58 protein-coding genes and 2 tRNA genes (1 of these 60 running past the window's edge) are annotated in these 57,671 nt (G+C 33.4%); 37 read left to right on the forward strand and 23 right to left on the reverse strand.

The features are described 5' to 3' along the window. Positions 1–153 precede the first annotated feature (153 nt). Together B5X64_RS00005 and B5X64_RS00010 are read right to left on the reverse strand one after the other, a co-directional pair. On the reverse strand, positions 154–840 hold the full coding sequence (locus B5X64_RS00005) for a M48 family metalloprotease (protein ID WP_111944904.1): 687 nt from the start codon (positions 838–840) through the stop codon (positions 154–156). 5 nt (positions 841–845) lie between these two features. Beyond that, positions 846–1,214 (reverse strand): BlaI/MecI/CopY family transcriptional regulator, encoded by a 369-nt coding sequence (locus B5X64_RS00010; RefSeq protein ID WP_079463327.1) that lies wholly within the window; start codon positions 1,212–1,214, stop codon positions 846–848. A 111-nt stretch (positions 1,215–1,325) separates the two neighbouring features. Between B5X64_RS00010 and B5X64_RS00015 the strand changes: the two genes are divergently transcribed. Next, on the forward strand, positions 1,326–2,525 hold the full coding sequence (locus tag B5X64_RS00015) for a PQQ-dependent sugar dehydrogenase (RefSeq protein ID WP_079463328.1): 1,200 nt from the start codon (positions 1,326–1,328) through the stop codon (positions 2,523–2,525). A gap of 139 nt (positions 2,526–2,664) precedes the next feature. Here the strand turns inward: B5X64_RS00015 and B5X64_RS00020 are convergent, their stop codons facing one another. The 6 genes from B5X64_RS00020 to B5X64_RS22475 form a co-directional block, all read right to left on the reverse strand. After that, entirely contained in the window at positions 2,665–4,041 is a 1,377-nt protein-coding gene (locus B5X64_RS00020) for a tryptophanase TnaA (protein ID WP_079463329.1), read from the reverse strand. Positions 4,042–4,128: 87 nt separating this feature from the next. After that, complete coding sequence (locus B5X64_RS00025; RefSeq protein WP_079463330.1) at positions 4,129–4,746, reverse strand: DUF502 domain-containing protein; 618 nt, start codon at positions 4,744–4,746, stop codon at positions 4,129–4,131. Positions 4,747–4,753: 7 nt separating this feature from the next. Further along, entirely contained in the window at positions 4,754–5,335 is a 582-nt protein-coding gene (locus B5X64_RS00030; RefSeq protein ID WP_066675320.1) for a MiaE family protein, read from the reverse strand. Positions 5,336–5,409: 74 nt separating this feature from the next. Continuing rightward, the gene (locus tag B5X64_RS00035; RefSeq protein WP_079463331.1) at positions 5,410–6,504 is read right to left on the reverse strand and encodes an acyltransferase family protein; all 1,095 of its coding nucleotides are present in this window, start codon (positions 6,502–6,504) and stop codon (positions 5,410–5,412) included. Between the two features lie 112 nt (positions 6,505–6,616). Further along, a complete protein-coding gene (locus tag B5X64_RS00040) occupies positions 6,617–7,501 on the reverse strand; it encodes a neutral zinc metallopeptidase (protein ID WP_079463332.1) in 885 nt (294 codons plus the stop codon). 274 nt (positions 7,502–7,775) lie between these two features. Beyond that, positions 7,776–8,318 (reverse strand): hypothetical protein, encoded by a 543-nt coding sequence (locus tag B5X64_RS22475; protein ID WP_111944903.1) that lies wholly within the window; start codon positions 8,316–8,318, stop codon positions 7,776–7,778. A 74-nt stretch (positions 8,319–8,392) separates the two neighbouring features. Here B5X64_RS22475 and B5X64_RS00050 point away from each other — a divergent pair, with 74 nt between their 5' ends. The 4 genes from B5X64_RS00050 to rpmA all read left to right on the forward strand — a co-directional run bounded on the left by B5X64_RS00050 (position 8,393) and on the right by rpmA (position 10,028). Further along, positions 8,393–9,136 (forward strand): GLPGLI family protein, encoded by a 744-nt coding sequence (locus B5X64_RS00050; RefSeq protein WP_164463463.1) that lies wholly within the window; start codon positions 8,393–8,395, stop codon positions 9,134–9,136. A gap of 17 nt (positions 9,137–9,153) precedes the next feature. Then, positions 9,154–9,285 carry a hypothetical protein gene (locus tag B5X64_RS23165; protein WP_276327938.1) on the forward strand — a complete coding sequence of 44 codons (132 nt, stop codon included), beginning with the start codon at positions 9,154–9,156 and terminating at the stop codon, positions 9,283–9,285. A gap of 79 nt (positions 9,286–9,364) precedes the next feature. Beyond that, complete coding sequence (rplU, locus tag B5X64_RS00055; RefSeq protein ID WP_076561496.1) at positions 9,365–9,742, forward strand: 50S ribosomal protein L21; 378 nt, start codon at positions 9,365–9,367, stop codon at positions 9,740–9,742. A 28-nt stretch (positions 9,743–9,770) separates the two neighbouring features. Beyond that, positions 9,771–10,028, forward strand: a complete 258-nt coding sequence (gene rpmA, locus B5X64_RS00060; RefSeq protein WP_028121647.1) for a 50S ribosomal protein L27 — start codon at positions 9,771–9,773, stop codon at positions 10,026–10,028. Between the two features lie 61 nt (positions 10,029–10,089). Here rpmA and B5X64_RS00065 read toward each other — a convergent pair whose 3' ends face one another. The 6 genes from B5X64_RS00065 to B5X64_RS00090 form a co-directional block, all read right to left on the reverse strand. Continuing rightward, positions 10,090–10,890, reverse strand: coding sequence for a T9SS-dependent choice-of-anchor J family protein (locus tag B5X64_RS00065; protein ID WP_079463335.1), 801 nt, complete (start codon positions 10,888–10,890; stop codon positions 10,090–10,092). 183 nt (positions 10,891–11,073) lie between these two features. Next, on the reverse strand, positions 11,074–13,599 hold the full coding sequence (locus B5X64_RS00070; RefSeq protein ID WP_079463336.1) for a DUF5686 family protein: 2,526 nt from the start codon (positions 13,597–13,599) through the stop codon (positions 11,074–11,076). A 232-nt stretch (positions 13,600–13,831) separates the two neighbouring features. Further along, positions 13,832–13,905: transfer RNA gene (locus B5X64_RS00075), tRNA-Asn, on the reverse strand. Positions 13,906–14,086: 181 nt separating this feature from the next. Further along, positions 14,087–14,160: transfer RNA gene (locus B5X64_RS00080), tRNA-Asn, on the reverse strand. Positions 14,161–14,241: 81 nt separating this feature from the next. Continuing rightward, positions 14,242–15,588: an RIP metalloprotease RseP gene (gene rseP / locus B5X64_RS00085; protein ID WP_079463337.1), complete on the reverse strand. Its 1,347-nt coding sequence runs from the start codon at positions 15,586–15,588 to the stop codon at positions 14,242–14,244. A gap of 105 nt (positions 15,589–15,693) precedes the next feature. Further along, on the reverse strand, positions 15,694–16,131 hold the full coding sequence (locus B5X64_RS00090) for a DUF6646 family protein (protein WP_079463924.1): 438 nt from the start codon (positions 16,129–16,131) through the stop codon (positions 15,694–15,696). 187 nt (positions 16,132–16,318) lie between these two features. On the opposite strand from B5X64_RS00090, the gene B5X64_RS00095 reads away from it, so the two are divergent. Together B5X64_RS00095 and B5X64_RS00100 are read left to right on the forward strand one after the other, a co-directional pair. Beyond that, entirely contained in the window at positions 16,319–17,068 is a 750-nt protein-coding gene (locus tag B5X64_RS00095; RefSeq protein WP_079463338.1) for a nitrilase-related carbon-nitrogen hydrolase, read from the forward strand. Between the two features lie 26 nt (positions 17,069–17,094). Next, entirely contained in the window at positions 17,095–18,321 is a 1,227-nt protein-coding gene (locus B5X64_RS00100; RefSeq protein WP_079463339.1) for a S41 family peptidase, read from the forward strand. A 50-nt stretch (positions 18,322–18,371) separates the two neighbouring features. Here the strand turns inward: B5X64_RS00100 and B5X64_RS00105 are convergent, their stop codons facing one another. The 4 genes from B5X64_RS00105 to B5X64_RS00120 all read right to left on the reverse strand — a co-directional run bounded on the left by B5X64_RS00105 (position 18,372) and on the right by B5X64_RS00120 (position 20,881). Next, positions 18,372–18,977 (reverse strand): DUF4126 domain-containing protein, encoded by a 606-nt coding sequence (locus B5X64_RS00105; RefSeq protein ID WP_079463340.1) that lies wholly within the window; start codon positions 18,975–18,977, stop codon positions 18,372–18,374. A gap of 185 nt (positions 18,978–19,162) precedes the next feature. Beyond that, entirely contained in the window at positions 19,163–19,537 is a 375-nt protein-coding gene (rnpA, locus tag B5X64_RS00110; protein WP_079463341.1) for a ribonuclease P protein component, read from the reverse strand. Next, a complete protein-coding gene (locus B5X64_RS00115) occupies positions 19,537–20,262 on the reverse strand; it encodes a tRNA threonylcarbamoyladenosine dehydratase (protein WP_079463342.1) in 726 nt (241 codons plus the stop codon). The genes rnpA and B5X64_RS00115 overlap by 1 nt, the downstream gene beginning before the upstream one ends. Then, the gene (locus B5X64_RS00120; protein WP_079463343.1) at positions 20,255–20,881 is read right to left on the reverse strand and encodes a TatD family hydrolase; all 627 of its coding nucleotides are present in this window, start codon (positions 20,879–20,881) and stop codon (positions 20,255–20,257) included. Before B5X64_RS00120 ends, B5X64_RS00115 begins: the two co-directional genes overlap by 8 nt. Positions 20,882–20,975: 94 nt before the next feature. Between B5X64_RS00120 and B5X64_RS00125 the strand changes: the two genes are divergently transcribed. The 6 genes from B5X64_RS00125 (at position 20,976) to B5X64_RS00150 (ending at position 27,096) form a co-directional block, all read left to right on the forward strand. Next, complete coding sequence (locus B5X64_RS00125; RefSeq protein WP_079463925.1) at positions 20,976–21,605, forward strand: TetR/AcrR family transcriptional regulator; 630 nt, start codon at positions 20,976–20,978, stop codon at positions 21,603–21,605. Between the two features lie 97 nt (positions 21,606–21,702). Further along, positions 21,703–22,698, forward strand: a complete 996-nt coding sequence (locus B5X64_RS00130; protein WP_079463926.1) for an outer membrane protein assembly factor BamD — start codon at positions 21,703–21,705, stop codon at positions 22,696–22,698. 42 nt (positions 22,699–22,740) lie between these two features. Next, complete coding sequence (locus tag B5X64_RS00135) at positions 22,741–23,064, forward strand: DNA-directed RNA polymerase subunit omega (RefSeq protein WP_066675352.1); 324 nt, start codon at positions 22,741–22,743, stop codon at positions 23,062–23,064. Positions 23,065–23,234: 170 nt separating this feature from the next. Then, positions 23,235–24,437, forward strand: a complete 1,203-nt coding sequence (gene coaBC / locus B5X64_RS00140) for a bifunctional phosphopantothenoylcysteine decarboxylase/phosphopantothenate--cysteine ligase CoaBC (RefSeq protein WP_079463344.1) — start codon at positions 23,235–23,237, stop codon at positions 24,435–24,437. A 38-nt stretch (positions 24,438–24,475) separates the two neighbouring features. Then, positions 24,476–25,375, forward strand: a complete 900-nt coding sequence (porD, locus tag B5X64_RS00145) for a type IX secretion system protein PorD (protein ID WP_079463345.1) — start codon at positions 24,476–24,478, stop codon at positions 25,373–25,375. A gap of 71 nt (positions 25,376–25,446) precedes the next feature. Continuing rightward, complete coding sequence (locus B5X64_RS00150) at positions 25,447–27,096, forward strand: DNA repair protein RecN (protein ID WP_079463346.1); 1,650 nt, start codon at positions 25,447–25,449, stop codon at positions 27,094–27,096. A gap of 66 nt (positions 27,097–27,162) precedes the next feature. On the opposite strand, the gene B5X64_RS00155 is transcribed toward B5X64_RS00150, so the two are convergent. Beyond that, entirely contained in the window at positions 27,163–28,206 is a 1,044-nt protein-coding gene (locus B5X64_RS00155) for a PA0069 family radical SAM protein (RefSeq protein ID WP_079463347.1), read from the reverse strand. Between the two features lie 133 nt (positions 28,207–28,339). Then, entirely contained in the window at positions 28,340–28,531 is a 192-nt protein-coding gene (locus B5X64_RS00160) for a hypothetical protein (protein ID WP_079463348.1), read from the reverse strand. 163 nt (positions 28,532–28,694) lie between these two features. Here B5X64_RS00160 and B5X64_RS00165 point away from each other — a divergent pair, with 163 nt between their 5' ends. After that, positions 28,695–29,039 carry a hypothetical protein gene (locus tag B5X64_RS00165; RefSeq protein ID WP_079463349.1) on the forward strand — a complete coding sequence of 115 codons (345 nt, stop codon included), beginning with the start codon at positions 28,695–28,697 and terminating at the stop codon, positions 29,037–29,039. A 33-nt stretch (positions 29,040–29,072) separates the two neighbouring features. On the opposite strand, the gene B5X64_RS00170 is transcribed toward B5X64_RS00165, so the two are convergent. Both B5X64_RS00170 and B5X64_RS00175 read right to left on the reverse strand, forming a co-directional pair. Further along, positions 29,073–31,751 (reverse strand): AsmA family protein, encoded by a 2,679-nt coding sequence (locus tag B5X64_RS00170; protein WP_079463350.1) that lies wholly within the window; start codon positions 31,749–31,751, stop codon positions 29,073–29,075. Positions 31,752–31,884: 133 nt separating this feature from the next. After that, entirely contained in the window at positions 31,885–32,676 is a 792-nt protein-coding gene (locus tag B5X64_RS00175) for a DUF2797 domain-containing protein (RefSeq protein WP_079463351.1), read from the reverse strand. A gap of 97 nt (positions 32,677–32,773) precedes the next feature. On the opposite strand from B5X64_RS00175, the gene B5X64_RS00180 reads away from it, so the two are divergent. From B5X64_RS00180 to msrA, 10 genes are all read left to right on the forward strand, one after another. Further along, on the forward strand, positions 32,774–33,589 hold the full coding sequence (locus B5X64_RS00180; protein ID WP_079463352.1) for a T9SS type A sorting domain-containing protein: 816 nt from the start codon (positions 32,774–32,776) through the stop codon (positions 33,587–33,589). A gap of 89 nt (positions 33,590–33,678) precedes the next feature. Continuing rightward, on the forward strand, positions 33,679–34,701 hold the full coding sequence (locus B5X64_RS00185; protein ID WP_079463353.1) for a GDP-mannose 4,6-dehydratase: 1,023 nt from the start codon (positions 33,679–33,681) through the stop codon (positions 34,699–34,701). Positions 34,702–34,840: 139 nt separating this feature from the next. Further along, positions 34,841–35,062 (forward strand): DUF2795 domain-containing protein, encoded by a 222-nt coding sequence (locus B5X64_RS00190; RefSeq protein ID WP_027382805.1) that lies wholly within the window; start codon positions 34,841–34,843, stop codon positions 35,060–35,062. A gap of 117 nt (positions 35,063–35,179) precedes the next feature. Continuing rightward, the gene (secA, locus tag B5X64_RS00195; protein ID WP_079463927.1) at positions 35,180–38,254 is read left to right on the forward strand and encodes a preprotein translocase subunit SecA; all 3,075 of its coding nucleotides are present in this window, start codon (positions 35,180–35,182) and stop codon (positions 38,252–38,254) included. Between the two features lie 157 nt (positions 38,255–38,411). Beyond that, positions 38,412–40,640 carry a TonB-dependent siderophore receptor gene (locus B5X64_RS00200; RefSeq protein ID WP_079463354.1) on the forward strand — a complete coding sequence of 743 codons (2,229 nt, stop codon included), beginning with the start codon at positions 38,412–38,414 and terminating at the stop codon, positions 40,638–40,640. Positions 40,641–40,775: 135 nt separating this feature from the next. Then, positions 40,776–41,981, forward strand: a complete 1,206-nt coding sequence (locus B5X64_RS00205) for a PepSY-associated TM helix domain-containing protein (RefSeq protein WP_079463355.1) — start codon at positions 40,776–40,778, stop codon at positions 41,979–41,981. Continuing rightward, a complete protein-coding gene (locus B5X64_RS00210) occupies positions 41,978–44,095 on the forward strand; it encodes a TonB-dependent receptor (protein ID WP_079463356.1) in 2,118 nt (705 codons plus the stop codon). The genes B5X64_RS00205 and B5X64_RS00210 overlap by 4 nt, the downstream gene beginning before the upstream one ends. 46 nt (positions 44,096–44,141) lie before the next feature. Further along, the gene (locus tag B5X64_RS00215) at positions 44,142–45,350 is read left to right on the forward strand and encodes a PepSY-associated TM helix domain-containing protein (protein ID WP_079463357.1); all 1,209 of its coding nucleotides are present in this window, start codon (positions 44,142–44,144) and stop codon (positions 45,348–45,350) included. Positions 45,351–45,431: 81 nt separating this feature from the next. After that, a complete protein-coding gene (locus B5X64_RS00220) occupies positions 45,432–46,400 on the forward strand; it encodes an ROK family protein (RefSeq protein WP_079463358.1) in 969 nt (322 codons plus the stop codon). A gap of 389 nt (positions 46,401–46,789) precedes the next feature. Continuing rightward, positions 46,790–47,350, forward strand: a complete 561-nt coding sequence (gene msrA / locus B5X64_RS00225; protein ID WP_079463359.1) for a peptide-methionine (S)-S-oxide reductase MsrA — start codon at positions 46,790–46,792, stop codon at positions 47,348–47,350. A 32-nt stretch (positions 47,351–47,382) separates the two neighbouring features. On the opposite strand, the gene B5X64_RS00230 is transcribed toward msrA, so the two are convergent. Beyond that, positions 47,383–48,174: a hypothetical protein gene (locus B5X64_RS00230; RefSeq protein ID WP_079463360.1), complete on the reverse strand. Its 792-nt coding sequence runs from the start codon at positions 48,172–48,174 to the stop codon at positions 47,383–47,385. Positions 48,175–48,549: 375 nt separating this feature from the next. On the opposite strand from B5X64_RS00230, the gene B5X64_RS22480 reads away from it, so the two are divergent. The 13 genes from B5X64_RS22480 to B5X64_RS00290 form a co-directional block, all read left to right on the forward strand. Continuing rightward, complete coding sequence (locus tag B5X64_RS22480; protein WP_123921025.1) at positions 48,550–48,744, forward strand: hypothetical protein; 195 nt, start codon at positions 48,550–48,552, stop codon at positions 48,742–48,744. Between the two features lie 64 nt (positions 48,745–48,808). Continuing rightward, positions 48,809–50,464 carry a tetratricopeptide repeat-containing sensor histidine kinase gene (locus B5X64_RS00235; protein WP_079463361.1) on the forward strand — a complete coding sequence of 552 codons (1,656 nt, stop codon included), beginning with the start codon at positions 48,809–48,811 and terminating at the stop codon, positions 50,462–50,464. A 10-nt stretch (positions 50,465–50,474) separates the two neighbouring features. Then, positions 50,475–51,140 (forward strand): response regulator, encoded by a 666-nt coding sequence (locus tag B5X64_RS00240; RefSeq protein WP_079463362.1) that lies wholly within the window; start codon positions 50,475–50,477, stop codon positions 51,138–51,140. Between the two features lie 119 nt (positions 51,141–51,259). Next, the gene (locus B5X64_RS00245; protein WP_074230466.1) at positions 51,260–51,526 is read left to right on the forward strand and encodes a hypothetical protein; all 267 of its coding nucleotides are present in this window, start codon (positions 51,260–51,262) and stop codon (positions 51,524–51,526) included. Next, positions 51,498–51,782 carry a membrane protein insertion efficiency factor YidD gene (gene yidD, locus B5X64_RS00250; RefSeq protein ID WP_079463363.1) on the forward strand — a complete coding sequence of 95 codons (285 nt, stop codon included), beginning with the start codon at positions 51,498–51,500 and terminating at the stop codon, positions 51,780–51,782. Before B5X64_RS00245 ends, yidD begins: the two co-directional genes overlap by 29 nt. 5 nt (positions 51,783–51,787) lie before the next feature. Then, the gene (locus B5X64_RS00255; RefSeq protein WP_079463364.1) at positions 51,788–52,120 is read left to right on the forward strand and encodes a YegP family protein; all 333 of its coding nucleotides are present in this window, start codon (positions 51,788–51,790) and stop codon (positions 52,118–52,120) included. Positions 52,121–52,130: 10 nt separating this feature from the next. Next, positions 52,131–53,198: a type I restriction endonuclease gene (locus B5X64_RS00260; protein ID WP_079463365.1), complete on the forward strand. Its 1,068-nt coding sequence runs from the start codon at positions 52,131–52,133 to the stop codon at positions 53,196–53,198. A 2-nt stretch (positions 53,199–53,200) separates the two neighbouring features. Continuing rightward, on the forward strand, positions 53,201–53,809 hold the full coding sequence (locus B5X64_RS22950) for a TM2 domain-containing protein (RefSeq protein WP_228418665.1): 609 nt from the start codon (positions 53,201–53,203) through the stop codon (positions 53,807–53,809). A gap of 9 nt (positions 53,810–53,818) precedes the next feature. Continuing rightward, the gene (locus B5X64_RS22485) at positions 53,819–54,100 is read left to right on the forward strand and encodes a hypothetical protein (RefSeq protein WP_123921023.1); all 282 of its coding nucleotides are present in this window, start codon (positions 53,819–53,821) and stop codon (positions 54,098–54,100) included. A 146-nt stretch (positions 54,101–54,246) separates the two neighbouring features. Beyond that, positions 54,247–54,954: a response regulator transcription factor gene (locus tag B5X64_RS00275; RefSeq protein WP_079463367.1), complete on the forward strand. Its 708-nt coding sequence runs from the start codon at positions 54,247–54,249 to the stop codon at positions 54,952–54,954. Positions 54,955–54,957: 3 nt separating this feature from the next. Then, the gene (locus tag B5X64_RS00280) at positions 54,958–56,367 is read left to right on the forward strand and encodes a sensor histidine kinase (protein WP_079463368.1); all 1,410 of its coding nucleotides are present in this window, start codon (positions 54,958–54,960) and stop codon (positions 56,365–56,367) included. A 146-nt stretch (positions 56,368–56,513) separates the two neighbouring features. Then, complete coding sequence (locus tag B5X64_RS00285; protein WP_079463369.1) at positions 56,514–57,011, forward strand: hypothetical protein; 498 nt, start codon at positions 56,514–56,516, stop codon at positions 57,009–57,011. Positions 57,012–57,050: 39 nt separating this feature from the next. After that, positions 57,051–57,671, forward strand: partial view of a YoaK family protein gene (locus B5X64_RS00290; protein WP_079463370.1) — the 5' portion only. It continues 234 nt past the right edge of the window; the window shows 621 of its 855 coding nt (coding positions 1–621); its start codon is at positions 57,051–57,053; its stop codon lies beyond the right edge, outside the window.

Below are 57,671 nucleotides of genomic sequence, written 5' to 3' on the forward strand. Positions count from 1 at the left end.
GGGAATCCTCGTAACAGGGATACAAAGAATGAAAAATATTTTGATAATGAGTTGTATAAAAGAAGATTCAAAATAGAAAAAGCAAATGCATGGCTTGATAGCTTCAAAGCTTTATTAATAAGATTTGAGACTTTGAATATTACTTGGACAAATCTACATTATCTCGCTTTCTCTATCTTGTTTCTCAGAAAAATAAAAGTTTAAACAGGTTTTCTTACTAATTACACTATTAAACTCATGATTATTAACCATCGCTTTCTTATAGAAATAAATAAATGGATTGATCCAAAAAATAGCTTTTAAAATTTCAACAAAAAGAATATCTAAAGAATGCTTTTGCTTTACATGAATTTCTTCGTGCAAAAACACAGAATTTTCAATTTTAGAATCCTTAAAATAAGTTTCTGAAAGATAAATTGTATTCCAAAAACTGAAAGGAGCTAAGTCTTGCTTCAGAAGAAAAACAGTTCTGTTTTGATACTTAATTTTTCTTCCTTTTAATTTTTTGATTTTTATAACAGAATATCCAATTTTAAAAATTAAAATCCCTGAAACGATACAATAGCCAATTAAAAGAGCTTTTGTATAATCAAAACTTTCCTGTGGTGTTACAATTTGTGCTTCTATAACTTGTTCATTTCCTTCTACAAAAATTGTTGCAGGAATTTCTTTTACAACCTCTTTCGTTTCTATAGTTGCAAACGGAATGCATAATGAAAATAGTAAAGCTGTAATCAGATAAAACCTATTGAATGTAAATGTTTTTTCTTTGACCAAAAACAAGTGATACAAACCCAGCAAGACACCTGAACACAAAATTATTTTTAAAACGATTAACATAATTATTATTTTATCTGTTGATCAATAATATCCCGAAGTTCTTTCAATTGTTTCTGTGACAGTTTAGAATTGGATGTAAAAAACGAAGCAAACTGCGTTACTGAACTGTTGAAAAAACGGTCAATCATAGAAGTCATTTCCTCATTGAAATACTCTCCTTTTGCCACTTTTGGAAAGTATTCACGAGAATTTCCAAAAAGCCTGAAGCCTACCAAATCTTTATTCTGCATTCTTTTAAGCACCGTTGCAACGGTAGTTGTTGCCGGTTTAGGATCAGGATATGATTCTAAAATATCTTTCAAAAATGCTTTTTCTTTTTCCCAAAGAATATCCATCAATATTTTTTCGGAGTTTGTGAGTTTTATTTCATTCATGTTCTACAAAATTAAATCCTGCTCTACAAATATAGAATAAAATTTTAATTGCACAACTTTTTTATGGCATTATTTTTCCTTTCATTTCAGAAACCAATCTAAATTTTAAATATGAAAAAACTTCTCTTACCCATTTTACTGGCATCAGCAACCACAATTGTTTCTTGTCAGGGAAAAGGAAAGCCAAGCGAGCCTTCCGCAAAAGAAGAAAAAGCAAATACCAATTACAAGCCTGCTTTTGAAGGTCAAACCCGCATTACTCCTATAAAAACAACAACACCTTATAATGTAGAAATTCTATCTAAAGATTTAGGTAGACCTTGGGGAATCATCAATTTGCCTGACGGAAAATTTTTGATTACTGAAAAAACAGGTTTTATGAATGTTGTTTCTAACGATGGAAAACAAATTTCTAAAATTGAAGGATTCCCGAAGGTAGATTCAAAAGGACAAGGCGGCATGCTCGATGTTGCACTCGATCCTGATTTTAAAACCAATAATATTATTTACTTCTGCTATTCTGAGCCTTATGAAGGCGGAAATCATACTGCCGTTGCAAAAGGAAAACTTTCATCTGATTTAAAAAATATTTCTGAGGTAAAAGTAATTTTCCGTGCAACACCAACTTATGATGGTGATAAACATTACGGAAGCCGATTGGTTTTTGATAAAGACGGAAACCTTTTTGTAAGTACAGGTGAAAGATCAGATAAAGAAACTCGTGTTTACGCTCAGAAAACCGATAATTATTTAGGTAAAATTTTAAAAATAACCAAAGACGGAAAACCTGCTCCGGGAAATCCTTTTATCGGAAAAACCGGTTATAAACCTGAAATTTATGCGTTCGGGATCAGAAGTCCGCAAGGTTTAGCTTTAGATGAAAAAGGTCAGCTTTGGGATATCGAAATGGGACCGAGAGGTGGAGATGAAATTAATTTGATTCAACCCGGAAAAAATTACGGTTGGGGTGATGTAACCTATGGAATTGAATATTCGGGAGAAAAAATCAATAACGGAACGACCCAAAAAGAAGGAACCGAACAGCCCGTTTATTACTGGGATCCTGTAGTTTCACCAAGCGGAATAACTTTCTACACCGGAAATATTGATGAATGGGAAAATAATCTATTCATCGCCTGTTTGAGCGGGCAACATATCAACAGGATTGTGATAAAAGACAATAAAGTTGTTGGTGAAGAACGTTTGCTTTTAGATCAAAAAGAAAGATTTAGAGATGTTTTAAATGGTTCTGACGGAAATCTTTACGGAATTACCGACAGCGGAAAATTGTATAAAATATCTAAGAAATAAATCTAAAAAATAGAGAGTCCCAAAGGGACGATTTAAAAAAGGATAGGATAAAATCCTATCAAAAAAACATTATCAAACATAGTTAGGGCGCAAAATCTTCGATTTTGCGCCCTAACTTTTATCAATTATTATAAAAAATTTAAGCTTCTTCCAAATGGACGGTGAAGTGTCTTAAAATTTCAGGTTCCCAAGTAATATTATACCCTTTTGAAATTTCGTCTCTTCTTTCATATACATTGTTCACCGCAGCTGCAATGTAATCCATGTGATTATTGGTGTACGTTCTTCTAGGAATTGCCAAACGAACCAATTCTAATTTCGGATACCGATTTTCTCTCGTTTCAGGATCTCTGTCTGCCAATAAAGTTCCAATTTCTACCGTTCTGATTCCTGCTTCTTTGTAGATTTCAAGACCTAAAGTCTGCGCCGGATATTCTGCACGAGAAACATTAGGTAAGAAATTTAATGAATCGATGAAAACAGCATGTCCGCCAATTGGCTTCTGCACAGGAATTCCATATTCAATTAATTTATTTCCAAGATATTCAACCTGAGAAATTCTGCTTTCCAAATAAGCAAATTCTGTTGCTTCATCAAGACCAACTGCCAAAGCAGCCATATCTCTTCCTGCCATTCCACCGTAAGTGATGAAACCTTCATAAATAATCGTGAAGTTTGATGCTTTTCTGAAAACCTCTTCATTATTTAAAGCAATGAAACCTCCGATATTTACCAAACCATCTTTTTTAGAACTCATCGTCATTCCTTCTCCGTAAGAAAACATTTCTTTACAGATATCTTTAATGCTTCTGTTTTCCTGACCTGCTTCTCTTTTTTTGATGAAGTAAGCATTTTCAGCAAATCTTGCAGAATCAAAAAATACAGGAATTCCATATTTATCTGAAAGTTCTTTTACTGCTTTCATATTTTCAAGAGAAACTGGTTGACCTCCTGAAGAATTACATGTAATGGTAACCAAACAGAAAGGAATCTGCTCTTTTGGATGAGATTTGTAAACTTCTTCTAATTTTTCAAGGTTGATATTTCCTTTGAAAGGATGAAGATCATTAATATCAAAAGCCTCATCAATCGTACAGTCGATTGCATGTGCCTTTCTTATTTCGATGTGACCCTTTGTAGTATCAAAATGTGAGTTCCCCGGAACTACATCTCCGTCTTTTACCAAAACTGAGAACAAAACATTTTCAGCAGCTCTTCCTTGGTGTGTTGGTAATAAATATTTGAAACCTGTAATTCTTTTAACTGTATTGTGCAGCTCTTCAAATGAACGAGACCCAGCGTAACTTTCGTCTCCAGTCATCAAAGCGCCCCATTGTCTGTCTGACATCGCTCCTGTTCCGGAATCTGTTAAAAGATCGATGTAAACCTGCGAAGATTTTAGATTAAATAAATTGAACTTAGCATCTTTCAGCCATTGTTCTCTTTCCTCTCTTGTAGATTGACGAATTTCTTCCACCATTTTAATACGAAACGGTTCTGCGTATGGTAATTCCATGTGATATATTTTAGATTTTATTAAAGAAAAATTTATTTGAAACTAATTTTCAAATCATCAGATGTATTTAAAAGGAGTAAAAAGAATTTACTCAGGAGCTTTAAATATATTTTCATCTGAATGAAAACCTGCTACACCGCCGCTTACCGCAAATTTCATTGCCGTAGCTGCAGACATTCCTACAACAGGTTTGATATTTTTCTCTTCAGTCACAATCACCCAGCCAGAAATTGCATAAGAATGCGGAAGGTAAACTGCTACAAAATTATCTTTATGCACATCAGCCATTTCCTTTTGCGTAAGAAAACCGATTCTCCAAATTTCTGGATTTTCGTTGGTTTTCACCCAAACCGGATCGCTAAATTTCTTCTTATCACCTACAAACGAAGACATAACATCTTTCGTAGGCGAGTAAATGTGCTTAATACCCGGCATTTTTTCCAAGAGCCTGTCAATAGCATCTACAAAAAATCTTCCGACTACGAATTTATTTCCTAAATACCCCAACAAAGCAGTAATCAGCAAAGTAGAAACAAAAACCAACCCCGGAATTTCACTTGCAACGGACGGAATGATATTGTCAATCGACGTTATCACATACCAGATTACAAAAATGGTCAATCCGATGGGACCAATAATTAATAATCCCTGAAAAAAGTTTTTCAGGAAAAAATTAGTCAGATTTTCAAAAGTCGGCTTTTTCAATTTGCTTTTATCCGTGTATAGTTTCTTTGTTTCCGTAAGATTTTATGATGCCTGCTTCATATTCCAGCCATTCTTCCCATCTTTTATTTACTTTTTCAGGGTCACCAAGCTGTCTTGCAAAACCGATAAATGTGGTATAATGATTGGCTTCAGAAATCATTAACTCTTTATAGAAAGTTTTTAGTTCTTCGTCTTTTATATTTTCTGTTAAAACTTTAAATCTTTCGCAGCTTCTCGCTTCAATCATCGCTGCAAAAAGCATTTTATCGACAATTAAAGTATCTCTGTGCCCTCCTTTTTGAATAAAATTGACCAATTCATTGACGTAATCATCTTTCCTTGTACGTCCAAAAGTGTAGCCTCGTTTTGTAATAATCTCAAGAACCTGTCCGAAATGTTCCAGTTCTTCCTGAGCAATTGCCAAAAGTTCTTTTACAATATCTGGACGTTCCGGAAGCATTGTAATCAGTCCAATCGCATTGGTAGCAGCTTTTTGTTCACACCATGCATGATCGGTTAAAATTTCTTGAATGTTATCCTCCGCAATATTTGCCCACCTTGGATCGGTAGGAAGTTTCAACTTAAACATAATTTAAAAATTTCTGTAAATTTAAAATAAATTGCGATAAGAATTATTGTTTTGTTTCAAATTCGATAGCAGATTTAGTTTTGAGCAGCCGTTTTCTTTCTTAAAAATTCTAAAATCTTCCAGCCAAAATCATCAAATTTCTTCAAACCAGTTGCGATGATAAACGCTAAAGCAACATTAATGATATAAATAATGACCATCAAAACCCACCAAGGCATCAATTCTTTCATTGGGACAACCAGAAAATAAATCAATGACGAGCTGATTCCCTGACCGAAATAAAAGAAGATTGCGTTTTTACCAATATGCGTAACAAAATTTTCTTTGGTGATCTTTAACCTGTTGTACAAAACAAACAAAGTCGTCAGAGAAAAGAAAGTCCAGATAATATATGGCGTTTGCGGTGGAAATTTTTGCTTATTGATTTTAAAAAATATTTCATTTCCGAAGTACCAAAACATCCAAACCAAAGCTAGGGCAACCAATCCGTAAAGAACAGGAATCATTTTTGTCGGTATTTTTTTGCCTCTCATTCGGTTTCCAACAAGGAAAACAGTCATATAAAAAGCAACATACCCTACTTGTCCGCTCGGATAAATTTCCGGGAAAATATTAAATAATAAAGTTAAAGCAATGCAAAGTCCGATAAACCAATTGACATGTTTCGGGAAAAATTTTAAAATTAAAACTCCGAAAACGGTTAAAATAAAATAGACTTTAAGATACCAAAAGCTTCCCATCACAACAGGGAAAGTATCTGCATTCCTGTATTCGTGAAGATACCAATTTCCTAAATTCTGCCATTGTGGAGTTGTTGAAATACTGGTTGCCGAATATTTTGAGCCAAACGTTGAGTAAAAACTTTGCAGCCATTCGAGTGAGAAAAAGGTGAGTCCGAATATTTTAAAGAAATAATCTAAAAAGAACAGAAGCGTCACAAAAATCATGTACGTTATCTGCAATTTTAGTAAACGATAAAGCGTTTTTTCAATATTATTTCCTGAAGTGATACCACTTAAAGCATAAAAAATGGCAACATCAAAAACTAAAGAAAACACCCGGATTTCCGGAATAATGTAAAACTGTCCCGACCAAAATGCCGTATGAATAAATATAATGGAAAGTGTGGCTAAACCTTTCGCAAAATCAATGTAAAGATCTCTGTTCATCTAGATGTGGAATATTTTTCAAAAGTAATTAAACTTTGTGAATATTGTACATAAAGAAAAAGAGGTAAGAATAATGTCTTACCTCTGTACTAAAAGATATTAAAATGAATGTTTATTTAAGTTCTTTAAACTCTTCTGCAGAAATTTCGCCTGACTGAATTTGTTTCAACTCATCAAGGTACTGACTCATGTAAGCATCCAACTCAGGAAACTTCGAATTTTTTGCCATTTTGTAAGTTCCGTTTAAAACTCCCTGATAATAATAAAAGAAGTTGTAATCAAAATCTGCTGCAGAAAGTTCGTACTGCCCTAGAAGGAAACCTAAACGCACTGCAGATCTTCTCTGAGGCGGCGTTCCGTGGTGTCCTGCACTGGTTGTCTGATAATCGCCAATACTTTGTGCAAACTCATATGCTGCTGCAATCTGGGCAAATGATGTTTGGTTGTAGCCATTAGGTCTTCTTAGATAATATCCTGCAAAACCGTCCGCTTCCAATTCGTTTGGTCTTGCGGTCGATTCGCTTACAGATGGAAGTCCAAAAATATATTGCAACTGATGCCCGTATTCATGAGCGAGAATCATTGCATTCACGATGTTTCCACCTTTGTTTTTTGCATCGGCATAGATCGCATAGCCATAATAAATCTTTCCGGTAGAATACGAAATCGCATTATACGTAGAATTTGGGCTAGACGGATCATTTACGAAACGTAATGTTGGGTTGCTCCTTCCCCATAAACTGGCAATTTTTGTCATCTGAGCATTCATAAAACTCGTGTCTGTAGAATTAGGTAAGGACGTTGTCAATACGGCATTTGAGCTCCAGTACTGGTCTACATAATAACAGATTTTTTCGAGATCGCTTGGCTGCTCAGGTTTTAAGTTTTCTGTTTGAGTTTCAGATACAGGAGTTTCCATTGTATCGTCGTTACATGCTGATAATGAGAATACAGCAAACGCTCCTGCTAGTAAGCAGAAATTAAAGTTTCTTTTCATATTGAAATATTTTGGTGAAAGCGAAGATATACAATAATGTGAAATAATTCACTAATTCATACTGAAAAAAAACTATGCTATGCAGGTAAAAAATTATTGTTAGATATTTGATTCAAGTGTCATTTTGCTTAAAACAAAAAGTACGGCACCAAAAAGAAAAGACACAAATTTTTGAAATGATATAAACCTATCTCAATCAGAAAGCGGTGTGAATAGAAATAATTGAAAGCTTGCTCAACCTTTCGAAAAATCAATATAAAGGTTTCTGTTCATTCTATTGAGGTAAGTCTCTTGTAACTTTTTCTAATGTATCAAAATTGAAGAAATATAAACCTCCTTCCCATTCTGGTTTTGCTTTTTTCTCAATTCCACGCAATTCGTTTTCAAAAAGTCTATGATATCTTACAGAATACCAGGAATTGTAAAAGTCATTATCAATTGAATAGAGTTGTTCTTTAAAAACCTCTGAGCGTTGCGCTATTGTTCTATCAAGATGTGCATAGCCTTCCATTATCAAAAAAAGTTTGTAATTGTTTTCTTTCGCAAATCTTTCATAATTTGACATTGGAAGACAGTATTGAGAGGTGCAACCATTTGAGAAAATGTAGACCACAGATTTTGGATGTTTTTTTAGCTCTTCTTTAAGCTGTTTTCCATTTATTTTGTAAATGTACTTTACGTTTGTGTCATCAAAATTCTTCAGAGAAACAATAGTCGATTTATCATCATCCGAAAGTTTCTTATAATCATTTGTTACTCCATATACAGTGCATGATGCAAGTGACAAACACAGTAGAATGCTTAAAATTATTTTCATTGAACATTTTTTCAAAAGTACAAATAAAGCAGAAACAATTTAATTTCTATATTTGGAGGAAAAATCACATCATTATGAAATTAAATTTTAGTATCATTTTGCTTTTTCTTGCCTTCCTGAATCTATCAGCACAGGGAAACCGTTTCATTTATGAATATCAGTTTAGAATTGATTCAACAAAAACAGACAGCCTGAAGAAAGAGTTTGTCAATCTTGATATTTTCCCTACTAAATCTTATTTTTATGGTCAGGCAAAATTTGCGAGTGATTCTATCGCAAACAATTCGATTATTGAGCAAAGGAAATCTACACCCAACAGCATAAGCTATTCTTCAACTACAGACGAATGGAATATTTCTTATTTAATAGAAAAGTTATATCCGAGTTTTAAAACGACTTGGTTTACAAATATTGAGCAAACCAATATGATTGTGGAAGAAACACCTGTTTTTAAATGGAATATTCTTCCTGAAACACAAAAAATTGAAAACTATAATTGCCAAAAAGCGACTGCGAATTTTGGAGGGCGAATTTGGGAAGCCTGGTTTTCTAAGGATTTACCTTTTCCGGATGGGCCATACAAGTTTCACGGTTTGCCCGGTTTAATTGTAAAATTGGAAGACAAAACCAAATCGCATCAGTTTTTATTGAAAGGAAATAAAAAATTGAAAGCTGAAGATCATTCCTGGGATTATATTTTAGCATTGGAAAAGGAAGCTAAACATGAATTTGAAGGAGTGAAAGTAAATCCGGCTCAATACAAAAAGTTATTTATGACTTATAAAATGACCCTGCAAAAGACATTAAGCTTGATTTAGCTAGTCCCAACACCTCTATGACCGTGACTACCGAAGGTGGCAAAAAAATAACCAATAACGCAGAAATTATTAAGTTCTTTGAAGAGTCTATGGCAAAAAAATATAAATCGGTCAACAATCAGCTGGAATTAAATCTACACAGAAAGTAGAAAATTTCTCAAAATCATATTGTTACTAAATAAATAATCAGTACATTTGCACCTCGAATTAACTAAAAATTTATAGACAATGTTTGCAATTGTAGAAATAGCAGGGCTTCAATATAAAGTTGAGCAAGACCAGAAGTTGTTTGTGAACCGTTTGAAAGGAGATAAAGGAGGAAAAGTATCTTTCGATAAAATCTTACTTACTGTAAACGGAGCAATCACTGTAGGCGCCCCAGCTGTAAGCGGTATCACTGTAGAGGCAGAGATCCTTGACCACGTAAAAGCTGATAAAGTAATCATCTTCAAAAAGAAAAGAAGAAAAGGTTATGAAGTTAAAAACGGTCACAGACAATCTTTAACTCAAATCAAAATCACTGGAATCACAGGATTTGAAGGAAAAAAAGCAGAGAAGCCTGCTAAAAAAACAACTAAAAAAGCTGACGCTGAAAGCGCAGAATAATTGTTTAACCAAAAAACCTTAAAATAAAATGGCACACAAGAAAGGAGTTGGTAGTTCCAAAAACGGTAGAGAATCTCATTCTAAAAGATTAGGTGTGAAGATTTTCGGTGGACAAGACGCTATTGCTGGTAACATTATTATCAGACAAAGAGGTACTCAACATCACCCAGGTGAAAATGTTGGTATGGGTAAAGATCACACTTTACACGCTCTTGTTGACGGTAAAGTAGTTTTCAGAAAGAAAGCAAACAACAGATCATTTGTATCTATTGAACCGAACGCATAATTAAATTAGCGTTTTATAAAAATAAAATCCTCAGCATTTTTGTTGAGGATTTTTTATGTTTCTATTTTTTGATGAATTTTTGAGAGCTAAGTATTCCTTCTGAATTTTTCATTTGAATAATATATGTCCCCGCAGGCAATTGATGTACAGGAATTTTCACTTCTGTATTATCTCCTTTAATATAGTTCACCTGTTTTCCAGTTAAATCAAATATTGAGACATCTGAAACTCTTTTCTCAGATTTAATATTTATAAAATCTGATGTTGGATTAGGATACACTTTTAATATATTTTTCTGCTTATCAAGCTCAGAAGTAGATAAAGTTCCACTTTTTACCAAAACATCATCAACATGAATTGAATATCCATACCAAGCCACCCCTTCTAATGCAATTTGGTAAGTTGCTGATGGCGAAGGTAATGTTAATACTCCCGAACTCGTCCAATCACTAATGCTACTGTTAAAAGTTGTGATTAGCGTCCAAGCTCCTGTAGCAGAGGTTCTGTAATAAACTTTAAGTTCATTTTGGTCACCACCCCAATCCCTGTTTCTATAATAGAATTCTAAAGTAGGACTGCTTACAGAAGATAAATTCAAAACTGGACTTACGTATTTCGTTGCATCTCCGTCAAATGAAGTGATGTCAAACTCTGCCATTAGATTTCCCTGATATGCACCCGTTGTATAGCCAGCATAAGCAACGGAAACATTTTCCCAATCCCTTGTTCCGGATTCATAGATTTGTGTCCATGCAGATGCTGTTGCAGAAGTTGTTTCAAAAGTTTCATTCCAAGGAAATGTAGTAACCTGAGCATTAATAGACATTCCTAACAAAACAAAAGGGATAAATAGTTTTTTCATAATAATTAGTTTAAAGTTTTATCGAATATACATAAATAAAACGAAAAAGATAATTATTAACAAATCTAAGTTTCTAGAAATCAAACTAAAAACCAATAAAAACCCTGAGCAAAAGCTTTACCCAGGGTTAATTTATTTATGTCCTTTTAATACTATATCGAGCTTTCAGGACTCAACATACTCTTAAAATCCAAACTGAAAACCTGCTTTAATTCCGAATTTGGAAACATCAGGTCTATCAAGATAATTCCCTCTCCAGTTGAAGTCTACACGGAAAATTCTGATATTTCCGAAACCTATATTTTCAACACCAAATCCGTATTCATAATACACTTGCTGATCGGGTGCAGAATATTTTAAATTATCAACATTGATATTTTTTGAAGCATCGCTTAATGATCCGTAAGCACCTCTGATAAACGCAACTTCTCTTAACTTCAATTTCTTGATTAAAGGAATATAAGAAAGTATTTTACCATTGAAATGATGTTCTATATGAAGCGTAGAATAGGTATCTGCAACAAACTCATAGTAATTTAACTGAGCAAATGTATTCGGAACAATTCCGTACGACTGGTTCCCCGGAATAATATTCTGTAATGCTAAAGGAACAGTATCAAAGTTTTTTCCGGCTTCAAAATTCAACAATGTTTTTCCCCAACTTCCCAATAGAATCGGCTTGTAAAACATAAACTGCAATTTATTATAATTAAAATCCGCATTAAACAAACCTTCAATACCTCTCGTATATTTTAAAACAATGGTCGGAGCCAAAGTTCCATGCTCATATCGGTCAACTCCGGTTTGAGAAAAAGTAGCGCCCGGTCTTGCAATCAAACTGATAGTAACATGTGAATCATTGGTCGTCTTTCTTAAATCACCATTTCTGAAATACATCAAACTAAAACCTGAAGGATTAGCAGATTTAATGCTTTGCATCGTTCCGTCAACTCTTACCTGAAAGTTCTTCCAAGGCTCAATAGATGTAAAAAAACTTGTTTGGTTTACCGAACTCAAAGAGGCGTTTTCTCCTCTTGCAAATACCGTTGAAGAAGCAAATGAGCGTGATAAAATTCCGTCTTCAGTCGTTAATTGTACCCCAAGTTGCGTGACGTCCCTTTTTGTTCCTCCTCCTATCATAAAACGATTGACTCTATTAAACATATATCGACCTTCTACCCCATATTTGAATTGCTGATCTTTAAAACCATACGCATTATAAAACTCCACTCTCCACGGGTCATTTTGGGTAAAATACGTTCTTGCTCCTAATCTTATTCTATCTCCTTCCACTTCATTCTTTCCGTAAATAGATGTTATAGGACCCAAATCAATCCCTTTAGTAACATTATAATATCGAGATGCCAGTGTTTCTGTAAGCTTAATAATTCTATTGAATTTGGGGGTCTGTTGCAATCGATCAAGCATTTCATAAACGCCTTTTTCTTCTTTAGACAACGAGTCTGGTCTTGCATTTACCCAAAAATCGTCATCCTTGTCTACAAAGCTATCGTCGTATTCTTCTTTTTTTCTTGTGAAAACAGTGTCCGATAAAGGTTTATTAAAATCATAGTCAGAATAATCTACAGATCTTTTAGCAATAATGCTTTTTGCGGTCTTTTTCTTGGAAAAAGGAGTCATTTCAATTTCTGTGACGTATTTTTTAGGCAAAAATGTTTCATCATCAGGATTGTCATATTGCAATTCCGTAGAAATCGCGTTGATGAAATTGACATTTATTTTATTTGTTGACTTTAAAGTAGCTTCTAAAACCGCGTAAGAATCGGTATCAATATAAAGATATCCCTGAAAAGCTAAAACTTCCGTTCTTTTCGGCTGATAGCGTATTTTATACGCCTGTTCACCTCGAATAGAGACAGTGTCTGTCAAATTGTAATCATACGTGCTAAAACCATCGGTTCCTACAGGACTTGGAAAACCAATATCAAAATAATTTAAAGTGTTATCATAAATATTAATATCACGGTACAGGTTTTTAGCTGTAATTGCAATCACCTGATTATCCTGAAAACCCGAAGTTTTCTGGGCAACTAAAAGTTTTTTAGTTTTTTTATTGGGCTTGTTTTGTCCGAAATGATTGTAAATAGATTCATTTAAGAAAATAGGCAGCGCCATTTTTCCTCTTGCAGTAGAGTCGGCGTAATCAAAAATAAAATCTAATTTATTAAAGATTTTTCTATGCATAAAAGCACTGTCTAGATTATTGGCATCAAATTGAATCTTTTCATATTCTTTGTATGTATAGGTATTAAACTTATCAAGACCGTTATTTCTCTTACGTTTCCAGACTTCCTGCATAATTCTGTATGCCGGATTCTCTTTTTTATTTTTAAATTTTGGTTTCTCGTTGTGAATAACAACTTCCTCAATGCTGCTTACTTTTTCGGAAGACAGTTTGACAACAAGATTATTACTATTATCCGGAGTAATTTCTACACTTTCTAAAGCATAATTTTTTTTCTGAAATTTCAGTTTGTAAATAATACTATCAGACTTCACAGTGAAACTTCCGGAAGTAGTTGTAAGAACAGGCGTGTTACTATCATTAATAAAAACCTCAACCGCACTAATCTCTTTGTTGGTCTTAGCATCTACAATCTTTCCGTTTGCTGAGTTTTGGGCATGAAAAAGACTGGTTATAAAAAGGGATATGTATAGGAAACCGTATTTAAATTGATTGGTTGACATCATTCGTATCTTCGAGCGTTAGCTTAAACAAAAACTATGCTGTTTTATTATTAAATTTTAAAAGTTTTTTAAAGACTTTTGTGTTTATCTGTAAAACTGCAAATGTAACGAAAATAAAGCTATGAATATTGTGCCTAGAGAAAGCTTAAAGCTGATCTTTGATAAAAAAGAGAAGTTATCTTTTGGGAAGAAAATAAAACAAAAAAGACTTACACTAATGTAAGTCTTTTTGCTCCTCCTCTTGGGCTCGAACCAAGGACCCTCTGATTAACAGTCAGATGCTCTAACCAACTGAGCTAAGGAGGAATGTTCCTCTTTTAAGGTGCTGCAAAGATAATATGAAAAATAATATCAAGCAAATATTTTTTACTCAAAATTACCCGAAAAGTGCTATCAGATTATATTTCAGTAAATTAAATTTTAAATTAATTTGAAACAGAAAAGTATTAAAATCAAAAAAGACCTACAGTAATGTAAGTCTTTTTTGCTCCTCCTCTTGGGCTCGAACCAAGGACCCTCTGATTAACAGTCAGATGCTCTAACCAACTGAGCTAAGGAGGAATGTTCCTCTTTTAGAGTGGTGCAAATATAGTACTGATATTTAAACCACGCAAGTTTTTTATTTATTTTTTTTAAATAATTTTAAAGATTTCCTGTAACCCATTTAAAAATATCACTTCCAAAGATAAGTAACATCAAGCCTAACAGGAAGATAACCCCAACCATTTGAGCGTTCTCCAATATCTTTTGTGGAACAGGTTTTCCAACAATCATTTCGTATAAAGTGAAAATAACGTGACCGCCATCCAATCCAGGAATCGGAATTAAGTTTAAGAATGCCAACCAAACAGAGAACATTGCCGTAAAACTCCAGAAAGCTGTCCAGTCGATCGATACGCTTCCGTCTTTTGCTTTATCAACAGGCATATTTTTGATGATAGCCAATGGCCCACCTACTTTCTTATAACCCTGAACCTTTTTATTGAAGATTAATTTAAACTGTTTTACCTGATATGTTAAACTCTCAATACTTCTCGTGAAACCTCTTCCGATAGATTCTCCAAAAGTAAAATGTTTTGTTTCGTAGAATTTAGTCAATTGCTTATAAGAAGCTAATCCTAAAGTTCCTTCTTTAGATACCGATAAAACAAGCGGCTGAATTGCTCCACCTCTTACTACATCTACTTTAAGATCTTTCCCGGGACTATTTCTTACAGTTTCCTGAAATTCGTCGTAATAAGAAATTTTCTTTCCATCAACAGCCACAACCTGGTCACCAACTTTTAATCCAGCTTGAGCAGTTTTAGGATTGTATATAGAATCGATTACTGCAGGAAATCTTGGCGTAAGGAATGCTCTGGGATTCTCATCTCTGAAAGCCATCGCTTTACCATCGTCATTCGTTGGGAAGGTAACTTCTTTTCCGTTTCTTAAAACTGTGATTTCGTCACTTAAAAGAACATCTAAAGCTAATTTATCAAGATTATTCTGAGTTTTTCCGTCAACTTTTAAGATTTTATCTCCATCCTGGAAACCCATTCCTTTAGCAACGCTCGTATAATTCATCGGAGCATCCACTTTCGCTGTATCAAAAGAAGTTTCTCCATTAAAAAACGAAAGACAACCGTAAATCAACCAAGCAAGGAAGAAGTTTACCGTAACACCACCCAACATAATAATCAATCTCTGCCAAGCTGGTTTTGCTCTGAATTCCCAAGGTTGCGCAGGCTGCTTCAATTGCTCGGTATCCATACTTTCGTCAACCATTCCGGCAATTTTCACATAACCTCCGAAAGGAAGCCATCCGATACCATATTCTGTTTCTCCAATTTTCTTTTTAACTAGAGAAAAATAAGGGTCGAAGAAAAGATAAAACTTTTCTACTTTGGTTTTAAAATATTTTGCGGGCAAGAAATGCCCAAGCTCGTGAAGAATTACTAAGATAGAGATGCTTAATATAAATTGAAAGATCTTAATTGCTAATTCCATTAATTGTTTTTAGATTTTAATTTGCAAAGGTAACAATTATCAAAAGGATGCCAAACAAAAAAGCTCCTCTAAATGAGAAGCTTTGTCATATATTGTGGCTGATTTTTAAAAATTGAAAGAAACTCCCAAACTTCCGTTATTTCCCACCTCTGCGAAAACACCTACTTTGTCTGTAAAGAAATATCTTGCACCAATATGAGCACCAATTCCAAAGTCTCGTCCGAGTACTCCCAAATCAACTCCTGGATAAATATCAAGCTTCTCTGGCAATTCTAAAGCTTCCTTTAAATGGAAATTAACTCTTCCAAATATAAAAACTCGATTATCATCGTTATTATCTTTATATCCGTCAAAATAAGCATTTGCTCCGGCTCCGACAGATATTAACTGGTTTAAACCATAGTCGTAAGTCGCGGTAATTCCCGTTCCATAACCCCATGCATTGAATCCTAAATTAACTTTCTGATCCCCTTTTCCGATGTAAGCTTGTGCGCTGACCGCCACTCCGGTAAAAATCATCAACATAAAAACCAATTTCTTCATAGATTTTAATTTTAAAATATTACTAATCACAATTTGCAGCAAATATAAAACCGAAACCATTTAAAAACTGTAATTTTATGCAAGTTTTGAATTTGAAATATGAAATCGCCATGTTTGTTTTTAAATCATAGATGTGATTTTAAAAAGGCGATTCCATACGGCAATTAAAAAAAATAGAAATCTGCGTATGAAAATTATAGGGTTAAATCAGGATATTATCTGGAAAAATAAAATCGAGAACTTTCAATTGATTGAAAAACAACTACAAAATCAAGAAGCAGATCTATTTCTTTTGCCGGAAATGTTTTCTACAGGTTTTTGCATGGATGCGGCTGAAGTTTCAGATAGAAATGAAGAATCGTTGGAATTTTTAAAGAAAGTTTCAAAAGAGAAAAACGCAGCATTCTCAGGAAGTGCTTCTATAAAAGTTGATGATCAATTTTTTAATCGAATGTATTTTGTAAAACCAAATTCTGAAGTAACATTTTATGATAAAAGGCATTTGTTTTCCTTTTCAGGCGAAGATAAGATCTATACTCCCGGAAAAGACAGAGTAATTGTAGAATATCTTGGAATTCGTTTCCTGTTGCAGATTTGTTATGATTTAAGATTTCCTGTTTTTGCAAGAAATAATAATGATTATGATGCTATTTTATACGTTGCCAACTGGCCGGAAAAGAGAGTCGGAGCTTGGGAACATTTACTGAAAGCAAGAGCGATTGAGAATCTGTCATATGTCTTCGGTTTAAACAGAATCGGAACAGACGGAAATGATCTTTTTTACCAGGAAAGTTCACATTGCTTTTTTGCTGATGGTAAAGAAATTTCTCAGAAAAATGGAAAGTTGATTTCAGCCGAATTAAATTTAGAAGAACTAAAAGATTTCAGAAACCATTTTCAGTTTTTGAATGATCGGGATCTTTTTGAAATAAAATAATTCAAACTTTTGTTAGCTGGGATCTTATGAACAAACGAACCATCAGAAAATTATTTTTCATCTTAACAACAATATTATCAAGCCTTTCGTACGCTCAAGAAAATAACAAATGCGCGGAGAATATCGATTTTTTAATTAAAACGCTGGAAGAAAAATCGCCGTCGTACAAGTATTTAGTTAAGAATAAAGTAAATCTCCAAATAAAAGCAGACTCTATCAAAAACATTGCAATCAAAGATAATAACCCTTATAGTTGCAAAGAATATTTACAAAAAATTATGCGAACCATCCAGGATGGTCATTTGCAAATTTTAGTAAAAAACAATCTTGATTTTAGTGATTCAACTTCAGTTAATAACTTTTTAAATTCGGAAAAATTCAACTCCTTACCAAAAATAAATATTGATTCTCTTATAGAACATAAGAATCCAGAATACATTTACAACTCTTTAATAGACAAAATTAATATTTATATTTTTCAAGATTCTCAAAATTCGTTTAAAGGTTATGTAAAAAGTTCAGATTCAAAATTTTGGAAAAAAGGAGAATTAATTCTAAAATTTACTAAAGGAAGTAATTTTTATGAAGGCGTTTCATATACTATTTCTAAAGATCCTAGATATTTCAAAACAGAATCTTTAGAAAGCCTTATCAAAAAATTTAACATCAGTAAATTCACTAGAGAAGAAAGCCTGATTTTCAATAGATCTAAACAAAAATTATCTTTTGAAATCATCGACAATGAAATATTATACGTTTCAATAAGAAGTTTTAGAAATTTAACTATTGATGAAAACAAAGAGTTTGTAGAGTTTTTCGAAAAATCGGTTTTGCCAAACTATAAAAAATACAAAAACATTATTTTTGACTTAAGAGATAATCCCGGCGGAGCAATGGCATATGAAACATTGCTTAACGGAATTAAAAAGATAAAGGATCCTAAAAATATTTTTGTGTTACAAAACAGAAATACGGCAAGTGCTGCGGAGCTATTCATTCTTCATTTAAGAGGATTAAAGCCGATTAAAACTATTGGAGAAAACACGATGGGAATGACTTCATTTCGAGATATTCATCAAGCTCCTTTCCCTAATAATGATTATGTAATTTTCCTTCCCACTAAGGTTTTTGATAAAAACTATAAAGATCTACTTCAATATGAATATGTTGGTATCACACCAAACATTGAACTTACCGAAAATGAAAATTGGTTATTTAAAACTGTAGAAATTATAAAGAAAAACTCTCTATAATTTTATTAGCTAAATGTTGATTTGCGATTATAGCGAAAACAGTTTAAACTTTAATTATTCAAAACTTCTTTTCGCTTTCTTAATTTCCTCAAAGCTTTTCTACCTAAAATCACGACAGTAATTACCGTAATAATTGCCAGAAAAGCAGCGATTACCGGAGCCACCATTGCTAAAACAGCCATAATTCCTGCCCCTGCAGTTTCTGTCGTTCCCACAACAGGATTTCCAAGTCCACCAGTTGTCGCAGTAGAAGCGGCCCGAATTCCTGCAAATCCAGAACTGATCGTTGCAGCAGTTCCGCCTCCCGCAATTAAAGCCAATCCCCATTGCGGAAATGTTCCTAGATCCGCAAACTGACTTGCAAAAAGTACAGAACCCGCAATCGTCGCCATCGGAACAGAAACAGTATCGAGTAAATGATCTACGATCGGAATATAATAAGCTAAAATTTCTGCTAAAGTGGCAATTCCTGTAGTAATTAATGCAGGAAGACCAGAAAGCCATTCAAAACTTTCATGAGTGGGGATCCATTGAAAATAAGACGCTAAACTCACTGCAAACATTGGTAAGAATACTCTAAAACCAGTTGCCGCAGCAAGTCCGATGCCAATAAATGCGCTCAAAACATAAGGAAGATAAGGAATTTGATCTAGCATAGGTCATCAATTGTTTGTTTAAATCTACAAAAAATACAAATACTTATCTCTCAAATTTTTAAATATGATTTTACTTGATAAAAATGATAAATTTCGGAACTGAACCGTTGTAGAAAATTACAAAAAAACGAAAATTGCGCTCCTCTGGAACGCAATTTTTTTTATAAATGATAAATTATAATCTTTTATGATTTCTTCTGAGACTGGCATAATTTAATAAACTCCGCTTCCACATCCTGAAACTTCTTAGGAAGTTCATTCGATACCCAAAACATCATCGCAATTGTTTTATCGCCAAAACTCGCTTTAAAAAGATCTTTATTTAAACGGTAACATTCTCTCAAAAGTCTTTTTACACGATTTCTGTACACCGCTTTTTTAAAATATCTTTTAGAAACCGAAACTCCTAATTTCACATTTTCATTTTGTAAATCCGGATGATTTTTAAGAATAATTATGCGCAAATTTCCGCAACTTCTCCATTTACCTTTTGCAAAAAGTAAAGTAATCTCAGTATCTTTTTTGAGCTTTTCTGCTTTTGGATATTTAAAATCAGACATTAATATTTCTTCAGTAAGTGGTTGATAACTTCGGATGCAGCATACAATCCGAAAATTGCAGGAAGAAAACTGATGGTTCCATAAAAAGACCTTTTATAATTGCTGCCGTCTGTCATTTTTAGGCTATCTTCATCCTGAATTTCATCTGAAAATACACAACGAATTCCTTTGTCTATTTTTTCTTTTTTCAACCTTTTTCTTACTTCTCTTGCAAGGTGACAATGCTGTGTTTTACTGATGTCACGAACGATAACTTTAGAAGGATCAGATTTTCCGCCGGCTCCCATTGAGCTTACAATTTTTATTTTTCTGCGTCTTGCAGCAATAATTAATGACACTTTCGGACTAACACTATCAATACAATCTAATATATAATCAAAATTTCCACCGTCTAGAATTTCTGCCATTCTTTCAGGATTCAAAAACTCATTGACTTTTACCAGCTCAAGATTCGGGTTAATATCCATCAATCTTTCTGAAACGACATCTACTTTATGCTTTCCTACAGTAGAATGCAAAGCAGGAAGCTGTCTGTTAATATTTGTAATATCTACAGTATCTCCATCTACAATGGTCATCTTTCCGACACCAGCTCTCGCTAAAAATTCTGCAGCAAAAGAACCGACTCCACCTAAACCTACAACCAGAACAGCGGCTTTGTTTAATTTTTCAACACCTTTTTCTTTTATCAATAATTCTGTTCTTTCAAGCCAAACTTTATCCATGCTGAATCGTTTCTAAATTTTCTAAAATCTGTTCATTAAGTTTTTCTAAAGAAATTCCTTTTAATTTTGAAACTTTTACATATAATTCTTCGATATTAAAATCTTCATTATCCGTTTCAAGAAATATTTTATCTAAAGGAGTTGTCTTTAAAACATTCTGCAAAGATAGATTATACAAAACAGGTTTTCCAAAACTCAAATAAAATTTATTTTTAAGCAAATCATCGGCGATACTCTGCTTTTTGTTAAATCCGTGAATAATCATCGGTTGATTCGCTATTTTCCTGAAAGAAATCACTTCGTAGAATTTTCTTACACAGTGAATAATTAAAGGTTTTTTAAACTCATTAGAAATTTCGATATGTCTTTTAAAAACTTGTTCCTGTATTTTTTGTTCAGTTGAAATCAATCCGTCAAGACCGCATTCTCCAATTGCAAAACAGTTTTCAGTAATATTAGACTTCAACCAATCGAATTGACATTCAATACTTTCACACTGAATATCCTGAGGATGAATTCCTATTGAATACGGAAAACCTGCTGGAGTTTCACCATATTCCAGATTGTAAATTCCTTTACTTGTATTTTTCTTGTGATGATGAAAATCAAAAAATCCCATATTCAAAAATACTACAATTCGAGTAAGACTGAAAATTATTAAACAACTGTTTATAGATATGTTAAAAAGTCTTAACTTTACTAAAAACGTAATTATGGGGAAAAAGTTTTCTGAGAAACAAATTCACATTCTTGATATTGCCGAAGAACTCATCGCTAAGAAGGGATATGAGGGAACATCTGTACGAGATATTTGCACAAAAGCCAACATTAATGTCGCAATGATTTCTTATTATTTCGGTTCTAAAGAAAAGATGATGTCTTATCTATACCAATATAGAGTATTAAAAACAAGAGAGAATTTTTCTGAATTTGCAGACACCATAAAAGAGGGCAGACCGGAAATGCAGATGAAAGAAATGATAAAATATATTGTAAGCCAGCTTTTCAGATATAATTATTTTCATGGTTTTGTAACTCAGGAACTTCGACATACTGAAAATCTGAAGGATGAACTTCTAGATTTTTATCAGCTTTTTGTGAAAAAATTAGATGAAGTCATCAAAAAAGGTGTTACTTCAGGCGTTTTTACATTTACACCAAAGCCTGAAGACATCCTTACAACCATTATAGGTTCTACTTTATTTGTCATCAGGAATAAGAATTTCTATGAACTGTATGTGCCTCACAAAGATGATGAATCATATACCAAAGAAGCTGAAAAAAAGGTAAGAATGAATCTTTTAATGAATACTTTTGCTGTTTTGGGATACTCAGCAGACTAATTTTACGTTAAATAATCATAAAAAAAAATCTTTTAGCAAAAAAGTTATATTTTTGCAAATTAATAGGTCGGTAAACCCGAAAACTGTTACATTTTATATGAAAAAGTATATTTTAGGTATTTTCGCTATTGCTGTTTTGGCATCATGCAAAAGTCAGCAGGAAAAAGCATTGAGAAGTGCAGACAAAAACTTTATTCTTAAAGCTGCAAACGAAAATTTTGCTAAAAAGAAGTGGAAAAATGCATTGGCACTTTATGACAGACTTCCAAATTTGGTTGCAGGGACAGATGAGGCGCCAAATGTGGTATTCAATTCTGCGTATGCCAATTATTACGATAAAAATTACAGACTGGCAGGAAATCAGTTTAAAAACTTTTCAGTAAGTTTCCCTCAGGATAACAGAAAAGAAGAAGCTGCTTATATGTCTGCATTGTGTTACTACAACGGTTCTATGGATTATAACTTAGATCAGTCTAGTACAGAATTAGCAATTAATGAGCTTCAGGAATTTTTGAATACGTATCCTAATTCTGAAAGATCAAAAAACATTAACACAATGATTGATGAACTTTCTTATAAATTAGAATTCAAGGCTTTCGAAAATGCTAAGCAATATTTCAAAATGGCAGATTACAAAGCAACTGTAACTACTTTTGAAAATGTTTTGGATGACTTCCCAAGTACAAAGCTTCGTCCGAAAATCTATGATTACATGATGAAAGCACGTTATTCTTTAGCTTTAGGTTCAAATTATGACCTAAAAGGCGAGCGTATCGAAAGTGCATTGGCTTTTACCAAACAGGTTGAAAAAGAACTTCCAGATACAGAGTATTCCAAAACAGCTTTAGATTTAAGACAAAAACTCGAAAAAGAGAAAAAAGATTTTGTTGTTGCTAAGAAACAAATGGAAGAAAAAATTGCAGTACTTACAGCAAAGCAGAAAAAAATTGCTGATAAGCTAGCAGAGCAAAGTAAAACTGAACAGCAAATTAAAGAACAAATCGCTAACGAAAAGAAAGCAATGCAGATTCAGAGAGACAGTGCGGCACTAAGTACCCCTCCTCCTGCAGCGACTTTCAAAATCCAAAGATAATTCGTAAATTTGCCATCTTATAATTAAAATAATTTTCTCAAAATGAGCGTAAAAGATACAAAAGCAGAAGTAAATACTATTACTTACGATAAAGATAAGATTGAAGATAAAGTAGGTTCAATCTATGAAGCTATTGTGATCATGGGGAAAAGAGCAGAACAAATCAATGCAGAAATCCGTACTGAATTACACAATAAATTAGACGAATTTGCTGTTCACAACTCTACTTTGGAAGAAGTTTTTGAAAACAGAGAACAAATCGAAATTTCAAAACATTATGAAAAACTTCCAAAGCCAACATCTATCGCTATCCAAGAATGGTTAGATGGTGATATATATTTCAGAAAGACTGAAGAAAGAAAATAATAAATTTCATTCTTATAAAATATAAAATCATAGAAGATTAGTTTCTTCTATGATTTTTGTTGTTTGTATATATCAATTCCACTTAAATTCTTAATGTAGATAAAATGCAGAGCATTAAGATAAAGACAGTCTTGAAAAAATCAGTAAATTAGTCCTTTAAAAAAATCTACATGAGTATTTCAGGGAAAAAGATTCTCATTGCCGTTTCTGGCGGAATAGCTGCCTATAAAATTCATTTCCTCATCAGAGATTTAGTGAAAAAAGGAGCCGAAATTCAGGTAATTATGTCTCCTGATGCTGAACATTTTGTTACTAAACTTAGCCTCTCTACACTTTCAAAAAATCCTGTTTACACTGAATTTTACAGCGATAACGGAACTTGGAACAGCCATGTTGAAATGGCACTTTGGGCAGATATAATGATTGTTGCGCCCTGTACGGCAAACACTTTGGCAAAAATGGTTCACGGGATTTGCGACAATCTTTTGATTGCGACGTACATGTCGGCTAAATGCCCTGTTTTTATTGTTCCTGCTATGGATTTGGATATGTATCAACATCCTTCAACCAAAAGCAACCTAAAGCTTGCCGGAGAATTTGGGCATACTGTAATTCCTGCGGAAAGCGGAGAATTGGCAAGTGGTTTAATCGGTCAGGGAAGAATGGCGGAACCGGAGACTATTGTTAAATCTATTGAAGAATTTTTTAATGCAGATCAAAAAAAATCGCTGGAAGGAAAAACAGTTTTAATTACAGCCGGACCAACTTACGAAGCCATTGATCCTGTTCGTTTTATAGGAAATTATTCTTCAGGAAAAATGGGTTTTTCTTTAGCTGAAGAAGCTGCAAAAAGAGGTGCAAAAGTAATTCTGATTTCAGGACCGAGTTCTTTGAAACCGAAACATGAAAATATCGATTTACACCGAATTACGTCAGCAAAAGAAATGCTCGATAAAGTTTTCGAATATTACAACACCATCGATATAGGAATCGCAAGCGCTGCGGTTGCAGACTATGCTCCGAAAGTAGTAGCTTCAGAAAAAATTAAAAAAAATGAAGACACTTTCACAATAGAACTCATCAAGAATCCGGATATATTAAAAACGATGGGTGAGAAAAAAGCACATCAGTTTTTGGTAGGCTTTGCTTTGGAAACTCAAAATGAAGAAGAAAATGCTAAAGGAAAACTCGCGAAGAAAAATCTGGATATGATTGTTCTAAACTCTCTTCGTGACGAAGGTGCTGGTTTTAAAAATGACACCAACAAAATAAAAATTTTTACCAAAACAGAGAAAATGGAATTTGATTTAAAATCAAAAGAAAATGTCGCTAAAGATATTCTCGATTGCATTGAAGCTCAATTTTTAAAATAAATGTTATAAATTTCCGTTTTCAACTTTTAATTTGTCAAATGAAAAAAATAATCATACTCTTTTTTCTGATTGTATTCAATTTCAGTTTTTCTCAGGAACTTCTGGCTACAGTTCAGGTAAATTCTCAGAGCTTAGGTGGAAGCAATACACAAGCCTATAAAGCTTTAGAAAAAAGTCTCAGAGATTTTATCAACAATACAAGCTGGACAGGTAAAAAACTTCAGAATTTCGAAAAAATAAAATCAAATTTCGCGATTGTTCTCAGCGAACGAGACGGAAACAAATATAAAGGAGCTATAGTTATTCAGGCGGTTCGCCCTGTTTTTAATAGTTCATACGAATCTCCCCTTTTAAATCTTAAAGATAACAGATTTGCTTTCGAATATGCTGAAAACGAAAACCTTATTTTCAACGAAAGGCAGTTTTCGGGGAAAAACTTAATTGATGTAATCAGCTTTTATGTTTATCTTATTTTGGGTTACGATGCAGACAGCTTCCAGTCAATGGGAGGAACTCAGTGGTTTTCAAAAGCACAACAAATTGCTCAAAATTCTCAAAACAGAAATTACGAAGGTTGGAATCAGATTAATGAGCCTAGGAGCCGTTCTATTTTGATTGGAGAAATTCTTAATCCTAATATGAGCCAACTTCGTTCTACTATTTATACGTATCACAGAGCAGGTTTAGATGGATTGTTTAATCAAGACCAATCACAAGCTAAGAAGATTATTTTTGATGCCTTATTACAGCTGAAAACCTACGAAAACTCTTTCCAGCAGAATTATTTCTTCAATCTTTTTATGGATAACAAGGCGGATGAGATATTCAACATTTTCAATTCAGGAAATAATGGGGCAATAAATATTGGAACTTTGAAACAGCAGATGATTATTTTTTCACCCAAGAATACCGAATCTAAGTGGAATAAATGGAAGTAACTGTCTTAATTTTTTAATTCTGACTTCTAAATTTTATATTTGCAGCAACAAACGTAATCTGTTTTTGACCTATGCTTTCAAGAATTTACATTAAAAACTTTGCCCTTATTGATGCCCTCGAAGTATCTTTAAAAAATGGTTTACAGGTAATTACCGGTGAAACAGGCGCGGGTAAATCGATTATTCTCGGTGCCCTTCGATTGGTTTTGGGTGAAAGAGCAGATATAAAATCAATTTCAAAGACAGAGGAAAAAAGTATCGTTGAAACAGAATTTGAACTGAACAATCGGTTTAAAAAATTCTTTATCGAAAATGATCTCGATTATGAGCATCAGACCATTATCAGACGTGAAATTTTGCCTTCAGGAAAATCAAGAGCGTTTATCAATGATGTTCCGGTAACTTTGGATATATTGAAAGAACTGACTTCTCAGTTGATCGACATTCATTCTCAGTTTGAAACATCAAATCTTTTTACATCAGAATATCAGTTTAAAATTATCGATGGACTTTCAGATAACAAAAACCTGATTGAAAATTATCAACACGATTTTTATGAATTCCAGACTTTAAAAACTCAGCTTAAAAAGTTTCAGACTCAACTTTCAGAAAACACCAAAGAAAGCGACTATAAGCAATTTCTTTTGGGCGAACTAGAAGACCTGAAAATGGATGATGTAAATTATGCAGATTTGCAAAATCAGCTTTCTGTACAGGAAAATGCAGAAATGATTTCAGAAAATTTAAGGCAGCTTCTCTCTAGATTTCATCAGGAGGAAATAGGTATTCTTTCCTTTTTTAATGAAGCTAAATCTAAACTTTCTAAAATTGCAGAAGTTTCGACCAGCTTTGCAGAGCTTAATGATAGATTTGAAACTTCTTTTGTAGAAATTAAGGATATTCTTTCAGAATTGGAGGATGAAGCCGATACAATTGAAATTAATCCCGAAACTTTAGCCCAACTTTTAGAGTTTAACAATAAAATAAACAGCCTTTTCTTAAAACATAATGTTACTGATATTGAAGATTTAAAAGAAATCAGAGATCAGCTTTCAGGTGAACAGAAAGGAACAGCAGAAATTGAAGCGTACATCACACAAATTCTTGAAAATATTTCTAAAAAAGAAAAATCTTTGGAATTTTTAAGTCAGAAACTTTCGAAAAACAGAAAGAAAAGCATTCTTGTTTTCATTAAAAAAGCAGAAGATTTACTTAAAAAACTAGGACTTGAAAAAGCTAAAGTAGACATTGAAATTACTGAAGCTTCAGAATACAACCAGTTCGGAAAAGAAAATATTCAGTTATTATTTCAGGCGAATTCAGGATTTCCGTTAAAACCCATTCAGACTGCTATTTCAGGAGGTGAAAGATCTCGAGTAATGCTTGCTGTGAAAAAAATCATTGCTGAAAGCGACGAACTTCCCACTTTGATTTTAGATGAAATCGATACCGGAGTTTCAGGAAAAGTAGCCGAAGAAATTGGAAATCTGATGCGCGAAATGTCTGAAGATATGCAGCTGATTGTTATTTCTCATTTGGCACAGGTTGCCGCAAAAGGAAATGATAATTATAAAGTGGTAAAACACGATATTAACGGAAAAACCCAGTCAACGATTATTCCCCTTAACGATGAAGAAAAGCTAAATGAAATTGCGCAGCTTATTTCAGGAAGTAAAATCACAGAAGCCGCATTAACACAGGCAAAAGAATTGATTGGATAAATAAAATTTCACATTAAAATATAAAGACCTCTGTTTTCTCAGAGGTCTTTTTTGATTTAAATAAAATTAAAACAACCTCAGTTGCTGTTCTTTTGTGCCTGTAAAACCTTCGGTAGAAAGTTTTGGAAACTCTTTCCCGTCGAAAAACTTCTTTCTCCCTATTTTGAAAGCATTGTGAATCATTTCTGCAATATTTCCACTGCCTCTTTGTCTTTCAAAATATCTTTTATCTCCTAAATTTCCGCCACGCATAGAACGGATTAAATTTAAAACCTTCTGCGCTCTGTCCGGAAACTGAGCTTCAATCCATTTTACAAAAACGGGTTCTACCGTATCATTAAGCCTAACCAAAGTATAACCGAAACTCTGAGCTCCTGCTTCAGAAATTGTTTTTAAAATATTCAAAGGTTCATCACTATTCAGCCCTGGAATAATAGGAGCAACCATAACATGAACCGGAATATTATTGTCAGAAAGTAATTCTATCGCTTTTAGTTTATTGTTTGTCGAACTAGTCCGAGGCTCCATTTTTCTGCGCAAATCTTCATTGATTGTGGGGATGCTCAATGACACCGAAACTAAATTTTGTTCTGCCATAGGTTTCAGAATATCCAAATCCCGAAGCACCAATGCGTTTTTTGTTAAAATATTTACGGGATGTCTGTAATCAAGACAGACTTGCAGAAGTTTTCTGGTAATTTCAAATTTTCTTTCGGCGGGTTGATAACAATCGGTGTTTCCCGACATTAAAATGGGTGCCGATTTGTAGCCTCTCTTTTTGAAAAATTTTTCTAATAATTCAGGAGCATTTTTCTTGACCATGATCTTTCTTTCAAAATCAATTCCGGCGCTGTAGCCCCAATATTCATGCGTAGGTCTTGCAAAGCAATAAGAACATCCGTGCTCACAACCTTGGTAAGGATTCATAGAATATTCCATTGGCAAATCTTCGCTTTTTACCTGATTGACAATAGTTTTCGGAAACACTTCCGTGAAAGAAGTTTTAATTAATTCGAAATCTTCATCTTCAGGTTCAAAAGTAAATCTGTCGAAACGGTTGATTACATTTCGTTGAGCTCCTTGTCCTTTTATGATGTTTTCGTTCTGCATTTCTGATGTAAAATTATAACCCTTTCACTCGAAAATAATAAATTTTAACATTAAAGTTTTCCACAAAAAAAATCCAACACCAATAAAATTGGATGCTGGATTTTGAAAAAATTTATATCTATTTACTTACTTCTTACTTTAATGCGAAAAACTCAATACCATGATCGTCTTCAGCATTTTTTTTATCAAAATGTCTGTGATGATCCGAATAGTACTCGTTATATTTTTTATGTTTTTTACCTAAAATTTTCTTTACGCCTAAAAAACTTAATACTGCCAAAAGACCTACTCCTCCTGCCAGTAAAACTCCTACTTCTTTTTTCATGTTTTTTACGATTTTGTATTGTGTTATATCAAATAGTGTACCTTTTTATATTCCCGGAATAACAAATTTCGTTAATATATTTAACCGTTTTGTTAAAATCAAATTAAAATTTACATCCTCAATTATGGTTTAATAATTGTAGTAACAAAAGAAAAATATTATTATGGAACATTCAGAAAACAACGACCAAATGTCTACTCTGAGTCAGGTCATGGAAACTTTGAGAAAAAGGGGAATTCACAAAGAATTCAGAATGAACGATGAATGCCAAATGAAGTATGATAACTCTGAAAAAAACTACCTTCCCGAAGAATTATCAATTCTAAAAACTTATCGTTTTGAAGGTGACAGTAATCCAGACGATAATGTAGCTTTATATGTATTGCAGGATAATGATCAAAATTTAGGAATTATTATTGATTCTTACGGTGCAGAAAGCAATTATCCCGGTGAAGAATTCGACACCTTCCTTCGTGCAATTCCGATTCAGGAGAGCGAAGAATATTAAAATCAAACTAATTCAACATATAAAATCCCGAAATTATTCAGTTTCGGGATTTTCTTTTTTATTGAATATTTTTTTGAACAACCCTTTCTTTTCTTTCGGTTCTTCAGATTTCTTTTCCTCTTTTGATGTATTGGTTTTAGGTGAAGCTAGTTCTTTAGAGATATCTTCCTTCGCCTTTTTTACAGATTTCTTTACATCTTTCACGGTATTTACAGCTCCTTCAACAGTCTTTTTAGTTTTGTCAATATTTATTCCGATCAATGTTTTCTTTAAACCATCCTCAACCCCTTTCCAGAACATATTAAAAAATGACTTTGTAGGGTCTCTTTCCACTCCTTCTACAATAACAGATTCGGGAAGTTTCTCTGAGTCTGTTTTAATAAAGACATTCGCAACAGCACTTAAGAAACCTTTCTTTTGTTTGCTTTTCTTATCTAAAATGGAAATTTTGAGATCTTTATGCTTAAGATTAAAAGCTCCTCCTATTCCTTTTGGATTGCCTTTAAAATCAAACACCATTTCTTGTATTGTTCCCGTAGCAGAAACACTTAAATATGGAACGATAAATGAATTAAGCGCTCTAGCTGGAATATTGGCCAATCTTCCCGAAATAGAAAAACGGTCGCCAAGATCTGCCACATTGAATCCCCAATTAACAGAAAGCGGAGAGTTTTTCATAAAGTCGCAATCTATTTTTATGGCAACCTGAGTAGGCTTACCTTTCATTTTACCCGAGTTCAAATTTTTCACATTCATATTAAAATTGGTGAAGGTCAACTTACCAGGCCCTTCACTTTGTGGAGTATCTTCCTCATATTCTAAAACTGAATTTTTCAGATTAAGATGATTAATATACATCGGTATTTTTATTGATCTCAAAAGTTTCGAGTACAAAGGCTTTTCTTTTGGATCATCGGCGGGAATTTTACTTCTGAAAATGTTAGCATTAGCAGAATTTACCATAACATTGGTCGCATTGATAAATTTATTTTCAGAAAACAACTCCCAATTTCCCTGCGCCGAAATAGTATTCACTTTAATGTCGTATAAATCTCTTTCAACAGGAATCATTCGTATAAATTGTGCCCTTGAAACCAAAGGAATCATTGCAAACTGATTGATTTCAATCTTATTCTTATTTAAAGCTAAAGCACCAACATTCATCTTGTAGAATTCAGTTTTGTACACAAAGTTTTTAGTGGTTAAAGCATAATCTTTTACTTTGACAGCCATGCCGTTTTTTGCATTGTTTTCTACCAATTCAAGTTGATTGACTGTTGCATTTAAATCATTAAACGTTAATGGTTGTTTTTTGCTTTCATAAGTAATATTGGAGTTTTTAAGTGAAATTTTTCTCACCACAATCGGAAACTGAATTCCTGTGACGGCCGTTTTTTTCTTCGGAACAGCTTTTCCTGCAGTAATTTTACCGTTGAGGCCATCAATTAAAACATCTTTTACATCGAGGTTTAATTTTTTATCAACAAATTTAAAATCATTGATATTAAACTGAATCAGATCCGTTTTAAAATCCATTGCCATTTTGGGCGAGCTGGTCGGTTTTGCAACTATATTTCTTATTTGCCCACCTTTTGGGTTTAGATGAAAACTTTCAACAGAAATATCTTGTTGATCATTATAATTAATTCCTTTTCCTGCAATCTTAAAATCATTGTAAAATACCGGAATCACTTCCTGCGAACTTTCTTTGGAAAATTCTAATTTATTGATATTAACACTTAAGTCTTCAGCAAAAAACAAATCAGTTTCATTAGGTTTTACCATTTGAATTTTAGCATGATTCAATTTAATATCATCTAGATTAAGCTCAAAATTTCGCTTCTTCTCTGCTTTTTTTATTGCAGAAACTCCGGTTGTATAAATTTTCACAAAAGGATTTTGAAAATCTGCATTGGCCAGTAAAACTTTATTTTTTTTTAAAACAATATCCTTAAAATTCATTTTAGGAATACTGAATTGTAACATTTGAGTTTTTTTAGGATAAGTTTTTTTAAACTGTTCGAATGAGATAAGCGGTGTCAACTGAAAGTTTTCAACCGACATTTGTCCGTTTGCTGTTGTGATCTTATCAATTTTTATAATATAAATATCGTCGGGCTGAAAGAAAAAATCTTTCCCACGAATACTGTAACTATCAAAAATAACAGGAAGTTTATTTTCTACAGATTCTTCAGTCATCTGCAGATTTTCTACATACAGATCAAGCTCGTTTACGCCTACGAATTTCTGTTTGGTATATTTAAAAACATTGATTGTTCCTTTATTGATTCTGATATTTTCAAAATTTACAGGGTTTCTTTTTTTACCCGTTTTTTTATCGACAGGTTTTGCCAGAATAATATTAAGGTTCGGTTTTGAAAGCAATAAGTCTGAAGAACTAATTGTTTTGTTAAACAATGCATCATAAATTCCGAAACGACTGATTTTTAAAGTATCAATTGTTCCCTGAAGCCCAATAACATTAGTATTCTTGGGATCTTTATTGTTGACTGTAATTCCGGCAGCAAAGATATTTCCGGTTCCCAAATCAACATCCAGTGATTGGTATGAAACTTTATAATCTGTATTTTTTTTGATATAATCAGGAAGCTGGGTTTTGAGCCAGATATTAAGTCCGAAATTGGCGATCAGAACGAGCCCGAAAACAATTCCCAGACCTATTAAAAGCTTTTTAACCCATTTTTTTTTCATCTTAGCATGTTTTTAAGAAAGTAAATATTGACGCATTACAAATTGGTTTTCACATAAATATAATAAATCCTAAAACCATACCAAGAGATAAAATACAGCAAAAAGCTGAAGATTATTCTAATAAATCACAGCACTAAACCGTTAATTCAATCACATATCCTTCATGTCCTCTTACGTTCATAAAGTTTCCGCCTTCAAAACTCAAATACTGCCCTTTAATACCATTTAGTACCGCAGTAAACTCAGGCTTTTTATCTAAAGTAAATGAAGCAACTTTTTCAGGTTTTGAATATGGATAATCAAACTTCCACATCTCTTCACCTTCAGAATAAAATTTTTGGAAATCTTCAGGAAAATATTCTTTTATTTTCTGCTGAAAATCTACCAAATCTATTTCGTCCTCAAAATCATCCTGCAGCATTTTTCTCCAGTTGGTTTTATCGGCAAGATGCTCCTTCAGGGCAACTTCTATCATTCCGGCTTCGTAACGGTTTTCTGTTCTCGCAATCGGTAAAGCAAATGTTGCTCCCTGATCAATCCACCGTGTCGGAATTTGTGTATTTCTTGTTACTCCCACTTTCACATCGCCTGTATACGCTAAATATACGGTATGAGGCTGCAATTGGATTTGTCTTTCTATTTCTAAATCTCTTTCGCCAATTCCTAAATGTGCCGTAGAAAGTTCGGGACGAATAATCGTATCACTGGCATAAGGACTTTCGAAAAAGCAGCTTTTACAAAATCCCATTCTGTAAATCGTTTTATTTAATCCACAATTAACACATTGAAAACCGGTATGTTTTATCGTTAATTCTTTTCCGAATAACTCATTCATATGAATAAGATCACCTGAAAGATTAAGATAATATTGGATAGGTTGATCATTGAAACTTGTCATTTTCAATATTTGTCCGGAAAACTGCATTTTAAAAATTTTAATATTTAAGATATAAATGTAAACTTTTTTTCATGTATTTGAAAACTAATTCATAATTTAACTACTAATTAAAAAAACATATAAAATGAAAAAATTCTACTCTTTTTTGTCGATTCTACTGACATCTTTGCTTTTCGCGCAAACAACTATTTATTCAGAAAACTTTGGAAATCCTACAGCAACCACTTTGTTAACAGCTTATTCGGGATATCAAAACAGTAGCCCTATTGTTTATTCCGGAACCGCAGATGTAAGAACATCTACTCCATCGGAAGGGTATACCGCAGCAAGTGGAAATGGTTGTGTATTTTTAGGAAATGTAACCACACTTTCAGGAAATCCTGCAAAAACATTAATAGTAGAAGGAATAAACACCGCAAACTACACTGGTATTACAATGACACTAGGGCACCAAAAAAGCACAAATGCTGCAAACAACGAACTTACAATTGAGGTAAGCGCAGATGGTATAACTTGGGTACCTCTAACTTATACAAGACCTACAGGCACGGGAACATCTAATTGGGTTTTGATAAGTCCTGCCGGAACAATCCCTGCAACAGCCAATTTGAGAATCAGAATAACTAATGTTTTAGACTCTAATGCAGGTTTCAGAATTGACGATATAAAGCTCACAGGAACAGCTACTAGTCTGGCAATTCGCGAAAACAGTAAAAAAGAATTTAATATTTATCCGACTTCTGTTAGTCAAGGCAAAATCTTCATAACTTCCGCTAAAAATACTGATAAAAAAGTGAAAATTTTCGACCAAACAGGAAGATTAATTATGAACAAGATTATTGCAAGCGAAATAAACGTCTCTAACTTAGAGAAAGGAATTTATATTCTAAATGTTGAAGAAAGCGGAACTTCTGTATCCCAAAAAGTAATCATTAAGTAATAAAAAATTTATAATTAAAAAAAAGAATCTCAACCAAAAGCTGAGATTCTTTTTAGTTTATAGATATATTTGTAAAACAAACTTAACAAATGATTTATCTCATAACAGGAGGAAGCGGATTTATTGGTTCTCATTTGATAGAAAAATTATTGAAAGAAGGACATTCTGTCATAAACATTGACAATTTTGATAATTTTTACGATTATAAGATAAAAATTAAAAATACTTTAGATTCTATTGAAAAAAATATTGATTTTGAATTTTCTGATAAAGAAAACGATATTCAACATTTAATTTCCATTTCAAAATCAGAATACTATACTTTGTATCTTCAGGATATCAGAGATAAAAAAGGATTAGAAAAGATATTTCAAAATCATAAAATTGATGCAATCATACACTTAGCAGCACTTGCTGGCGTACGACCCTCTATTGAAAGACCTTTAGAATACGAAGAAGTTAACATTCGCGGCACAATGAATCTTTGGGAACTATGCAATCAATTTAATATTAAAAAGTTTGTTTGTGCCTCTTCATCAAGTGTGTATGGCAACAACGAAAAAACTCCATTCTCTGAAACCGATAACGTAGACCAGCCCATTTCCCCTTATGCTGCAACAAAAAAATGCGGTGAAATATTAGGTCACGTTTATCACAGTTTATACGGAATAGACATGATTCAGCTTAGATTTTTCACCGTTTATGGACCAAGACAAAGACCTGATTTAGCTATTCACAAATTCACAAAACTCATTTCAGAAAACAAAGAAATCCCTTTCTACGGTGATGGGAATACGGCTAGAGACTATACTTATGTAGATGATATTATTGAAGGAATTTTAAAATCAGCAGTGTATTTGGAGAAAAATTCAGGAATCTATGAAATTATCAATTTAGGTGAAAGCGAGGTTGTCACTTTATCTGAAATGTTGTCAGAAATTGAAAAAAATCTCAATAAAACTGCCATCAGAAAAATACTGCCACCACAACCGGGTGACGTGCAGAAAACCAGCGCAGACATTACAAAAGCTAAAAATTTAATTGGTTACAACCCCACAACAAACTTCCAAAATGGCACAAAAAAATTTGTGGAATGGTTTTTGAGAAAATGACATCAATCTACTGCGATGGCCAGTATACTGATACTCGTAGTAATATACAGATAAAATTTAACAAAAGAATTGAAAATCAAGTCATAAAAAAAGTTTATAATATAACCTATTTTTATACTTTTGCAAAAAATAATAAATTATGTACTGGACATTAGAATTAGCTTCATATTTAAGCGACGCACCTTGGCCGATGACAAAGGCAGAATTGATTGATTATGCGATCAGAACTGGTGCACCAATGGAAGTGGTAGAAAACCTTCAGGCAATTGAAGACGAAGGAGAGATTTATGATGCTATCGACGAAATTTGGAGTGACTATCCAACAGATGAAGATTATCTTTGGAACGAAGACGAATATTAATGAAAAGCATTGAGCTTTAGGTAGTATACTTAAAGCTTTTTTAAATATATAACACACACCAAAGCGTGTAATTTTAATATGCTTAAAGCAATTGGCTTTGAGCTTAAATCAAATTCTATGAGTTTTTTAAATAAAGTTCTTAAAGGGTTTTTGGGAGACAAAAAAGCGCAGGACCTAAAGGAAGTAAAAAAAGTTGTAACAAAAATCAAAGCTGTTGAGCCAAGCGTTGGAGAATTATCTGATGATGGTTTGAGAGAAAAAACTGCCGAGTTTAAATCTAAAATAAAAGAAGCGACAGCAAGTATCACAGCGCAGATAGAACAAATTAAAGAGCAGATAAAAAACTCTACCAATGTTGATGAAAAAGAAGCGCTTTTTTCTAAAACAGAAGCTTTGAAAAAAGATTCTTACGAAATTGAAGAAAAAGTTCTTTTGCAGGTTCTTCCAGAAGCCTTCGCCTTGATTAAAGAAACATCAAGAAGATGGGCGCAAAACGGGGAAATTCGTGTAACAGCAACAGATTGGGACAGAGAATTGGCTGCTGCCGGAAAAGATTTCGTTGAGATCCAGGGAAATCAGGCAGTTTGGAAAAACTCATGGAATGCAGCCGGAACACCAGTAGTCTGGGATATGGTGCATTACGATACGCAATTTATTGGTGGGGTAATTCTTCACAGCGGAAAAATCGCTGAGATGGCAACCGGTGAAGGTAAAACTTTGGTAGGAACGCTTCCTATTTACTTAAATGCTCTTCCTGAAAGAGGAGTTCACGTAGTAACGGTGAATGACTATCTTGCAAAAAGAGACTCGGCTTGGATGGGACCATTGTACCAATTCCACGGAATGGCTATCGATTGTATCGATAATCACCAACCTAACTCTGACGGAAGAAGAAAAGCATACAACTCAGATATTACTTACGGAACCAACAACGAATTTGGTTTCGATTACCTGAGAGATAACATGGTGACTTCACCTACAGAATTGGTACAGAGAGAGCTAAACTTTGCCATTGTGGATGAGGTTGACTCTGTGTTGGTAGATGATGCAAGAACACCTTTGATTATTTCTGGTCCGGTTCCTCAAGGTGACAGACAAGAATTTGATATTTTAAAGCCTTCTATCGACAGAATTGTTGAAGTACAGAAAAAAACTGTTTCTGCTATTTTTAATGAGGCTAAAAAATTAATTGCTGCAGGAAATACTAAAGAAGGAGGATTCAAATTACTTCAGGCTTACAGAGGTTTGCCTAAAAACAGACAATTAATCAAATTCTTATCAGAAAGTGGAAACCGTGCATTGCTTCAAAAAGTTGAGGCTCAATACATGGCTGATAACAACCGTGAGATGCCGATTGTAGATAAAGATTTATACTTTGTAATTGAGGAAAAGAACAATCAGGTTGACCTTACAGACAAAGGTGTTGAGTACATGTCTCAAGGAAATTCTGACAACAACTTTTTCGTTCTTCCAGATATCGGAACTGAAATCGCAGAAGTAGAAGCTAAAAATTTATCTAAAGAAGAAGAATTTGAAGCTAAAGAAAGATTATTTGCTGAATTTGCTGAAAAGTCTGAGAGAGTTCACACAATGAGCCAATTATTGAAAGCCTATACACTATTTGAAAAAGATGATGAGTATGTAGTAATCGATGGTGAGGTAAAAATTGTTGACGAACAAACAGGCCGTATTATGGAAGGCCGTCGTTATTCTGATGGTCTACACCAGGCAATTGAAGCTAAAGAAAGTGTAAAAATCGAAGCAGCTACTCAAACTTTTGCTACGGTTACACTTCAGAACTATTTCCGTATGTACAACAAACTTGCGGGGATGACGGGTACAGCAGAAACTGAAGCAGGAGAACTTTGGCAGATTTATAAATTAGACGTAGTGGTAATTCCTACCAACCGTCCGATCCAGAGAGATGATAAACAAGATTTGGTTTTCAAAACCAACAGAGAAAAATATAACGCAGTAATTGAAGAAATTGAAAGACTAACCTCTGCTGGAAGACCAGTATTGGTAGGTACAACTTCTGTTGAAATTTCACAATTACTTTCAAAAGCACTTCAGCTAAGAAAAATTCCGCACCAGGTGCTGAATGCAAAACTTCACAAAAAAGAAGCAGAAATCGTTGCAGGAGCAGGTCAGCCAGGAGTTGTAACTATTGCCACCAACATGGCAGGTCGTGGTACCGACATTAAGCTTTCTAAAGAAGTAAAAGAAGCAGGTGGTTTAGCAATTATCGGAACAGAAAGACACGATTCTAGACGTGTTGACAGACAGTTGAGAGGTAGAGCGGGACGTCAGGGAGATCCTGGAAGTTCGCAGTTCTATGTTTCTTTGGAAGACAACTTGATGCGTTTATTCGGTTCTGAAAGAATTGCAAAAATGATGGATCGAATGGGTCATAAAGAAGGTGAAGTAATTCAGCATTCTATGATCAGTAAATCTATCGAAAGAGCTCAGAAAAAAGTAGAAGAAAACAACTTCGGAACAAGAAAGAGACTTTTGGAATACGATGACGTAATGAATAAACAGCGTGACGTAATCTACAAAAGAAGAAAGAATGCTTTGTTTGGAGATCACCTGAAGTATGATATTACGAATATGATCTTTGACGTTTCTAATTCTATTGTAACCAAAGGTAAAGCTACCGGAAACTACAAAGATTTTGAATTTGAAGTGATTAAAAACTTCACGATGGAATCTCCGGTTTCTGAAAATGATTTTAAATCAAAACAAATTCCGGAACTTACCAATATCTTATTCAAAGCTGCTCAGGATGATTATAATATGAAACTGAATTTGCTTAAGGAAAAATCTTTCCCGATTATTGAGAATGTATATCAGAACCAAGGTTCTATGTTCAAAATGATTCAGGTGCCTTTCACTGACGGTGTAAAAACTTTAACCATCGTTACAGATTTGAAAGAAGCTTATGATTCACAATGCGACAGCTTAATTAATGATTTTGAAAAGAATATCACTTTATCAATCATTGATGAAAACTGGAAACTACACCTTCGTGAAATGGATGATTTGAGAAAATCTTCTCAGGGAGCTGTTTACGAACAAAAAGATCCTTTGGTAATTTATAAGCAAGAGTCTTTCCACCTTTTCAGTGAAATGGTAGATAAGATGAACAAAGAAATTATTTCGTTCTTATACAGAGGAGAAATTCCCGCATAAGAGATAAATTATAGATTTCACAAAAACCCGCCTCATTTGAAGCGGGTTTTTGTTATTTATAGAACAATACTTATTAAATAAATATGACAAATATCAATTCATTATCTTATTTAGAATAATTAAAAAGAATATATTTGCAAAAAAAATTAGGTATTACATGAATAAATTATTGATCTCTGCTTCGTTATTGGCATCTGTATTTGCTTTTGCTCAAGAGAAAAAAGATTCTGTCAACTCAAAAAATATAGAAGAAGTAATCATCAGTTCCGTACTTAAAAAAGATTCAGAATACACCAACAAAATGCCTCTAAAGGCAATAGAAAATCCACAGTTATTTTCTACGGTAGACAAAATATTTTTTGAGAATCAAATGATTTACACAGTAGATGATGCCTACAGAAATGTTACAGGTATTCAGAAAATGTGGAGTGCAACAAATAGAGCCGGAGATGGAGGGGCATATATTGCTTTGAGAGGTTTTGTCTCGAATAATTCTCTAAGAAACGGTTTAGTTGCCCCAGTAACAACATCTATTGATGCTGTAAATGTTGAAAAGTTAGAAGTTTTAAAAGGACCCTCTGCAACATTATACGGAAGCAATGTTACCTCTTACGGTGGAGCTGTTAATAGAGTTACAAAAAAACCTTATGATAGGTTTGGAGGTAATATATCTTTAACAGGCGGAAGCTACAATTATTATAGAGCACAAGCCGATGTAAATGCACCTCTTACAAAAGATAATAAGCTTTTATTTCGTTTAAATACTGCATATACCAACTCAGGAACTTTCCAAAAGACAGATGCAAAAAATACTTATTTTGCATTTACACCATCATTGCTTTATAAGGTAAATGACAAATTAGATATTAGCTTAGAATATGAAATGTTTGACACCAGAGCTACACCGGAACAATCTTTTTTCTATCTATCAAAAGCTACAACTGGAGTTGATAATGCAAAAGATTTAGAAAAATTAGGATTAGATTATAAACAATCCTATTTTGGAGACGGAATGTATACCACTTCAAAAGTAAGAAATCTTTTAGGGCAGGTGAATTACAAAATCAATGAGAACATTCGTTCATCTACAAATGTAAGTACAGCTTATACATTTTCCGATGGTTACAACCCCTATTTTACGGCATCTTTGAATCTTTTAGACAATCAAATTTATGTAGGAAGAGCAGATCAGTCTACTGATAATAGTAAGAAAACATATTTCCAAGTTCAACAAAATTTCAACTTTGACTATAAATTCGGAAACGACATGCGTAATAGAACTGTTGTTGGGTTTGATTATATGAATATTAAAAACAAATTACAATACCTATATCTTTCACAGGGTTTTTTAGATTCTGTTCCAGCAAACGGATATGATTATGCTGGTACATTTAATTCAAATACTTTAGCCCAGGCTTATCAAAATTTACCTAGCAGTACTTATAATCAGTACGATGAACAAAATACTTACAGTGGTTATATTGCCAATGTATTTACTCCAATTTCAGGTTTAAATATTATGGCAGGTCTTCGTTACGAAAGTAACGAGTTTCAAGGTGGAACATTATGGATAAATACTTTACCGGACTATAATCAATCTGCATTTTCTCCTAAAGCTGGTGTCGTATATGAAATTATAAAAGATAAATTCTCAGTTTTTGGAAATTATCAAAATAGTTTTAAGAGCAACGGTTACTATATTTCAGATAATACCGGAGCCACAAGTTTATCCAATCCTGAAAGAGCTAATCAGTTTGAAGGAGGTTTCAAAGGAAGTATCTTTAAAGGTAAAGTAAATGCTACTTTAAGCTATTATAACATCAAAGTAAAAAATACAATATTACCAACAACTCAACCAGTATTAGATGGTAGCGGAGTGGCAATTCCGTTCACTTTTGTACAGGATCAGGCTGGAAAATTAAGTAGTGAAGGTGTTGAATTAGAAGTAAATGCTTATTTATTAAAAGGTTTATCTTTAGTAGGAGGTGTAAGCTATAATGATTCAAAATTCATCGAGTCTGCTCCTGAAACAAAAGGAAGAAGACCAGGAACAGCAGGCTCACCTTGGTTGGCAAGTCTATATGCAAGTTACCAGATTCTTGATGGTAAGCTAAAAGGATTAGGTTTTGGTCTTGGAGGAAACTATGCAAACGATCATAGAGAAATCAATAACAATATTATTCAAAACGGTGTTGTTACAGGTGAAAGCATTTTCATTCTTCCAAAATATTTGGTATTAAACGCAAGTGTATTCTATGATACTAAGAAATATAGAATCGGAGTAAAAGTTGACAACTTTACTAATCAACATTATTGGGTAGGATTTACAACCGCAAATCCTCAGCAATTAATCAATGCTTTAGGAAGCTTTACTTACAAATTTTAATTAAATTTTAAAAAACACTGCCAAACTGCCATGTAGTTTGGCAGATTTATTTAGATTAAAGCTTTCATTATCATTAATTTATAATTAATCTAAATAAAAACAGAAAGCCTTATATTTGCGCTCTCTTAAAATTTCATGAAAAAAAAACATCATCCTAAAAAGAAACCGAGCGTCTATAAAAAATGGGCGGGTAAACTGCACCTTTGGTTTGGCTTATCAGTAGGACTCATTGTTTTCATTGTTTCTTTATCGGGAACGATGTATGTTTTTAAAGACGAAATTCAAAATCAGCTAAGGAAAGATGCTATTTCTGTAAAAACAGAAACAGTTACTCAGTTACCTTTATCTATTGAAGTTTTAAAAGAAAAAATCACTTTAGAACTGAATGAGAAATATCCGGTGAGCGCAGTTGAAATTCCTTTAGATAAAAGTAAATCTTACAAATTTATTTTTTATGAAAAAGATAAAAAAGCCTGGAACTATTTTGATGAAGTAAAGATTAATAAACTTATCTATGTTAATCAATATAATGGAAATATTTTAGGTATTTATAATGAAAAGTATGACCTCTTCCCTATTCTGAAATCTATTCACTGGAGTTTACTCTTAAAAGCAGACTGGGGAAAATATGTAGTCGGAATTCCGGTTGTTTTATTTATCATTATGCTCATTACAGGAATTATCCTTTGGTGGCCCAAAAACAAGAAAATGCGGAAAGGTCGTTTTTCATTCGACTGGAAAAACGTAAAAACATGGAAGCGAAAAAATTATGACCTTCACAATGTCCTAGGATTTTATGCTTCGTTTATCGCTTTATTAATGAGTCTTTCAGGGTTATATTTTGCTTATCCGTGGGTGAAAAATGCATTTAATTTCACATTATCCGGTTCGTTAGAACTTCCAAAAGAAAAAACAATTAGATCACCGGACTCACTTTTAGCAAAAAACAATTCGGTTTTTGATCTTACCATTCCTCAAACACAAAAATTATATTCTGAATCTTCAAGCTTTAGAATTCCATTAAACGGAAAAAATAAAAAAGGAAAAGAACTAGAAAACATTCCCGTTACCGTGTATGGTAAAGACGGAAGATATAGCGAACGAAACCAGCTGTTCTACGATAAATATTCGGGAAAACTATTATCAAATAAACCTCATCAAAAATTAACAAACGCTGAAAAATATGCCAATGCCAATTATGACGTACATGTAGGATCATACTTCGGAATTTTCGGTAAAATCCTTTGGTTTTTAACAGGATTGGTATGCGCTTCATTACCGGTAACCGGTTTTTTGGTATGGTGGGGAAAACGTAAAAAACAAGGAAAGAAAACAGTATGAAAAAGGCTCTTTTATCAGTAGCTTGTCTTAGCACAGTCGCAGTTTTTGCACAGGAAACAGACAGTTTAAAAGTAAAAAATGTAGATGAAGTGGTTCTTACAGCTTCCAGAAAAAAGGAAAGCATTAAAGAAATACCAAGTTCTATTACCATTGTTAGCGAAAAACAGATTCAGTCGCAATTGACTGTTAATTCAGATATTTCTAATATTCTGCAATATACCGTACCGAGTTTAGGACCGAGTTCCGGGCAGACTTCCAATTCCGGACAGACTTTAAGAGGTCGTCAGGTTTTGGTGCTGATCGACGGAATTCCACAATCTACACCGCTAAGAAACGGTGCAAGAGACATTAAATCTATCGATCCTTCGGCTATAGAAAGAATTGAAGTAATCAAAGGAGCTTCATCGATCTACGGAAACGGCGCAGATGGTGGGATCATCAACTATATCACCAAAAGAAACAAAACAGATAAAAAAATATCGGGGATTTCTCAGGTGGGGATTACCGGACAACCTTATGGTGGAACTTTAGGCTTCAGAGCTAGTCAACTTCTATCAGGTAAGATAAAAAAGTTCGATTATGTAGCGTCTTTGGCTTATGAGAGAACCGGTGATGCAAAAGACGGTGACGGTGTATTGCTAAGCCCGACTTACAGCACCGCACAAATGAACAATTACAACGGGTTACTGAAGTTGGGTTATGATATTAATGATGACCAAAGAATCGAAGTTTCTTACATGGGGTATGCATCAAAATCTGATTTGAATTTAGGCATAAAAACCGGAAAATACGGCGTTACTCCGACCATAGGAGAAGGGGAAGGCAAAAGTCTGGAAACCACTCCACAAGGAACGCCTCGTAATCATAATTACAGAATAAATTACGACAACAAAAACCTTTTTTGGGGTTCTACAGCTCTTAATGTTAATGCTTATATGCAAGACTTCAGAACGGTTTACGGGTATAGCGATACTTTTTTCGGAGGCGGACAGTCTAATATTATTTCTAAAAAAATGGGAGCCAGAATTAATTTTGATACTCAACTTTGGTCCGCCGCCAATTCTCAGGCAGAAGTTATTTATGGTCTTGATCTCCTCAACGATAAAACCGTACAAAAACTTGAAGACGGAAGATACTGGACTCCGGATATGGATATGATCAACACCGCTCCTTTCCTTTTACTGAAAATTGATTTACTAAAAAAATTAACGATAAAAGGAGGACTGAGATACGAAAATATGACGGTAAATGTAGGAGACTTCAACACGCTTTCTTCAGTAAAAAGTGACGGAACCTTCACTCAAAGTATTTTTGTAACCGGTGGAGACTTAAAATACAACGCTTTGGTAGGGAATATTGGTCTTCGTTATAATATCAATAATCAAATTAATCTTTTTGGAAGCTTCTCTCAGTCGTACTCTATCAACGAAATCGGAAGAATTTTAAGAACATCTACACAAAGTAACCTTGCCCAAATAGAAGCCAAGCCAATTATTGTAAACAATTATGAATTGGGTGCAACGGGACAGATTTCTAATTGGTTGAATTATGAAGTAACATCTTATGTGAGTACTTCAAAATTGGGAGCTTCTTTTGTTCAAGGTCCAGACCGATCTTTTACCATTCAAAGATCTCCTGAAGTGGTGTATGGTGTAGAAGGTTTCTTGCATTTCACACCAGCAAAGTGGATTAATTTTGGTGGAAGTTACAGCTGGTTAGAAGGCATTACTTCGCTTAAAGATGATGGTGATTACTCAGCAAAAGTAAATAACAGCAGAATTGCTGCACCAAAAGTTTTAGCATACATTCAGGTGAAACCTACCGAATCGCTTTCTTTAGGACTTGATATGCTTCATTCTTTCGAGCAAGACAGATTCAGCCCTAATTCAAAAACAGGCTTGTATGCATATGGTGAAGGAAGAGTTCCGGAATACACGATAATTAATTTTAAATCTAATTATGAAATCAATCAAAACTGGAAACTTTCTTTAGGGATAGAAAACCTCTTCAACACGACTTATCAGCCTGCTATTGCATGGTGGAACGCCAGAGATTCTGAATTTGTAAACGCTTTGGGAATGAGAGGAACCTTAATGATCGAATACAAATTTTAATTAATCTAAATAAAAACTTGTTTTATATTTGCACATTGCATTTTCTATGAAGAAAAAACACCACCCTAAAAAGAAACCAAGTATTTTCAAAAAATGGACAGGCAAACTGCATCTGTGGTTTGGTCTTTCCATCGGTTTAATTATATTTATTGTTTCAATTACCGGAACTTTATTTGTATTTAAAGATGAGGTTGAGAATTTCACCCGTAAAGATGTTATCTATCACAACGAGCAAAATATTGCGCAAAAACAGGTTTTGCCAATTCGTGTTTTAGAAAAATCGGTGGATGCACAGCTTCAGGAAAAATATAAAATCCATTGGGTGAATGTTCCTATCGATAAGAAAATGTCTTATCAGTTTTACTGGTATGAGCACAACACCGAAGCCTGGAATTATTTTGATGAATTTCCTATTTATAAAGTAGCGTATGTGAATCCTTACACTGGAAAAGTACTGAGAACTTATGATGAGAAAAACGGTTTTTTCAGCATTGTAAAATCAATTCACTGGAGCTTTTTATTAAAACAGGACTGGGGAAAATATGTGGTAGGAATTCCGGTAATTATCTTCGTCATCATGCTGATTTCAGGAATTATTTTGTGGTGGCCTAAAAATAAAGCTGCCCGAAAACAACGCTTTTCATTCAAATGGAAAAACATCAAAAGCTGGAAAAGGAAGAATTATGACCTTCATAATATCTTAGGTTTTTATGCTTCAATTTTTGCTTTAATTTTTTCGATTACAGGTTTATTTTATGCCTTCTTTGTCGTACAGGCGATGATCTATTTTGTTTTCTCCGGAGGAAATACGGTATATCCCGATTTCTCGCACATTACCACCAAAGCACCGATTGAGCAAAGAAGTGAGACAACTTTAGATAAAGTCATTCACACGGTTCAGGCAAAATATCCTAACTCTTTCGGGTTTGCAATCGATCTTGGACATCCGCACATGGATGATCATGAGCATCCCAATTTCTCTGTTTTCGTAAAGCATCTTTCTTATTCTTATCATAAAAACAGCAGTTTAATTTTTGATGAAAATTCGGGTGAGCTTTTGCACACGTACAATCATGAAGATAAAAATTTTGGTGAAAAAACGGTTGCTGCCAATTATGATATTCACGTAGGATCTATTTTAGGATTACCCACTAAAATCATTGCATTTATTGTCAGTTTGATTTGTGCTTCACTTCCCGTAACGGGCTTTTTAGTTTGGTGGGGAAGAAGAAAAAAGACTAAAAAAGCAGTCTGACTTTTCAAATAACTTGGGTTTAATAACTATTAATACAATCTTTTTTATAAATTTATTGCCTCGAAATTATACAATAAGAAAATGTCAGTAGTAGATTTGTCAAAACAGGTTGCATTAGGTATCGATATCGGTGGAACCAATACAAAATTTGGTCTCGTAAATCACAGAGGAGAAATCCTGATTAAAGGTTCTTTGCCGACCGACCAATACAGCACACCTGAAGCATTTGTTGATGCTCTTCATGAGCAGATTCAACCCATGATCGATGAGCATTGTGAAGGAAAAAAGATTGAAGGTATAGGTGTAGGTGCTCCCAATGCAAACTACTACAGAGGAACTATAGAATTGGCTCCGAACCTTCCTTGGAAAGGAGTGATCAACTTCGCCGACTTAATGACTGCGAAATTCAACAGCCCTTGCAAAATGACCAATGATGCTAATGCTGCGGCTTTAGGCGAAATGATGTATGGCGCAGCAAGAGGCATGAAAGACTTTATCATGATTACTTTGGGAACCGGTGTAGGAAGCGGAATTGTTTCCGGAGGACATTTAATTTACGGTCACGACGGTTTTGCAGGAGAACTAGGTCACACCATTGTAAAACCAGGCGGCAGAAAACATTGGAGTACCGGTTCTGAAGGAAGCCTAGAAGCTTATGCTTCAGCGACAGGAATTGCCATTACCGCAAAAAAAATGAGAGCAGAATTCCCGGATTCGATGCTTAATCAATATCCGGAAGAAGCAATCAATTCTAAAACGGTACACGAATGTGCATTAAAAGAAGATCCTGTAGCGGTTGAGGTTTTCAGATATACCGGTCAGAAATTGGGTGAAGCTTTGGCAAATTTTGTAATGTTTTCTTCACCCGAAGCTATTCTATTATTCGGAGGAGTAATAAAAGCTGGAGATTTCATTTTAAAACCCGCAAAACTTCACATGGAAAGAAACCTTCTTCCTATTTTCAGAAGTAAAGTAAGATTGGTTTTCAGTGAACTGGATGAGGCAGATGCAGCCATTCTTGGCGCAAGCGCTTTAGTTTGGGAAAAATAATCTGAATTAAATTTAAAATATTGAGCATCCTTTTAGGGTGCTTTTTTTGTTTTAGCTCCTACAGATTACATGATTTTCACTGATTTTTTTAATTATTATGAAAAAAATTTTAGCCACGAATGCACGAATGCTCTTTTATATCTATTTAAAATATTCGTGTATTCGTGGCAAATAAATTTGTTGATTTTTCTTGGCCCAATTAATTATAACATTTTCAAATTAGACTTTACCTTAAACACTTTGATGATTTGTGAAATCTATTGTTATCATTTATTCTTAAAGGCTAAAACCTTATTTAAATGAAAAACTTTTTCATAATTTTGATTTCGTTTTTTCAGGCTTATTAAAGTTTTAAAAAGAGAATATTTAAACAAAACAATCAACTTAAAATGGATAAAAATAATTTTCAGCAGATCACTTTTGGTGGTGGATGTTTTTGGTGTGTAGAAAGCTGTTTTAATATATTAAAAGGAGTAGAATCTGCTATTTCGGGCTATTCCGGTGGTCATAAAGATAATCCGACCTACGAGGAAGTTTGCACGGGAGAAACCGGTCACGCTGAAGTGGTACAGATTACTTATGATCCAGAAATTATTTCTTACGAACAGTTAATGGATGTATTTTTTTTCCTTCACGACCCAACTCAACTCAACAGACAGGGTAATGACATCGGAACTCAGTATCGTTCTGTAATTTATTATAAAGACGATGCTGAAAAGGCAAAAGCTGAAGAAGCTATCAAAACCTCGCAAGAATCAGGAAGATGGTCTGGAACTTATGTGACAGAATTAACCCCTTTTGAAAAATTCTGGCCAGCCGAACAATACCATCAAGGATATTATAATGAAAACCCGACACAACCTTATTGCAGCGCCGTAGTAGGTCCAAAGATTCAGAAGTTCAAAAAATATTTCGGAGAATTGGGAATGCTGACAACAGATTCACAGTAAAAAATAAAAGCGGAGATTTTTCTTCGCTTTTTTTATTGCCCACCACCATAAGTATCTATCATATACTCTGTAGCAAACCTCAAGTCTTTTCCATTTTCAGGATTAGTTCCATCCATTGTAAAAAACTCAACATTTCCATTGTATTTAGAATACCAAACTTTTCCGAAAGCTTTATCAACCGTTAAGGTATCTTTTCTGGTAATCATTTTAAAATACTTTAAGACGACAGTATCGAGAGGTTTTAAATCTTTATGTGGATCTTTATCGTCGCAATAAGCCACTCTATATTGGCTTTTATCCCAATACATACATTCTTTTTTCTTTTCAGGTACAGAACTTAAAAACCCAAAAGAAGAAGAACTTTCTTGATTATTTTTTTTATTCGATAAGTAAACATTCCCCGTCAGAAACAATGCTACAATAACAAAACCTGCAATTCCTAGGCTACTTTGCTTGGTAAGAAACTCAGGCATTTTTAAAATCGGTTTATTTATAATAGTTATCACCAAATTTGATAATGCTTGATGTATTTTATATTCAAAACTTTTCCAGCCAGAGCAATAATCATTAAAGCTTTCAAACCCTAAATATCTACTTAAATCATCTAATATTAAGGGTTTTATAGGATAATCACCTTCTTCTTTAACAATTGTTTTATAATAATTTTCAAATGTTTTATAGCTTAAAGTGATCTTATATTCATCACGTAGTACTATTTCAAGATTCTTTAAAATCCCACTAAAAGATGTTTCAGGAGTTTCATTGGAAGCTTTTTCAAAAACATCCTCCAATAATTTTTTTCTCTCAGGTAAAAATTTGGACATACTCATGGATTATTATTGCGAAAATTAAGAAATTTCAAATCAAACACCTTACGGTTTTCCGTAAGCTATCACTGGAAAAACTTTCCAAATTCTTTCCAAAAACTTTCTAACCCCTGCCTTCATTTCCGTTGCATCTTTGCATCAGAGATTAGTGAAAAACAAACAATTACAAAAACAAATTTACAAAACTGATTTCTAAAATCACCTTATAAAACGGAAGAAAACTCCGGGTTGGGAAGCAGATGTTTCTCTTCCGTTTTTGAAGGTTTACTTCCCAAAAATTTAGAAGCGCTTCGAAATTTAACGTGTACAGCTCGAGATCAAAGTATCTGCGAGAGGAAGAAAAACAATTTCAACTTCAAAAATTTAAAGGAAATGATCCAATTAATATTAATGCTATTAGGCTTAGCATTCGGAAATAATAATGCAAATACATCAAATTGTGATAACGGAAATACTGTAACTATCCAAAGCGGAGGAACGGGAATTAATCCAGGGACGGGAACTGATCCCGGTGATACAGGAGGAGACACAGGACATAAGCCTCCTACAATCATTCCTAAACCTTAATAACTACAGGACAGATAATTTATCTGTCCTTTTTTTGTAAATTTAGCGGCAAAACTAATTTATTGTGAAAATATATTATTCAATTTTATTAATCTTGATTATAAGTTGTAATAAATCTAATGATAACATCGTAGAAAAATCCCACACCAATATTTTTTATAATAAAGCAACAGAATACAGAGACAAAAAATTATTTGATTCAGCTTTTTTATATTACAACAATGCGAAAGAAGAATTTTCAAATGATAACGACACCATTGGAATAGCAAAGTCTCTTATTAACATGTCTGTTATCATGTCTGATAAAGGTGATTTGTATGGTTCTATCGAAACAGCTATTGAAGCAAGAAAAATTTTGGTTAAGAAAGACAGCCTTTCAACAAGCCTTTTAGCATCAAATTTAAATACGCTAGCTATTTCATCAAAAGAATTAAGAAACTTTTCTGATGCAATTAAATATTACGAAGAAGCAATAAATTTATCTAATGAGGAAAATCATCGCTTAGCTTATTTTAATAATATCGGTGATTCCTATCTTAAATTAGGGAAAACCGAAACCGCTATTTTATATTTTCAAAAAGCCTTGAAAACCACAGATAGTATAGATTATGCAAGAGCATTGAATAATTTAGGCAAAGCAGAATATATCAGAAAAAACAAATATTCAGCTTACAATAATTTAGAAAAAGCATTTTTTATAAGAAATAAGACAAAAGATGAATGGGGTTTAAACTCTAGTTTTGCTTCATTATCAGATTTCTTTTTACATGAGAATAACAAAAGAAAATCTTTATTTTATGCTCATGAGATGTATAAAATTTCTAAAAAATTAAATAGCCCAGATGATCAAATTGAAGCACTTCAAAAACTAATTATTTTAGAAGAACCAGAATTTTCAAAAAGCTTTTTTAAAATTTATCAAAAGCTTAGTGATAGCATCCAAACTTCAAGAAGTAAAGCAAAAAATCAATTTGCCCTAATAAGATTTGATTCTGAAAAAAATAAAGCTGATAATCTCAAGTTACAAAAAGATAATACTGTGAAAGATTTTCAGATTTACAGTACTTCTATTTTATCATTAATAGTAGCAGTTGTAGGAATAATATGGTATAGAAAAAGAAAACAAAGACTCCTACTAGAATCCGAAAACAAATTAAAAGAACAGCAACTTAAAACATCCAAAAAAGTACACGACGTCGTTGCCAACGGAATTTATCAGGTGATGACAAAAATTGAAAATCAAAATGATTTCAATAAAGAACAGGCACTTGATGAACTGGAATTTGTTTATGAAAAATCCAGAGATATTTCCTACGAAAACCCGGATTCTCATGATGAAAAATTCAATGAAAAAATTTCAAAATTGGTAGCTTCTTTTAAAAATGATGAGATCAATACCTTTACCGTCGGAAATCAGGAAGAAACTTGGGAAAATGTTACAAAATCTACTCAAACAGAGATTTACCAGATTATTCGTGAGCTTTTGGTAAATATGAAAAAGCATAGTGAAGCCAATAACGTTGTTTTTAAGTTTGAAAAAATAAACAACCTCATCAACATCAACTATGCTGATAACGGAATTGGAATTTCTGATGAATTAATTTTTAAAAATGGTTTATCAAATACGGTTTCCCGTATAGAAAACATCAACGGAAAAATTACTTTTGAAACCAAAACCGAAAAAGGATTGAAGGTCAATATTTCATTTCCAGTTTCTTAAAAAGATAACAATGTTTAAAAAAATTCTAATTTCCGAAGACCACGAAAGCATCAATTTTTCAGTACAGAAAACTTTAGAAGACCTCAATTTTGATAATTTTGAGTATGTCTATTATTGTGATGACGCATTAGCAAAGGCACAAAAAGCCATTCGTGAAAAAAAACCTTATGATTTACTCATCACCGATCTTTATTATGAAGAAGATCATCATCCTCAAAAACTAAAAGACGGTCGCGAATTGATCTTTGCGATCCGACAAGAGCAACCGGATTTAAAAATTATTGTATTTTCTGCTGAGCACAAATCCGGAATAATCGATTCTCTTTTTAATGATTACGGAATAAACGGCTATGTAAGAAAAGCAAGACACGATTCTAAAGAATTGAAAAAAGCAATTACATCAGTTTATAACAATGAAAATTATCTTTCACTTGATCTTAAACAGGAGGTAAAAAAACTGAATAATTATGAGTTCACAACGTATGATATTACCTTAGTTTCTTTACTTTCTCAAGGCGTTTTACAAAAAAACATTCCGGTATTTCTACAAAACAACAATATAAAACCCAACAGTTTGAGCAGTATTGAAAAAAAACTCAATACTCTGAAAGAAGAGTTGGGAATAAGCAACAACGAACAATTGGTTGCCTTCTGCAAAGATTTAGGAATTATATAGCTCCTTTTAATCAACTATTCTAAACCTTTCAATTTTTTGAAAGGTTTTTTCTTTTACGGTTTCCCGTAAGGATTGGTTTTGAAAGGTTTATACTTTTGGAGTATTAAACAAAAACAATCATGGAATATAAAGTAATCCCGTTTGTTGCAACTGCAAAACAACAAAACATAAGTTCAAGTATTATCGCTCAACAATTAGAAAGTTTAATAAAGGATCAATCTCAATTAGGTTGGAAATATTTGAGACTGGAAAGTGTTTCAACTTACATTCAACCAGTAGAAGGTTGTTTTGGAATCGGTCAGCAAAAACCTGGATATATGACATCGTATCAAGTAGCTGTTTTTACAAAAGAAACAAATGAAATATCTTCTACTATTAATCATTAAATCTTATTGGTTTATAATTCCTGCTTCAAAAAGAAGAAAGTGCATTTTCAGAAAAAGTTGTTCAAAACATGTTTATGAAGAAACAATAAGTAAAGGAATTATTTCAGGATTAAAAGCTCTTAAATATAGATTTGAAAATTGTAGATCAGGAGCTCAAATTTTTGAAAACCCAATAACAGGAAAATTTCAAATCATTTTACTAAACAACCAAATTCTTGATGAAAAAGAAATTTCAGAAAGATTTATAAAAAAATAACAATCATGGGAAAATTTACGATCAGCAAAAGAAAAAATGATGAATATCAATTTAATCTGAAAGCCGGAAACGGTGAAATTATTTTAACGAGCGAAGGCTACACTACAAAAGCAAACTGCCATAAAGGAATTGAATCTGTAAGAATCAATTCACAGGATGATTCAAGATACGACAGAAGAGTTGCTGTAAACGAAAAAGATTACTTTGTCTTGAAAGCAAGAAACGGTGAAATCATTGGAAAAAGCCAGTATTACAGTTCAAAATCGAGCATGGAAATCGGAATTGCTTCTGTAAAAATCAATACACCAACTGCCGAAATCGTTGATAAAACTCTTTAACAATAACATTATGGATCTTAAAATTAAACTTGAACAATTACATCAAAAAGTGGTAGGCCTAAAAGAGCAGATCAGCACAGAAGAAGCCACCAAAAACGCTTTTGTAATGCCTTTTATACAAATTTTGGGTTATGATATTTTCAATCCTACAGAAGTTGTTCCGGAGCATGTTTGTGATATTGGAACTAAGAAAGGTGAAAAAGTAGATTACGTCATCAAAAATAATGACGAGCCCATTTTCATTATCGAATGCAAACACTGGAAAGAAAGTGCAGATGCACACAATTCTCAGCTTCACAGATATTACCATGTTTCGAAAACGAGATTCGGAGTTCTTACCAACGGGATTGTCTACAACTTCTATACAGATCTTGAGAAACCCAATATCATGGATGAAAAACCTTTTTTCACCATTAATATTGAAGATATAAAAGACAGTTCTATTAAAATTCTGGAAAGTTTTACCAAAAAAGACTACAATCTCGAAAGTATTCTGGATTCTGCAGAAGCATTAAAATATATCAAAGCCATCAGAAAAGAGTTTGAAAAAGAGATTGAAAACCCTTCTGATGAATTGGTCAAGCTATTGGTCAACCGTTTTTTTGAGAAGCCTTTAACGGCAAACCGAATGATTTCGTTTAAAGAATACGCCAAAAAAGCGTTAACAACTTCCATTAATGAATCGATCAGTTTCAGACTAAAATCTGCATTAAGCATTAATGAGCAAATTGAAAAGCAGGATGATGATATAAAAACCTCGCAACCAATTGATGAGAATAATGATTCTAAAATTGTAACTACAGAAGAAGAGTTGGAAGGTTTTCAAATTGTGAAAGCTATTTTAAGAGAAAAAATTCCTTCTTCAAGGATTGCTTATAGAGATACTTTATCCTATTTCGGGATTTTACTGGACGATAACAATCGAAAACCACTTTGCAGATTACATTTTAATACCGCAAATAAATATCTCGAAACATTCCATAACGGAAAAGATGCCGGAGAAAAGATTTTACTGAATAATCTTGATGAGATATATAATTACAAGGCAGAACTTCTGAAAACATTAGAAAATTACTAATCATGGCCGTTTTTGCAATTCCCAATCCAAAGAAAAATCTTAGTGTTGATTTTCCAATCGAAAAAGTAAGACAAAGTGTAAAAAATTTATCCTTAATCAATCAAAAATATAGATTTTCAAGCTCTAATGAAATCTTCAATCAATATACTTATGAATCATATGAATTCTTGAGTCTCGGAGTTTATATTGACATCAATTTAAATTCCGTAACTGAAAATAAAACAGAAATAACTGTAGAAATCAGAAGAAAATTAGGCACATTTAATGAGTCGCATGAAGTTACCCATGCCAATAATCATATTACGAATATTGTAAATTATATTGCTCAGTTGGTTTTAATGTCTTCAGACGATATTATCAAATTAAAGTCTTCTCAAACTCAAAACATAAAAATAAAAACTCAAGGTTTAAAAGATAAAAACTTAGCTGCTATACTGGCATTACTTTTAGGTGGATTAGGAATACATCGATTTTATTTAGGTCAGCCGCTTCTCGGCATTCTATATTTAATATTTTGCTGGACTTTTATCCCGCTTTGCCTTTCAATAATTGATTTCTTCGTTTTCATTTTTATGTCACAAAATAGATTTAACTCAAAGTATAACATATAAATAACTACCATGAAAAAACTACTATTTACAAGCCTTTTAGGTTTAGGTTTATTATTACCGGCCAACTTTTTAGCAAAAGAAAACTCAACTACTAGAACTGAATTTTCAACCACAAAACCAAAAAAGAAAAGCAAAAAAAGCAAAAAGAAAAGAACGACAACAACGTCTACAAGCAAAGACTGTACGTATAACGGACGTACTTTATATGTTGGGAAAAGAGGTGGTTGCTATTACTACACAGGAAACAGCAAACAATATGTTGACAGATCATATTGCTCAGGTTGTAATTAATGATTTATTTTCATCTAAACTAAAAACACATTCCATATATTACTCAAGGCGAATTTTACATTCGTCTTTTTTTGTTGAATTGAAATCAAAAAACAGAATTTTTCGTTTATTATCTTTTTCCTATTTTTGTGAAGTTCACTATTTTTATGAAAAAAATTGTTCTGATTGAGGATGAAACCAGCGTAGTCTCTTTTATTAAAAAAGGACTTCAGGAAAAAGGATATGAAATTTCTGTAGCATTTGATGGTCGCACCGGTGTCAATCTGGTGCAGGAAAATGATTTCGATTTGGTCATTCTCGATATTATGCTGCCCGAAATGAACGGACTGGATGTCTGCAAAGAGATCAGAAAAACCAATAAAAATGTTCCTATTCTTTTTTTAACGGCTTTGGGAACTTCCGAAAATATTGTTTTAGGATTAGAAAACGGCGGTGACGATTACCTTGTAAAGCCTTTTAAATTCATCGAATTGGTTGCCCGTGTAAAATCTCTGCTTCGCAGAAGTAACCCGATCAACACTCCAGATGCAACTGAAAACGAAATCGATAACGAGCATGTTTTTCAGATTTCAGATTTAATCGTTAATGATTACACCAAAAAAGTAACGCGCGCAGGTGAAGAAGTCTCTTTAACTTCTACAGAATATAAACTTTTGATGTATTTTCTTAATAATCCCGAAAAAGTTATCTCAAGAGCCGAAATTTTAGATGCAGTTTGGGGAGTCAATTACGAATTGGGAACCAATGTTGTGGATGTTTATGTTAATTATTTACGAAAAAAAATAGACAATCAGGAAGACAGCAAGCTCATTCATACGGTAATCGGAATGGGATATGTTTTAAAAAAACCTTAGAAAATGTTCAATAAAGTCATTACCAATCAAACCAAAACGATGGTTCTTTTGATGGTTGTTTTTACAACCGTTATTCTTATTTTTGGCGGATCGGTGTACTTTTCTATTGTTAATTTTTCGCATCAGAGGTTTTATGAATTACTAAAAATACGTACCACCACCATTGTACAGATTGAGAAAAGTAAAGAGAATCTCGATCTTCCCGAAAATTATATTCTCAACAGCAGGAATGATGAAGAACTTCCGATGGAAAGAGACTATGTTTTTGCGATTCCGACAGATTCTAATTTCAAAAAAATTTCGCACGAAGTGCACATTCCGGATACTTTTTTTAAAAATATCATCAGATCCGGAGAAGCCAATTACAACGATTCTGAATTCTATTATATCGGGCAAACTTTTAAATATCAAAACAAAGATTATATCGCCATTGCTTCGGCAAAAAACCATTACGTCGTTCATTATCTTGGTTTTTTGAAGAGAACATTGATTACATGTATGATTCTTTCGATATTCTTCAGCATGATTTTCTCTTTTTATCTGTCTAAAACTTTATTCAAACCGATTTTAAAAATCACTGGAAAAGTAAAAGAAATCAGCTCTGAAAATCTACATTTAAGACTTGAACCTCAACCAGATAATAAAGAATTAAATGAATTGGTTGAAACTTTCAACACCATGTTGACAAGGATTGAGACTTCTTTTGAAACCCAAAACCATTTGATTGGAAATGTTTCGCACGAGCTCAGAACACCACTTACTTCGATTATGGGGGAAGCTGATGTTGCACTTTCTATCAACCGAACTGCAGAAGAATATAAAGAAACGCTCGAAATTATTTTGGATGAAGCCGAAAAGCTTGATAAAAAGATTAAAGCACTTTTACTAATTGCACAAACCGGATTTGACGGCAGAATTCAGAAAATTGATAAAGTAAGAATCGACCAGCTTTTATGGGATGTTATCGAAACTTTAAGAAGAATAGATTCGCGAAACAATATTTATCTCGACATCAGCATGCTTCCTGATAATCCTAAAAAACTGAAAGTTCAGGGTAATGAGCAGCTTCTTCATTTAGCAGTAGCCAATATCATCAATAACGGTTGTAAATATTCTAACCATCAACAGGTAAAAGTTTCATTGGGCGCCACAGACACAGACCTTTATATCATCATCAAAGACAACGGAATCGGGATTCCCGAATCTGAAATGAATAAAATCTACGATCCTTTTTTCCGGGCTTCTAACACCCGAAATTACGAAGGTTATGGCATCGGTCTTCCTCTTGCCAGAAATATTGTGAGAATGCACAACGGAGAATTGTTAGTGAGCTCACACGAAAATCAGGGAACTACGGTACAAATGCGTTTTCCTACTATTTACGGTACTCAGAAAGAAGAAAACCCAAGTTAGCTTCAAAAAGAAGCATTTTTTAAAATGAAATTCTAATCTCATTTTAATCTCTTTAATTACATTTTAATTTAGTTCCAAACAGCTTCTAATCTTACAGATATAGTTTTGTATTATCAAAAAGACAGTACATAACTAAATCTAAAGATATGATCAAAACCATTTTAATAGCAACAGATTATTCTCTTGAGTCTCTAAATATTTTAAAAAGAGTTTTAAAAGAGAAAAACGCAGAGGAAAATGATACTCAGTACAAAATTTTATTGGTATCGGGTTATGATATGGGAGATTCTATCAGAGATCTTCTTTTCACCACAAAATCTACCATTTTTAATAAAATAAGAACTCAGGAATTTTGTGATGCTTACGGAATTATTGTCAATAAATATCCGCATTTGGTTCACAAAGTTGTTTGTGATGTTTTTTCAGGAAGCTTCCAGAGAGCATTCAATAATTACGTGAAAGCTGAAGAAATTACAGAAGCATACTATTCGCCTTCCCTTAAAAATAAAAATACCAAAGGAAAATTTGACCTGAATCCTTACATCAAAAAATGTAAAGAATTGACGTCTTACGAAATGGTATTAGGAACTCCCGCGTTTATGCCGGAAAGAGGCAGGCTTGCAGAAGTTTTTGTGGAAGTTTAATGCCTTTTTTAAATACAAACTATTTAAAATTTAAGTAAAATGTTAAGAAATTATAGTAACAGCAGGACGTTGGGAGACAACATAAAACTGGGGACGCTGACTGCTTTTACGGCAGGAACTATAAATATTGCATCTCTATTAATATTTCTCTCATTTACCTCAAACGTAACGGGACATTATGCTGTTTTTGCAGCAGAAATAAGTAAAGGAAACTGGAATCAGGTTGCGGTTGTCGGAGCTTGGATATTCTTATTCTTCTTCGGTAGTTTTACCGCCAACTTTTTCGTAATCAACTTCAACAAAAAAAGTAAATATTTTGCGCACGCAATGCCGATTGTTCTGGAGATTTTATGTCTTTTGATCGTAGGTATTTACGGACAGTTTTATTATCAGAAAACATTAGAAGAAGCAGAATATTTGGTCGCTTTAATGCTTTTTGCAACCGGTTTACAGAATGGTTTGACGGCAAGTATCTCCAACTTTTTGGTAAAAACAACCCACCTTACCGGAACTACAACCGACTTGGGAATTCTAATGTCTATGTTTACGCACAAAAAGTACAGAAAAAACCCAGAGTTGATTGCGAGAGCCAAACTTTTATCAAGTGTAATGCTTGCTTATGTAATGGGAGCCGTATTTTCAGGTTTAACGTATTATTAT

It is taken from the genome of Chryseobacterium balustinum (assembly GCF_900168205.1).
GTDB lineage: Bacteria > Bacteroidota > Bacteroidia > Flavobacteriales > Weeksellaceae > Chryseobacterium > Chryseobacterium balustinum.

Coding starts and splice junctions, on each gene's coding strand:
- B5X64_RS00005 (WP_111944904.1), bottom strand. CDS start 840: ATGTTAATCGTTTTAAAAATAATTTTGTGTTCAGGTGTCTTGCTGGGT.
- B5X64_RS00010 (WP_079463327.1), bottom strand. CDS start 1,214: ATGAATGAAATAAAACTCACAAACTCCGAAAAAATATTGATGGATATT.
- B5X64_RS00015 (WP_079463328.1), top strand. CDS start 1,326: ATGAAAAAACTTCTCTTACCCATTTTACTGGCATCAGCAACCACAATT.
- B5X64_RS00020 (WP_079463329.1), bottom strand. CDS start 4,041: ATGGAATTACCATACGCAGAACCGTTTCGTATTAAAATGGTGGAAGAA.
- B5X64_RS00030 (WP_066675320.1), bottom strand. CDS start 5,335: ATGTTTAAGTTGAAACTTCCTACCGATCCAAGGTGGGCAAATATTGCG.
- B5X64_RS00035 (WP_079463331.1), bottom strand. CDS start 6,504: ATGAACAGAGATCTTTACATTGATTTTGCGAAAGGTTTAGCCACACTT.
- B5X64_RS00040 (WP_079463332.1), bottom strand. CDS start 7,501: ATGAAAAGAAACTTTAATTTCTGCTTACTAGCAGGAGCGTTTGCTGTA.
- B5X64_RS22475 (WP_111944903.1), bottom strand. CDS start 8,318: ATGAAAATAATTTTAAGCATTCTACTGTGTTTGTCACTTGCATCATGC.
- B5X64_RS00050 (WP_164463463.1), top strand. CDS start 8,393: ATGAAATTAAATTTTAGTATCATTTTGCTTTTTCTTGCCTTCCTGAAT.
- B5X64_RS23165 (WP_276327938.1), top strand. CDS start 9,154: ATGACCGTGACTACCGAAGGTGGCAAAAAAATAACCAATAACGCAGAA.
- rplU (WP_076561496.1), top strand. CDS start 9,365: ATGTTTGCAATTGTAGAAATAGCAGGGCTTCAATATAAAGTTGAGCAA.
- rpmA (WP_028121647.1), top strand. CDS start 9,771: ATGGCACACAAGAAAGGAGTTGGTAGTTCCAAAAACGGTAGAGAATCT.
- B5X64_RS00065 (WP_079463335.1), bottom strand. CDS start 10,890: ATGAAAAAACTATTTATCCCTTTTGTTTTGTTAGGAATGTCTATTAAT.
- B5X64_RS00070 (WP_079463336.1), bottom strand. CDS start 13,599: ATGTCAACCAATCAATTTAAATACGGTTTCCTATACATATCCCTTTTT.
- rseP (WP_079463337.1), bottom strand. CDS start 15,588: ATGGAATTAGCAATTAAGATCTTTCAATTTATATTAAGCATCTCTATC.
- B5X64_RS00090 (WP_079463924.1), bottom strand. CDS start 16,131: ATGAAGAAATTGGTTTTTATGTTGATGATTTTTACCGGAGTGGCGGTC.
- B5X64_RS00095 (WP_079463338.1), top strand. CDS start 16,319: ATGAAAATTATAGGGTTAAATCAGGATATTATCTGGAAAAATAAAATC.
- B5X64_RS00100 (WP_079463339.1), top strand. CDS start 17,095: ATGAACAAACGAACCATCAGAAAATTATTTTTCATCTTAACAACAATA.
- B5X64_RS00105 (WP_079463340.1), bottom strand. CDS start 18,977: ATGCTAGATCAAATTCCTTATCTTCCTTATGTTTTGAGCGCATTTATT.
- rnpA (WP_079463341.1), bottom strand. CDS start 19,537: ATGTCTGATTTTAAATATCCAAAAGCAGAAAAGCTCAAAAAAGATACT.
- B5X64_RS00115 (WP_079463342.1), bottom strand. CDS start 20,262: ATGGATAAAGTTTGGCTTGAAAGAACAGAATTATTGATAAAAGAAAAA.
- B5X64_RS00120 (WP_079463343.1), bottom strand. CDS start 20,881: ATGGGATTTTTTGATTTTCATCATCACAAGAAAAATACAAGTAAAGGA.
- B5X64_RS00125 (WP_079463925.1), top strand. CDS start 20,976: ATGGGGAAAAAGTTTTCTGAGAAACAAATTCACATTCTTGATATTGCC.
- B5X64_RS00130 (WP_079463926.1), top strand. CDS start 21,703: ATGAAAAAGTATATTTTAGGTATTTTCGCTATTGCTGTTTTGGCATCA.
- B5X64_RS00135 (WP_066675352.1), top strand. CDS start 22,741: ATGAGCGTAAAAGATACAAAAGCAGAAGTAAATACTATTACTTACGAT.
- coaBC (WP_079463344.1), top strand. CDS start 23,235: ATGAGTATTTCAGGGAAAAAGATTCTCATTGCCGTTTCTGGCGGAATA.
- porD (WP_079463345.1), top strand. CDS start 24,476: ATGAAAAAAATAATCATACTCTTTTTTCTGATTGTATTCAATTTCAGT.
- B5X64_RS00150 (WP_079463346.1), top strand. CDS start 25,447: ATGCTTTCAAGAATTTACATTAAAAACTTTGCCCTTATTGATGCCCTC.
- B5X64_RS00155 (WP_079463347.1), bottom strand. CDS start 28,206: ATGCAGAACGAAAACATCATAAAAGGACAAGGAGCTCAACGAAATGTA.
- B5X64_RS00160 (WP_079463348.1), bottom strand. CDS start 28,531: ATGAAAAAAGAAGTAGGAGTTTTACTGGCAGGAGGAGTAGGTCTTTTG.
- B5X64_RS00165 (WP_079463349.1), top strand. CDS start 28,695: ATGGAACATTCAGAAAACAACGACCAAATGTCTACTCTGAGTCAGGTC.
- B5X64_RS00170 (WP_079463350.1), bottom strand. CDS start 31,751: ATGAAAAAAAAATGGGTTAAAAAGCTTTTAATAGGTCTGGGAATTGTT.
- B5X64_RS00175 (WP_079463351.1), bottom strand. CDS start 32,676: ATGCAGTTTTCCGGACAAATATTGAAAATGACAAGTTTCAATGATCAA.
- B5X64_RS00180 (WP_079463352.1), top strand. CDS start 32,774: ATGAAAAAATTCTACTCTTTTTTGTCGATTCTACTGACATCTTTGCTT.
- B5X64_RS00185 (WP_079463353.1), top strand. CDS start 33,679: ATGATTTATCTCATAACAGGAGGAAGCGGATTTATTGGTTCTCATTTG.
- B5X64_RS00190 (WP_027382805.1), top strand. CDS start 34,841: ATGTACTGGACATTAGAATTAGCTTCATATTTAAGCGACGCACCTTGG.
- secA (WP_079463927.1), top strand. CDS start 35,180: ATGAGTTTTTTAAATAAAGTTCTTAAAGGGTTTTTGGGAGACAAAAAA.
- B5X64_RS00200 (WP_079463354.1), top strand. CDS start 38,412: ATGAATAAATTATTGATCTCTGCTTCGTTATTGGCATCTGTATTTGCT.
- B5X64_RS00205 (WP_079463355.1), top strand. CDS start 40,776: ATGAAAAAAAAACATCATCCTAAAAAGAAACCGAGCGTCTATAAAAAA.
- B5X64_RS00210 (WP_079463356.1), top strand. CDS start 41,978: ATGAAAAAGGCTCTTTTATCAGTAGCTTGTCTTAGCACAGTCGCAGTT.
- B5X64_RS00215 (WP_079463357.1), top strand. CDS start 44,142: ATGAAGAAAAAACACCACCCTAAAAAGAAACCAAGTATTTTCAAAAAA.
- B5X64_RS00220 (WP_079463358.1), top strand. CDS start 45,432: ATGTCAGTAGTAGATTTGTCAAAACAGGTTGCATTAGGTATCGATATC.
- msrA (WP_079463359.1), top strand. CDS start 46,790: ATGGATAAAAATAATTTTCAGCAGATCACTTTTGGTGGTGGATGTTTT.
- B5X64_RS00230 (WP_079463360.1), bottom strand. CDS start 48,174: ATGTCCAAATTTTTACCTGAGAGAAAAAAATTATTGGAGGATGTTTTT.
- B5X64_RS22480 (WP_123921025.1), top strand. CDS start 48,550: ATGATCCAATTAATATTAATGCTATTAGGCTTAGCATTCGGAAATAAT.
- B5X64_RS00240 (WP_079463362.1), top strand. CDS start 50,475: ATGTTTAAAAAAATTCTAATTTCCGAAGACCACGAAAGCATCAATTTT.
- B5X64_RS00245 (WP_074230466.1), top strand. CDS start 51,260: ATGGAATATAAAGTAATCCCGTTTGTTGCAACTGCAAAACAACAAAAC.
- yidD (WP_079463363.1), top strand. CDS start 51,498: ATGAAATATCTTCTACTATTAATCATTAAATCTTATTGGTTTATAATT.
- B5X64_RS00255 (WP_079463364.1), top strand. CDS start 51,788: ATGGGAAAATTTACGATCAGCAAAAGAAAAAATGATGAATATCAATTT.
- B5X64_RS00260 (WP_079463365.1), top strand. CDS start 52,131: ATGGATCTTAAAATTAAACTTGAACAATTACATCAAAAAGTGGTAGGC.
- B5X64_RS22950 (WP_228418665.1), top strand. CDS start 53,201: ATGGCCGTTTTTGCAATTCCCAATCCAAAGAAAAATCTTAGTGTTGAT.
- B5X64_RS22485 (WP_123921023.1), top strand. CDS start 53,819: ATGAAAAAACTACTATTTACAAGCCTTTTAGGTTTAGGTTTATTATTA.
- B5X64_RS00275 (WP_079463367.1), top strand. CDS start 54,247: ATGAAAAAAATTGTTCTGATTGAGGATGAAACCAGCGTAGTCTCTTTT.
- B5X64_RS00280 (WP_079463368.1), top strand. CDS start 54,958: ATGTTCAATAAAGTCATTACCAATCAAACCAAAACGATGGTTCTTTTG.
- B5X64_RS00285 (WP_079463369.1), top strand. CDS start 56,514: ATGATCAAAACCATTTTAATAGCAACAGATTATTCTCTTGAGTCTCTA.